Consider the following 57671-nt stretch of genomic DNA (forward strand, 5'->3'; position numbering starts at 1 on the left):
ACCTGATCCTAATCGAGACCATTTTCGACACGCTCAACGCCAAGGCGGCGATCTTTGCCGTACAGGGTGTATTCGAAGAAGTCGGCTTTGAGCTGCCGATCATGATTTCCGGGACCATCACCGACGCATCCGGGCGCACCCTGTCCGGCCAGACCACCGAAGCGTTCTGGAACTCGATCAGCCATGCAAAACCTATCTCGGTCGGCCTGAACTGCGCACTGGGCGCCAGCGAACTGCGTCCTTACCTGCAAGAGCTGGCCAATAAAGCCAACACCCATGTCTCCGCGCACCCCAACGCCGGCTTGCCGAATGCATTTGGCGAATACGACGAACTGCCGAGCCAGACGGCGAAGATCATCGAAGAATTCGCCCAGAGCGGCTTCCTGAACATCGTCGGCGGCTGCTGCGGTACGACACCGGCGCACATCAAGGCGATCGCCGAGGCGGTTTCGGGTTACGCGCCGCGGGAAATTCCGGACATCCCCAAGGCCTGCCGCCTGTCGGGCCTCGAACCGTTCACCATCGATCGCCAGTCGCTGTTCGTCAACGTCGGCGAGCGTACCAATATCACTGGCTCCGCCCGCTTCGCCCGCCTGATCCGTGAAGACAATTACACCGAAGCCCTCGAAGTCGCCCTGCAGCAGGTCGAAGCCGGCGCTCAGGTGATCGATATCAACATGGACGAAGGCATGCTCGACTCGAAGAAGGCCATGGTGACCTTCCTCAACCTGATCGCAGGCGAGCCGGACATCTCCCGCGTACCGATCATGATCGACTCCTCGAAATGGGAAGTGATCGAGGCCGGCCTCAAGTGCATCCAGGGCAAGGGCATCGTCAACTCCATCAGCATGAAGGAAGGCGTCGAGCAGTTCATTCATCACGCCCGCCTGTGCAAGCGCTATGGCGCGGCGGTGGTGGTCATGGCCTTCGATGAACAGGGTCAGGCCGACACCGAAGCGCGCAAAAAGGAAATCTGCAAGCGCTCCTACGACATTCTGGTCGACGAAGTGGGCTTCCCTCCGGAAGACATCATCTTCGACCCGAACATCTTCGCCATCGCCACCGGTATCGAAGAACACAACAACTATGCCGTGGACTTCATCAACGCCTGCGCCTACATCCGCGACGAGCTGCCGTATGCGCTGACCTCGGGTGGCGTGTCCAACGTATCTTTCTCGTTCCGCGGCAACAACCCGGTACGCGAGGCGATCCACTCGGTGTTCCTGCTGCATGCGATCCGTAATGGCCTGAGCATGGGCATCGTCAACGCCGGGCAGCTGGAAATCTACGACCAGATCCCCGCCGAACTGCGCGACTGTGTCGAAGACGTGGTGCTCAACCGCAACCCCGAAGGCACCGATGCACTGCTGGCGATTGCCGACAAGTTCAAGGGGGATGGCAGCGTCAAGGAAGCCGAAACCGAAGAATGGCGCAGCTGGCCGGTCAATCAGCGTCTGGAGCACGCGCTGGTCAAGGGTATTACCACCCACATCGTGCAGGACACCGAAGAGTCGCGCGTGGGGTTCGCGCGGCCTATCGAAGTGATCGAAGGCCCGCTGATGGCGGGCATGAACGTGGTCGGCGACCTGTTTGGTGCAGGCAAGATGTTCCTGCCCCAGGTGGTCAAGTCCGCGCGCGTGATGAAACAGGCCGTGGCGCACCTGATTCCGTTCATCGAGCTGGAAAAGGGCGACAAGCCCGAAGCCAAGGGCAAGATCCTGATGGCGACGGTCAAGGGCGACGTGCATGACATCGGCAAGAACATCGTCGGCGTGGTACTGGGCTGTAACGGCTACGACATCGTCGATCTGGGCGTAATGGTGCCTGCCGAGAAAATCCTGCAAGTGGCCCGCGACGAGAAATGCGACATCATCGGCCTCTCCGGCCTGATCACGCCGTCACTGGACGAAATGGTGCATGTTGCCCGGGAAATGCAGCGCCAGGACTTCCACCTGCCGCTGATGATCGGCGGCGCGACCACCTCCAAGGCGCACACGGCGGTGAAGATCGAACCCAAATACAGCAATGATGCCGTGATCTACGTCACCGATGCTTCCCGAGCAGTCGGCGTCGCGACCCAGTTACTGTCGAAAGAGCTGAAGCCGGCCTTCATTGAAAAGACCCGCCTGGAATATGTCGAAGTACGCGAACGCACCTCGGCACGCAGCGCGCGTACCGAGCGCCTGAGTTACGGCGCTGCAGTGGCTAAAAAGCCGCAGTTCGACTGGGAAAACTACACCCCGGCCCAACCGACGTTCACCGGCACCCGGGTCCTGCAGGATATCGACCTGAACGTGCTGGCCGAGTACATCGACTGGACGCCGTTCTTCATTTCCTGGGACCTGGCTGGCAAGTACCCGCGCATCCTCACCGACGAAGTGGTCGGTGAAGCGGCCACCGCGCTGTACGCCGACGCCACGCAGATGCTGCGCAAGCTGATCGACGAGAAGCTGATCAGCGCCCGCGCGGTCTTCGGCTTCTGGCCAGCCAATCAGGTCAATGACGACGATCTGGAAGTCTATGACGATGACGGCAGGCCGTTGGCGAAGCTGCATCACCTGCGCCAGCAGACCATCAAGCCCGACGGCAAGCCGAACTTCTCGCTGGCCGACTTCGTTGCACCAAAGAGCAGTGGCCTGACCGACTACATCGGCGGGTTCATCACCACAGCCGGCATCGGCGCCGAGGAAGTCGCCAAGGCTTATCAGGACAAAGGCGACGACTACAACTCGATCATGGTCAAGGCGCTTGCCGACCGTCTCGCCGAAGCCTGCGCCGAATGGCTGCACCAGCAGGTGCGCAAGGAATACTGGGGTTATGCGCAGGACGAAGCGCTGGACAACGAAGCGCTGATTAAGGAGCAATACATGGGCATCCGCCCGGCGCCGGGCTACCCGGCGTGCCCCGATCACACGGAAAAGGGCACCCTGTTCGCCCTGCTCGATCCGCTACCGGAAGGCAGCGCCGAGCACACGGCAGGCAAGAGCGGCGTGTTCCTCACCGAGCACTACGCGATGTTCCCGGCTGCAGCGGTCAGCGGCTGGTATTTCGCCCATCCTCAGGCGCAGTACTTCGCCGTGGGCAAGATCGACAAGGATCAGGTCGAAAGCTACACCGCTCGCAAGGGTCAGGACCTGAGCGTCACGGAACGCTGGCTGGCACCGAACCTGGGCTACGACGAGTAATGCCTGACCGGTCATCTGCCGCCTGAGTGATCAGGCGGCAACATGCCTTTCAGCGAAAATGGCGACGCATCGCCAGAAGCCTCCACATTGAATGCCTGGATATCGAACCGGTAACGTTCTTTCCTGGCTGCATCCAGAAAACGTTGCGCATCCTGCGGCTCGACGACGTGAACCACATCGATGATGCGTGCGCCGATCTGTTGCCGGGCCTGGCGTTGGGCCGTGTCATAGCGGTGCAAGAGAATGATCGCCCATCCGCCCAGGGTGAAATGCCCTGACGCCACCACGCTCAGACTGCCATTGAGCTGAGCCTGCAGTGAAAGTGACGTGCCGTTGATGGCGCTGAACAACACGTCCTGCCCCGGCTTGCCGCCCTGCTCACGCAATGCCTCCATTGCACCAAACGCCATCTGCTCGTTGGCAGCCCACACCAGGCGTGCCTGCGGGTAGCGCTTGAACAGCACGCGAGCCTGCTCGAGCGCGCGATCGCGTCGCCAGCCACCCAGCGCAATCTGCCGTAGATGCACCTCTGGATGCTCCGACAGGGCACGCAACATGCCTTTTTCACGCAGCAGGGAAACCGGCGTGGTGTTGGTCCCGGAAAACGCCAGCATGTCGATGACCTGACCATCCGCGCCAGGCGCCGCGAGACTGATAAGCCGTTTTGCCGTCAGATAACCGCCCTCCTCATCGTTACCCACCAGGCTGCCGATGAAGTCCGGATAACGCGATGGCAGGTCACCGAGAATCCGAATCTGGTCCGCGTTCAGCGTACTGTTGACGGCAAACAGCTTTACCCCACTGCCCACGGACATACGCAGCACTTCAGGGGCGATATTCAGCTCGTTGGAGAACAACAGGTAATCCGGGCGCTCGTCCCCTTGCAGCGTCGCTCGCGCCAGATCGAGCAACTTGCGAGTGTCGCGCTCGGTATAGAGTATTTTCAGCGACATGCCGGTGGTGTCGGCAGCCGTCTGCATGACCCGGGAGTAACTCAGCCAATAACCGTCTGATTCTGCGCCGGGGCTCAGAAATACCACCGAGGCAGCCTGTGTCGCCCCGACCCACAGACAACTGCACAGTACCAGCCAGCCAGCATATAACGCCTTCATATCAACGAACCTTGAAGAAGCAGGGATTTATCGCCAAAAGCGAGTTATCGGCTGCGGCAGCAAGGTTCTGCAGACTTTCGGCAGATTCTTTATCAGCCGGTCACTGGCTGCTGGCCCAGAACATCGCGGCGCCTACTGCCAGAATGACAATGAATAAAATGGCCCAGGTATCGACGGATCTGCCCGGCTTGGTTACTTTCGGGTGCTTGCTCATCGCATCGCCTCTTGTCGGTCTTGTGGGTGATTGCACATGAATGGGAGTATCCCGACACCTGTTCAGCATCGGTCAACATGCAGTTAAGTCGAGTCTTGTCCACACAGCAAGCGGGGATATGAACAGGCGTCGTTTTGCTTATCGCTTTTAGTGATTTGCATATATATAAACATCACTTTTATCGATAACTGCAAACTGCTATCGTCGCCTTCGCTCCCCGGGGAGTGCGCGGCCGTGCGCGCAGAATTGACCAGATGAAGCAGGAAACATCGAGCAGCGGGCTTTTTTCAGACTGACGCCACTGCCCTGCTTCATGACGAAGCCTGAGAACAGGACCTATATGTACGTATACGACGATTACGATCAGAAGATCATCGAGGACCGCGTCAAGCAGTTCCGGGATCAGACCCGACGCTACCTGGCCGGGGAACTGAGCGAAGAAGAGTTTCGACCGTTGCGCCTGCAAAACGGTCTTTATGTTCAGCGCTTCGCGCCAATGTTGCGCGTCGCCGTGCCCTACGGTCAGCTGACCTCGCGCCAGGCGCGCATGATGGCGAAAATTGCGCGCGACTACGATAAAGGCTACGCGCACATTAGCACCCGCCAGAACGTACAGTTCAACTGGCCTGCGCTTGAAGATGTCCCTGATATTCTCGCTGAACTGGCAACCGTGCAGATGCACGCTATCCAGACCAGCGGCAACTGCCTGCGCAACGTCACCACCGACCAGTTTGCCGGTGTGGCGGCGGACGAACTGGTAGACCCGCGCCCATGGTGCGAGATCGTCCGTCAATGGACCACGTTCCACCCTGAATTCGCTTACCTGCCGCGCAAGTTCAAGATCGCGATCAATGGCTCGACCAGTGACCGCGCAGCCATCGAAGTGCATGACATCGGCCTCGAGCCATTGCGCAACGAAGCCGGCGAGCTGGGCTTCCGCGTTCTGGTCGGTGGCGGTCTTGGCCGTACACCGGTCGTCGGTGCCTTCATCAACGAGTTTCTGCCGTGGCAGGACCTGCTGAGCTACCTCGACGCCATCCTGCGGGTCTACAACCGCTATGGCCGTCGCGACAACAAGTACAAGGCGCGCATCAAGATTCTGGTCAAGGCGCTGACCCCTGAAGTGTTTGCCGCCAAGGTCGAGGCTGAAATGGCTCACCTGCGTGGCGGTCAGACCACCCTGACCGAAGCCGAAGTGCAGCGCGTGTCCCGGCACTTCGTCGACCCGCAATACAAGGCACTCAGCGATCAGCACGCCGAACTGGCGGCGCTGGATGCTCAACACCCCGGCTTCGCTCGCTGGCGTCAACGCAATGTGCTGGCGCACAAGAAGCCTGGCTACATTGCCGTGACCCTGTCGCTCAAGCCAACCGGCGTCGCTCCTGGCGATGTGACCGACAAGCAACTGGACGCCATCGCCGACCTGGCCGATCGCTACAGCTTCGGTCAACTGCGCACCTCCCACGAGCAGAACATCATCCTTGCCGATGTCGAGCAGAGAGAGCTGTTCACCCTGTGGAACGAGCTGCGCGACAATGGTTTCGCCACGCCGAACATCGGCCTTCTGACCGACATCATCTGCTGCCCGGGCGGTGACTTCTGCTCGCTGGCCAATGCCAAGTCGATCCCGATCGCCGAATCCATTCAGCGTCGTTTCGACGATCTGGACTACCTGTTCGATATCGGCGAGCTGGACCTTAATATCTCCGGCTGCATGAATGCCTGCGGCCACCACCATGTCGGCCATATCGGCGTGCTGGGCGTGGACAAGAAAGGTGAGGAGTTCTATCAGGTCTCGCTCGGCGGCAGCGCCAGCCGTGATGCGAGCCTGGGCAAGATTCTCGGCCCCTCCTTTGCCCAGGAGGCGATGCCGGACGTGATCGAGAAGCTGATCGACGTCTACGTTGAAAAACGTACCGAAGACGAGCGCTTCATCGACACCTACCAACGTATTGGCATTGACCCTTTCAAGGAGCGCGTCTATGCAGCGAATCATTAAGAACAACGAAGTCATCGATGAAACCTGGCATCTGCTGCCCAAGGACACGACCTTTGACAGCCTGTCGAACTGCGACGACCTGATCGTGCCGCTGGCGCTGTGGCGCGAACACGCGCACGCGCTGAAGGCACGCGATGGCGGTCTGGGTGTGTGGCTGGACAGCGATGAGGAAGCCGAGGAAATCGGCGAGGATGTCCACCAGTTTCAGGTCATCGCTCTGAATTTTCCGGCCTTCACTGATGGCCGAAGCTTCTCGAATGCGCGCCTGTTGCGTGATCGTTATGGCTACAAGGGTGAATTGCGTGCCATCGGCGACGTGTTGCGCGATCAGTTGTTCTACATGCACCGTTGTGGCTTCGACGCATTTGCGGTGCGTGCCGACAAGGATCCGTACGAGGCACTGGAAGGTCTGAAGGACTTCTCGGTCACCTACCAGGCCGCGACCGACGAGCCGCTGCCGCTGTTCCGACGCCGCTGATTCAGGCGTCCCGGGATTTGGCTAAAGGCACGGCTCGGGAACTGATGACTATCGTTCCCATGCTCCGCGCGGGAATGCAGTTCGTGACGCTCTGCGTCACGCGGCGGTTCCGTAACACTCAGCTGACTTGGGGTTCGACTCAAGTCAGCTTTTCACCTACACCTACTACCAGAACCGCTGCTGGGTCAAACGTCCCCACCACTTGGTGGCCAGTTGATCCGCTGAGGTGGCAGCCGCCATGCCCATGCGCTCTTGCAGGCTTTTGCGCTGCACGTAGTGCAGGTGGAACACGTCTGCATTCCTGGCCCGCTCGGCCAGGTACTCGTCACTGGTCTTGAGTTCATCGACCAGCAGCTTGTCGACCGCCGCCATGCCCAGCCATACCTCGCCCGTCGCCACTTCGTCGATGGACAATTGCGGGCGGTAGCTGGCAACGAAGTTTTTGAACAGGTCGTGGGTGATGTCCAGGTCCTGCTGAAATTTCTCGCGGCCCTTTTCGGTGTTTTCGCCAAACACGGTCAGGGTGCGCTTGTATTCACCTGCGGTCAGCACTTCGAAATCGATGTCGTGCTTTTTCAACAGGCGATTGACGTTGGGCAGTTGTGCTACCACGCCAATGGACCCGAGGATGGCGAACGGTGCGCTGATGATCTTGTTGCCGATGCACGCCATCATGTAACCACCACTGGCAGCGACCTTGTCGATGCATACGGTCAGCGGGATACCCGCCTGACGAATGCGCGCCAGTTGCGAGGACGCCAGGCCGTAGCTGTGAACCATGCCGCCGCCGCTTTCCAGACGCAGCACCACTTCATCCTTGTCGGTGGCCAGGGTCAGCAGCGCGGTGATTTCATGGCGCATGCTTTCAGTGGCCGAGGCCTTGATGTCCCCGTCGAAATCCAGCACGTAGACACGGGCCTTGGGCTCGGCGTGCTTTTTCTCTTTCTTCAGTGCCTTGCCCTGCTCCTTGCGCAGCGTCTTGAGGTGCTCCTTGTCGAGCAATGACTGCTCAAGCCGTTCGCGCAGGCCCTTATAGAAATCATTGAGCCGGGTGACCTGCAATTGTCCGGACGACTTGCGACGGCCCTTGCCACGCATGGACGCAATGGCAACCAGTACCACAACGATGGCGATCACCAGCGTCACGGTCTTGGCCAGAAAACTTGCGTAATCGACAACGAAATCCACGAATATCCCTCATGAGTGTCAGGCCCTTACCAATCAAGGGCTGTGCTGAATGCAGCATACCGACGCCCTTTGCCGCGCACCAGTCAATGACCCGTTACAAACCATTAAAACGATGATTTCAAACGAGCGTATGTTTTTTCATTGACAGTCCCCCGACATCCCTCATAACCTCGGTGAACCTTCGGCGTACCGAGAAGAAACGGACGTGGGCAGCATCTACCTGATACGACATGGCCAGGCCTCATTTGGTGCCGACAATTACGACGTGCTGTCGCCCGTGGGGATTCGTCAGTCTCAAGTGCTGGGTGCCCACCTTGCCGAGCAGGGGCTGAGCTTTGATCGCTGCGTGTCCGGTGAGCTCATGCGCCAGAAAGACACCGCCCGGCATGTACTGGGTCAGTACAGCGAAGCAGGCCTCGATACGCCTGAGGTGCAACTGGACAGCGCTTTCGATGAATTCGATGCCGAAGGCGTAATCAGGGCATTGATACCGGCCATGCTCGAAGACGAACCGCAAGCGCTGGATATTCTGCGCGATGCAGCGGCAAATCCTGCAGGGTTCCAGCGTCTGTTCAACCTGATTACCGGGCGCTGGCTGAGCGGCAATCACGATACGCCGGGGCTGCAAAGCTGGCAGGCGTTCGTGGCGCGCGTCGAGGCAGGCCTGAAGCGGATTCTCCAGGTTGCCGGCCCGCATGAGCGGATCGCGGTATTCACCTCCGGCGGCACCATTACCGCCCTGCTGCATCTTATTACCGGAATGCCTGCATCAAAGGCACTGGAGCTTCACTGGCACATCGTCAATACGTCGTTGCACCAGCTTAAATTCAAAGGCACCGACGTGACCCTGGCTTCCTTCAACGGTTACACACATTTGCAACTGCTGAAGGCGCCGGAGCTCATCACCTATCGTTGAGCCCGGCCAATCGCGTCCTGTCGGACGCTGGCATTTACTCTAAAAGGATCACCACATGACCTCAGTAGCAGACGCCGTACAGACCATGAAAAACAAGTTCAACCCAGCTGCTGCTGCCGGTCTGGACCTGGTCTTCGGCTTCAACATCACCGACGAAGACAAGCACTACGCACTGATCGTCAAGGACAGCACCTGCGAACTGCAGGATGGCGAAAACCCGGACGCCAACGTGACGCTGGTCATGGACAGCCAGACCCTCAAGGGCATCGTCAGCGGCGAGACCGATGGCATGCAGGCGTTCATGGGCGGCAAGCTGCGTGCCGAAGGCGACATGATGCTGGCCATGAAGCTCAGCGAACTGTTCCCGGTATAAACCTGCCGCACACGGCAGACTGCACTACCTGAAAACCGAAGCCCTGCCGGCTTCGGTTTTTTTATGCGCACCTTTGTATAAAAAAGCGATCAGAGCCACTGATTGCCCGGCAACACGCTAGCCTATAAAGCCGTCCTGCGCTTGATCGCGGATTGGACGATCATTAGATTAGTCAATAGTTTGCGCTGACCATAATAAGCAAAAGGGATACGTATGGCACTGACTGACCAGTCCACCGAGATTCGCAGCGGCGAAGAACTGGACGCCTCCCTGATCGACGCGTACCTGAAGGCGCACGTGCCGGAGCTTCACGGCACGCCGACGATCAGTCAGTTTCCGGGCGGCGCATCGAACCTGACCTACCTGCTTCAGTACCCTGAGCGGGAACTGGTACTGCGTCGTCCACCCTTCGGACACAAGGCGCGTTCGGCCCATGACATGGGCCGCGAGTACCGCATTCTCAATCAGCTCAAGGAAGCCTTTCCCTACTGCCCGGAGGCTTATCTGCACTGCACGGACGAGTCACTGATCGGCTCGGAGTTCTACGTGATGCAGCGCGTCAAGGGGATCATTCTGCGCTCTGACCTGCCGCCGGAACTGGCGCTGGATGCAACACAGACCGAACAGCTGTGCAAAAACTTCATCGACAAAATGGTAGACCTGCATCGTGTCGATTATCAGGCCTGTGGTCTGGGTGACCTCGGCAAGCCGCAGGGCTACGTACAGCGGCAGATTTCCGGTTGGTCCGAGCGCTACGAGAAAGCGCTGACCCCGGACGCTCCGGCGTGGGAGCAGGTCAAGCGCTGGCTGGCAGACAAAATGCCTGCCGACTCGCCGACCTCGAGCATCGTGCATAACGACTACCGTTTCGACAATGTGATCCTCGACCCGGCCAACCCGATGCACATCATCGGCGTACTGGACTGGGAGTTGACCACGCTCGGCGATCCGCTCATGGACCTGGGCAACACCCTCGCCTACTGGATACAGGCCGACGATCCAGCCACGGTGCAACTGATGCGCCGCCAGCCAAGCAATGCGCCGGGAATGCTGACCCGCCAGGCTTTTGTCGACTATTACGCCGAGCGCGCAGGCGTGCGCATAGACAATTTCGATTTCTACTACACCTATGGCCTGTTCCGTCTGGCCGGTATCGTGCAACAGATCTACTACCGGTTTTTTCACGGCCAGACCCAGGACAAACGCTTTGCCCAATTCATTCACATGAACAGGCTGCTGGAGCAGATGAGCCTGCGCGTGATCGAAAAAACCAGCCTCTGACCGCCAGCGGCAAGACAAGGAAATGATATGTCCAGAACCCAGCTATTCGACCTTGATGGCAAGGTTGCATTCGTTTCAGGTGCCAGCCGAGGCATCGGTGAAGCCATTGCTCGGCTGCTGGCCCAGCAAGGCGCGCACGTTATCGTCTCGAGTCGCCGGCTCGAGGGTTGCCAGGCAGTGGCGGACGCCATCGTCAGCGAGGGTGGCAAGGCAACAGCCATTGCCTGCCACATCGGTGAGCTGGAACAGATAAACAGTGCATTCGCGCAGATTCGCCAACAGTTCGGGCGCCTGGATGTCCTGGTCAACAACGCCGCCACCAACCCGCAGTTCTGCAACGTGCTGGACACCGATCCCGGCGCCTTCCAGAAGACAGTCGACGTCAACATTCGCGGTTACTTTTTCATGTCCGTGGAAGCCGGCAAGCTGATGCGCGAAAACGGTGGCGGCAGCATCATCAACGTGGCGTCCATCAACGCGGTATCGCCGGGTGCCTATCAAGGCGTCTATTCGATGACCAAGGCAGCCGTGGTCAACATGACCAAGGTGTTTGCCAAGGAGTGCGCTGAATTCGGTATTCGCTGCAACGCCCTGCTTCCCGGCTTGACTGACACCAGGTTCGCATCCGCATTGGTCAAGAACGACGCAATCCTCAATGTGGCGCTGTCCCAGATCCCGCTGAAACGCGTGGCCGCTCCCAGCGAGATGGCCGGCGCGGTGCTTTACCTGGCCAGTGAAGCCTCCAGCTATACCACCGGTGTGGCGCTGAACGTCGACGGGGGCTTTTTATCCTGAAGAGCCGCCGGACTGGCAAAAAGAAAGTGAATTAATTTTCCATTATTAAAATATATGGAATATATTTTCCGAATAACAACAATCCTGTCTGGAGAATGTCATGCGCGAATCACTTTCCACATCGCCCGCGCAACTGGGTATCGGACTGATCGGCACCGGCTTCATGGGCCGTGCCCATGCGCTGGCGTTCGGCAACGCCAATGCTGCGCTTGATCTGCCTGCACGCATCCGGCTCAGCGCGCTGGCGGACGCCGACCGTGCACGCGCCGAGCACTGTGCAAGCGCCTGGGGGTTCGACCGCAGCCACGCTGACTGGCAGCAATTGATCGATGATCCACACGTACAGATCGTGGCGATTACCACCCCCAATCACCTGCACTACCCCATGGCCATGGCCGCCATCGCCGCAGGCAAGGCGGTGTATTGCGAAAAACCGCTGGCCGTGAATCTCGCCGAGGCCGATGAAATGCGCCGCAGCGCCAAGGCTGCGGGTGTCGTTACCCAGGTCGGCTACAACTACCAGCACAATCCGATGATCGGACTCGCCAGGGAAATGATCGAAGCCGGCGAACTGGGCGAAATCGTCAGCTTTCAGGGCGAGTTCAGCGAGGATTTCATGGGCGATCCGGCGTCACCCTGGTCGTGGCGCTGTGAAGCGGCACATGCCGGCGGTGCACTGGCCGATCTGGGCAGCCACTTGCTGGCGATGGCGCGTCATTTGCTGGGCGACATCGAAGCAGTCTGCGCCGATGCCAGCACCGTACACCGTGAACGCCCGGCGAGCATCGGCAGCCAGCAGATGCGCGCCATTGCAGTGGACGACCAGACCCACGCGCTGCTGCGCTTTGCCAACGGTGCGCGCGGAACCTTCAGCAGCAGCTGGCTCAAACACGGCTACAAAAACCACCTGAGTTTCGAGATCAGCGGCACCAAAGGCACGCTGGCGTTCGATCAGGAGCGGCTCAACGAGCTGCGTCTCTACCGTACAGGCGCAGCCGGACGCGATGGTTTTCAGCGACTGCTGGCCGGCCCCGCACAACCGGGTTACGCCGCATTCTGCCCGGCTCCCGGCCATCAGCTGGGCTACAACGAGCTCAAGGCGCTCGAAGTACAAGCGCTCATCCAGGCCGTATGCGGTCAGCGCAGCCGTGGCCCGGACTTCGAGGAAGCGTGGCAAATCGAGCGTCTGGCGACGGCCATTCGCGTGGCCGCTGCCGAGCAGCGCTGGGTCGCGCTCACCGACATCTGACTTCCTGCAAGCGCTGCACAAGGGGTAGAATGCGCCACGTTCGGGCAGCCATTCTGCCCCTTTGCCGTCCTCCCATAAGCCCTCTGCCACCATGCCCTTTGAACTCAGCGTCGACCTGACCACCCTCGCCATTCTTGCCGTAGTTGCTTTCATAGCGGGATTCATAGATGCCATCGCCGGCGGTGGCGGTCTGCTGACGACCCCTGCGCTGATGACCGCCGGCCTGCCGCCGCATCTGGTGCTGGGCACCAACAAGCTCAGTTCGACCTTTGGTTCAGCGACGGCCAGTTTCACCTTCTACCGTCGCAAGCTGTTTGATCCACGCCAATGGCTGCATGCAGTGGTCGGCACCGCCGTCGGCGCTGCACTGGGCGCGGTGATCGCTCATTACCTGCCAGCCGAGTGGCTGAACCAGATGTTGCCGGTGATTGTGTTCGGTTGCGGGCTGTACTTGTTGTTTGGCGGCACGCCCAAGGCGCCCCTGGACAGCAACGCGCCGATCAGGAAGAAATGGCAGTTGCCGCAGGGGCTGGGCCTAGGCTTCTACGACGGTGTTGCCGGTCCGGGCACCGGTGCCTTCTGGACCGTCAGCACCCTGCTGCTCTATCCAGTAGACCTGGTCAAGGCCAGCGGCGTCGCACGCAGCATGAACTTCGTCAGCAATGCCGTGGCATTGTCGGTGTTCATCTTCTCGGGCCAGGTGGATTACATCATCGGCCTGAGCATGGGCCTTGCGGTAATGCTCGGTGCCTACTTCGGTGCAGGCACCGCGATCAAGGGCGGAGCCAAATTCATCCGCCCGGTGTTCATCACTGTGGTGCTGGGCCTGACCGTACGCCTAGCCTGGCAGCACTGGTTCGGGGGCGCCTGACCGCTCGGCCAGATACGCCTCGATAAGGTAACGGGCAATCGACCGATTGGCCGGTAACGGCGGCAGGTCATCGACATGAAACCAGCGTGCGTCTTCGATTTCTTCTGCCTGGGGCACGATTTCGCCGCTTTCGTATTCGGCATGAAACCCGAGCATCATCGAGTGCGGGAACGGCCAGCACTGGCTGCCCCGGTACTTGAGGTTCTTGATGCGCACCTGCACCTCTTCCATCACCTCGCGGTGTACGCAGTCTTCAGCAGACTCACCCGGCTCCACGAACCCGGCCAGTGCGCTGTACATGCCGGTGACAAACCGCGGTGAGCGGGCCAGCAGGATTTCATCGCCGCGGGTAACCAGCACAATCATGCTCGGCGAAATACGCGGGTACAGCCGCAGGTTGTCATGTTCGCAGAACATCGCCCGCTCTCCGCGAATCTGCACCGTCGCACGACCGCAGGCACCGCAGAAACGGTGTTCCCTGGCCCATGTGCTGACCTGCGCGGCGTAGCCGAGCATCTGGAAGACAGCGAAATCGCCTTCCAGCATGAACTGACGCAAGCCTTGCCAGGCGCAGCCCTCAACGGCAACCGAGCGCTCAAGCACCAGCAAGTAGACAGGCTCACCCTCGAAATAACCGATGCCGTGCTCGCTCTGCACCGGCAGGTCCTGCCCGGCTAACCAGCCCCTGGGGAACATCACCCCATTGGCGTCCAGCAAAAAACCCTGATCCCCCTGAACCACAGCCAAACCGCCAGGGGCCTCGACATCCAGAACTGCAGTTGTCCAACGCTCCGGGCGCGACATTAGAAACTCCTTCGCTCAAACTCGAGCCTTGTCATGTATCAATTATCAAAGACTGGCTTGTACTTGCTCATCTGCGCAGCCATCGCCAGCTTCAGGTCAGGTGATTGCAGCATGGCTGCGTTCCAGATGGCAACGTGTTCGAGACCGTCTGCCACTCTGTGATCACGCATGTAGCTGATCATTTGCTTGGTGCCTTCGATGGCGATGGGCGATTTTCCGGCTATTTCCCGAGCCACCGCCAGGACACCCTGCAACAGACCGTCCGCGTCATCGAAGGTGCGATTGACCAGCCCGATGCGTTGCGCCTCTTCAGCGCCGACGGTACGCCCGGTGTAGGCCAGTTCGCGCAACACACCATCACCGATGATCCTTGGCAGCCGTTGCAGCGTGCCGACATCAGCGGCCATGCCCATGTCGATCTCGCGAATGGCGAACTGCGCGTCGGCGGCCGCGTAACGCATGTCACACGCAGAAATCAGGTCGATGGCACCGCCCAGGCAATAGCCGTGAATGGCAGCGAGAACCGGTTTCCGGCAATTGTCCACGGCAGTGAACGAAGCCTGCATGTCACGGATCTTGCGCCGCAACAGGCGGGCATTACGCCCGGCATCCTTGCCCATCTGGCTGGCGACCGAGGCCAGCAGCGCCAGATCGATGCCTGACGAAAAATGCTTGCCTGCCCCGCTGAGAATCACGACGCGCACCTCGTCGGTACGCTCTATCCAGTCGAAAATGGCGATTATCTCCGTCCAGAACGACTCGTTCATTGCGTTGAGTTTTTCGGGCCGGTTGATTTGTACGTGAGCAATGCTGTCGGCCAGATCGACCCGGAAACTTTGATAATCGGTCACGACGTGATCCTCAGGCAGGTTGGGTGTTCAGGCGCAGGACTATAACAACTGCAACAGGCACACCGGAACCGGACTGAAGTGACATTTGCCGGACGCGAAAATCACCCGCCCGGCTATATTCGATATCGCTGTCCCCCTCAAATAGGGGGAACGGTCGCATCAGGCGAAGGTCCAGTAATCAGTAGCAACAAAACCTGTACGGTTATCAGAGGGCGATACTTGAATACGTCAAAAGCGGCAACCGGCATTGAGGGCCTGGACGACATCCTTGCAGGGGGTCTTTCACGCAGTCATGTGTTTCTTCTCGAGGGAGAACCCGGAACCGGCAAGACAACCGTGGCCCTGCAATTTCTGCAGGCCGGAGCGGCAGCGGGCGAAATATCCCTTTACATCACCCTGTCCGAGACTGAAAGCGAGTTGCGCTCGGGTGCCGCCTCGCACGGCTGGGAACTCGACGAACATATCAATATCTTCGAACTGACGCCGCCCGAAAGCCTGCTCGATGCCGATCATCACCAGAGTCTGCTCTACTCCTCGGACCTGGAGCTGGGTGAGGCGACGCGGCAGATATTCGAGGTGGTCGAGCGCGTCAAACCCACTCGCGTGGTGATCGACAGCCTCTCGGAAATCCGTCTTCTGGCGCAGAGTTCGCTGCGTTACAGACGGCAGATTCTGGCTATCAAGCATTATTTCACCCGCTACAACGCGACGGTGCTGCTGCTTGATGACCTGACCACCGAGGCGCTGGACAAGACTGTGCACAGTGTCGCCCACGGCGTTATTCGCCTTGAGGCACTGACACCTACTTACGGTGCCGAGCGCAGGCGCCTGAAAATCGTCAAGTATCGTGGCCAGAAGTACCGCGGCGGTTTTCACGACTTCACCATTGCCGAGAACGGTATTCACGTCTTTCCGCGCCTGGTGGCGGCGGAACACCGCTCCAACTACTCGCGCTCCCAATTGAGCAGCGGCATCCCGGAATTGGACAATCTGCTGGGCGGCGGCATCGAAGGCGGCTCCAGCACCTTGATTCTCGGCCCGGCCGGGACCGGGAAATCGCTCATCTCGCTGGTTTTCGCCGTGCAGGCGGTCGCACGCGGCGAGCGTGTTGGCCTGTTCATATTCGATGAGGAAATGGGCCTGCTGTTTGAGCGCATGCTCAAACTGGGGATCGACCTGCGTGCGCTGCAGGAAACCGGCAATCTGGTGATCGAACAGATCGACGCCGCAGAGTTGTCCCCTGGTGAATTTGCACACCGCGTAAGACGCGCGGTGGATAAAAAGCAGATAAAGACCGTTGTCATCGACAGCATCAACGGCTATCAGGCTGCGATGCCGGAAGAAAGCGCGCTGGTTCTGCACATGCACGAGCTGCTGCTCTACCTCAACCGCCAGGGCGCCTCGACCTTCATGACCGTTGCGCAGCACGGACTGGTGGGCGATATGCGCTCGCCGGTGGACATTACCTACCTTGCCGACAGCGTGATTCTGTTGCGCTACTTCGAAGCATTGGGCCAGGTACGCCGAGCGATATCGATCATCAAGAAGCGTACCGGTACTCACGAGTCCACTATCCGCGAGTACCGCATCAGTTCCAACGGATTGAAAATCGGCGAACCATTGCAGGCCTTTCAGGGCGTACTGCGCGGTGTGCCGTCGTACATGGGCGACAAGAAACCGCTGCTTGAGGATGACGACCTTTGAGTACTCCAGGCCTGTCGTCAGAGCGCGCGATCATTCTCGCCCCACGCGGGCGGGACAGTCAGATCGCTCTGCGCATTCTCGACGAAGCGGGTTACCCGGCAACGGTAGCCCGTGATGTGTCCGAGCTGGTCAGAGAGTTGGGTATGGGGGCCGGCCTGGCGATCATCGCTGACGAGGCACTGCGCAACGCAGATATGACCCCGTTGCTCGAACTCCTCGGTCGCCAGCCGCCCTGGTCGGACTTGCCTATCGTCTTGCTGACCCATCACGGCGGACCGGATCACACCCCGCCTGCGCGCACGGGCAGCCTGCTGGGTAACGTGACCTTTCTCGAACGCCCTTTCCATCCGGTGACGCTGGTCAGCCTGGTGATGACGGCAGTGCGCGGTCGAAGACGTCAGTATGAAGCCCGGGCACGCATGGAGGACCTGCACGAAAGCGAAGGCCGCCTGCAGAATGCACTGATGGCCGGCAGGCTGGGCTCATGGGTACTGGAGGCGGAAGACCTCAAGCTGACCTGCTCGAACATCACCAAAAGTCACTACGGCCGCGACGAGCAGAACACGCTCGACTACGACGACTGGCTGGCCGCCGTTTATTTCGAAGACCAGCCCAGAATGCAATCGGCGTTGCAGCGCAGCCTGGACACCGGTGTCGACCTGATCATCGAGTACCGTAATGTCTGGCCGGACGGTTCGCTCAACTGGGTGGATGTACGCGCCCGCGCCACTCGCAGCAAGAACGGCATGGTCGGCTCACTGGCGGGCGTGACGTCTGACATCACCGAGCGCAAGCAGGCCGAGTCGCAATTGCGTCGTCTCAACGAAACACTTGAGCAACAGGTTGAAGAGCGAACCTCGCAGCTGCGTCACAAAGAGGAGATTCTCCGCCAGTCACAGAAAATGGAAGCGGTCGGCCAGTTGACCGGCGGGATTGCCCATGACTTCAACAACATGCTGACCGGGATCATCGGCAGTCTGGAATTGATAAGGCGGCGGCTGGCACGTGGGCGCACTGAGGACCTGAACAGCCTTATTGACCTGGGTGTGACGTCGGCAAACCGCGCTGCCGCCCTGACCCATCGCCTGCTGGCCTTCTCACGGCGTCAGTCGCTGGACTCCAAGCCGGTCGAGATGAATCATCTTGTCAATGCCATGGACGAACTGCTGCAGCGCAGCGTCAACGAGAGCATTCACCTGCAGTTGCGTCTGGCACACGATCTTTGGACCGCAGAAGCCGACCCCAACCAACTGGAGAGTGCCCTGCTCAACCTGGTGCTCAACGCCCGCGACGCCATGCCTGACGGTGGTACGCTGGTGGTCGAGACCTTCAATCAGCAACTGGACAGATCCTTCACCAATGCCCATGAGAACCTGTTGCCGGGTGACTATGTCGTACTGAGCGTCAGCGACAATGGCTGTGGCATGCCTGAGACTGTCATCAGCCGCGCTTTCGACCCCTTCTTCACCACCAAACCCATCGGCCAGGGCACGGGCCTGGGTCTTTCGATGATTTACGGCTTCAGCAAACAATCGCATGGCCACGTCCTGATCAAGAGCGAGGTCGGCGTCGGCACTACCGTACAACTGTTTCTGCCGCGCTTTAGCGGGCTGGCGAACGAAACAGAGCAAAGCTTCCAGAGCAATGCGGTTTATGCCGAGAATGGCGAGACGGTGTTGATCGTCGAAGACGACCCCGCCGTGCGGGCACTGGTCAGTGAAGTGCTCGGCGAGCTGGGCTACACGTTTATCGAGGCTGGCGAAGCGACGGATGCCGTGCCGATCCTGGAATCCGGACGGCGCATCGATCTATTGATCAGCGATGTAGGCCTGCCAGGCATGAACGGCAGGCAGCTGGCGGAAATCGCCAGGCAACTGCGACCGGAACTCAAGGTGCTGTTCATCACCGGTTATGCAGAACATGCGGCGGTGCGCGGAGGTTTTCTGGACACAGGGATGCAATTGATCACCAAACCCTTTGCGTTCGATCACCTGACTTCAAAAGTACGGGAAATGATTGAAGCCTGAGCAATGCTCAGGCTTCAGGTAGCGCAGACTTGTCCGGTTGCCCGCTCATTCGCCATCAAGCCAGCAGCTTCTGAATCTGGGTATGCAAGGTGTCCATGGTGAAGGGTTTGGCAAGAATGGGCGCCTTCAGCGCAATCGGGCTGCCCGAGTCGAGTATCTCCGCCGGGTAACCGCTGATGAAAATCACCTTCAACTCAGGCCGCAGCATGATCGCAGGCTCGGCAATCTGGACGCCCGAAACGCCGCCCGGCAGCCGATAATCGGTAATCATCAGGTCGAGATGGGGTTTGGTCGCCAGAATCTCGAAAGCCTGCTCGCCGTTCTGGGCTTTCAGGACACGATAACCCTCATTCGACAGATAATCGGCCAGAAGCATCAGGATCAGGGGCTCGTCTTCGACGATTAGTACGACGTTTTCTGCATCAGCGCTCATTGAACTGCCTTTGATCTTATAAATAGCTGCCATTACGACCACGGCACGCATGGGAGGTTGCGCCAACCTGTGATTAAACTTTATTGCCGGTGGCGGCGACCTTACAGAGGCAGGCAGATACGAAACACAGAACCCTTGCCCTCTTCACTTTCCACCTCGATGCGACCGCCGTGCGCCATGACGATCTGATCGGAAATGAACAACCCAAGACCCAACCCGGCAACAGCGTGATTGCTCGACACCCGCTCGAACTGCTGAAAGATGCGCTTCTGGTTTTCGGCCGTAATGCCAATACCTCGATCCCTGACTTCGATGAAAGCCTCGCTGTCCTTGCTGTACACATGCACTTCAATCGGCTTTCGCGCACCGTAGCGCAGCGCGTTGGTCAGCAGGTTGGCAACCACCTGCTCGATACGGAATTCGTCCCAGACACCGATCACCGGCTGTTCGGCGAACCGGGTGATGGTGGAATTGGCGGCGGCGATCTGCGCGGCAAAGCTCTCCAGCAGTTGCGTGACCAGTTCGCTCAGGTCGAACGGGCTCGGTCTGATCGACAGCTTGCCAGTACGGATCCTTGATACGTCGAGCATGTCTTCGATCAGGCGGATGAGGCTCTGAATCTGTCGCTCGTCGCGATCGACCATCGCGCGCAGCTTCTCCATGGTAAACGCCGCCGCATTGTCCTTGGCCAGGTGCAGCTTGCGCAGCTGGGTTTCCAGAATCAGGCCGTTGAGCGGCGTGCGCACCTCGTGGGACACGATGGACATGAAGTCGTCCCGCATGCGAATCGCGTGTTCCAGCTCGCCCTGGGTCGACTGCAGACGCTTGAGCAGGGCTTCCTGCTCCTGACGACTGCGCTCAAGCTCCTCGACCTGTATTTTCATGGCCTTGCGCTGTCGGTAAAGATCGACGAACACGTTGACCTTGCTCTTCACCGCGTGAATATCCAGCGGCTTGTGCAGAAAATCCACGGCACCGCTTTCATAGCCCTTGAAGGCGTAATTCAGCTCGCGGCCGGCAGCACTGACGAAGACAATTGGAATGCTTTTGGTCTTTTCCGTGCTGCGCATCAGCTCGGCCAGTTCGAAGCCGTTCATTCCGGGCATCTGAACGTCGAGGATGGCCATGGCGAATTCGTGCTGCAGCAACAGTGACAGCGCTTCGTCCGCAGACAGCGCCTTGTAGACGATTCGATCACCGCGCTTGATCAGCGCTTCGAGCGCCAGCAGGTTTTCCGGCAAATCGTCAACGATGAGCAGTTTTGCCTGAATTTCACTTAACATGCGCTTCGTTCCAGCTCGACCAGCAAGCGGCCAATATCGTTCAGGGAAAGGAGGTAATCGGGCGAGTGCAGCGCCAGGCCAGCTTCAGGCATGGTAGAAGCCTGAGCCTGCGACGGGTCCTGAATCACCGTGAAACCACCATACTTCTTGATCTGCAGCAATCCGTTCGCGCCGTCATTGTTGGCGCCGGTCAACAGCACGCCAGCCAGTCTCGGCCCATAGGCATCAGCGGCCGAACCGAACAGAATGTCGATACTGGGCCTCGAATAAAACACCCTGTCCTCCTGACTCAATGACAGGGAAAAGTCAGACTCCACCGAAACATGATAGCCCGCTGGCGCAACGTACAAAGTGCCGGGCACGATGCCCTCCTTGTCGTCGGCTTCCTTGACCGGAATCGCCAGCCGGTTCTGAAACACATTGGCCAACTGGCTGAGCCGGTCATCAGGCAAATGCAGGACCATCAGGATTGGTAACGTAAACCCCTTGCGCAGGCCGCTGAATATTTTCAGCAGCGCCTCCACGCCGCCCGCCGAGGCGCCGACGACAATGGCATCGACCACGGGCAACGGGTGGCTGAGCGTGTCATCGCCAAACGTGATTTTCATAATTTCCGGTAAATCCGCTCGGGCTTCACCAGCGCCTCGAAGGCGCCACCGTAGGCGGAGAAATCCAGGGTTTCCTTGCTGCCCAACGCCAGAAAGCCACGATGGCACAACGAATCATGAAACAGCCCGAACGCTCGATCCTGAAGCTTTTTGTTGAAATAAATCAGTACGTTACGACAAGAAATAAATTGCGTTTCGGAGAATACACTATCTGTGGCCAGACTGTGATCGGCAAACGTGACGTTCTCGCACAGCGTCTTGTCGAAGATCGCATAGTCATAGGCAGACGTGTAGTACTCGGCAAAATCGCGCTGCCCTCCCGCCTTCCGATAGTTCTCGGCATAGGCCCGCACGTTGTCCATGGAGAAGATGCCCTGCTTGGCCTTTTCCAGCGAGCTGGGGTTGATATCGGTCGCATAGATGATGGTCCGCTCCAACAGCCCCTCCTCGCGCAACAGAATAGCCGTGGAATAGACCTCCTCGCCCGTGCTGCAACCGGCAATCCACACCTTGAGTGATGGGTAGGTGCGCAGTACCGGCACGACCTCGTTGCGGATTGCCAGAAAATGCGACGGGTCACGGAACATCTCACTGACCGGAATCGTGAGAATCTGCAGCAGTTGCATGAATGCTGCAGGATCGTGGAGCACACGTTCCTGCAGGGCGGAGATGGTCGCACAATCGAACTGACGCAGCGCATGGATCACGCGACGCTTGACCGAAGCGCCGGAGTAATCACGAAAGTCGTAGCTGTATTGAAGGTAAATCGCCTCGATCAGCAGGCGCAGCTCGATATCCATGCTTCGATCACGGTGCATGGTGCGGTCCGGGCTTGTCATCGCAGACGCCTCTACATTGAGCCCTCATTCAGATACGCTCCATCTTCGGCAGCCAGACGCGAATCAGCGAAAACAGACGGTCCAGATCAATGGGCTTGGCCAGGTAATCGTTGGAACCCGCTTGCAGGCAGCGTTCCTGATCATCTTTCATGGCCTTGGCCGTGACGGCGATGATCGGCAGTTTGCGCCAGCGCGGATCCTTGCGAATCTCGATGGTCGCTTCATAGCCGTCCATCTCAGGCATCATCACATCCATCAGGACCAGATCGATGTCTTCTACCTCGTTAAGCCTGGCAATCGCCTCCAGACCATTGCGGGCGATTTCCACCACCGCGCCTTTATGTTCCAGAGCGCTGGTCAGCGCGAAGATATTGCGCACATCGTCGTCGACCACGAGGATCTTGCGCGCCTCGAAGACCTTGTCACGGCTACGCGCGGTCTTGAGCATCTTTTGTCGCTCGTTGGACAGTTGCGATTCGACCTTGTGCAGAAACAGCGTCACCTCATCGAGCAGCCTTTCCGGCGAGCGCGCGCCCTTGATGATGATCGAACGCGAATACTTCATCAGCTCGGCTTCTTCATCGCGGGTCATGTTGCGGCCGGTATAGACGATGACCGGCGGGAAGGCGCAGATGTCTTCCATCGACATGCGCTTGAGCAACTCATTGCCGAGCATGTCCGGCAGCTTCAGGTCGATGATCATGCAGTCATAGACATGATCGCGCAGCAGGTCCAGCGCCTCCTGGGCGAAGCCTACCGCCGTGATTTCAATATCATCGTCACCGATCAGGCGCGCGATGCTGTCACGCTGCAGCGCGTCGTCCTCGACCAGCAGGATACGCTTGACCTTCTGCGTCAGCTTGGCCTCCAGCTTGGCGAACACGTCCTTGAGCTCTTCGCGTGTGGTCGGCTTGACCGCGTAGCCAATGGCGCCCATGTGCAATGCGGCTTCCTGACGATCTTCGACCGAGATCACGTGCACGGGAATGTGCCGGGTGGGCGCCAGCTCCTTGAGACGTTGCAGCACGGTCAGGCCCGAATGGTCCGGCAGGCGCATGTCCAGCAGGATCGCATCCGGCGTATAACGGGATGCCAGATTGAAGCCATCGTCGGCAGCATGCGCCACCAGACAGTCGTAACCCAGCTCATGGGCCAGGTCGTAGAGAATCTGGGCGAATCGCACTTCATCTTCGATCACCAGGATGCAGCGCCGCTGGAAAGGTGCCTTGTCACGGTCGTCGTCAAATACCGGCACCGGCGTATCCATCGGCACGGGTGCCGGAACGGGCTGCGCAATGACCGGAAGCACAGGGGCATACGGCTGTAGCGCAGCAGGCGCTGACACGATCGGCAGATCGCTGCCCGGCTCGCGATCGTCTTGCTCGACGTAATGCTCCGGCAGCACCAGGCTGAAAATACTGCCCTGCCCCGGTGCGCTGGTGACACTGATCGATCCGCCCAGTAATGCCGCCAGATCTCGTGAAATCGACAGCCCCAAGCCGGTACCGCCATAACGTCGGTTGGTGGTGCCGTCTGCCTGACGGAACGCTTCGAAAATACCCTGCTGATGCTCCTCGGCGATGCCGATGCCCGAGTCACGCACAATGAACGCGATACCGGCGCCTGGCTGGCGCGAGACGACCATGCTGACCGAGCCGGCCTCGGTGAACTTGATCGCGTTGGACAGCAGGTTCTTGAGGATCTGCTCAAGGCGCTGGCGATCCGTGAACAGCATGGTGGGCGCACCGGCCTGGATGTCGACGGTAAACGCCAGTTTCTTCTCGGCGGCGAGCGGCTGGAAGAGTGTCCGCAGACCTTCAACCAGACGGGACACGCTGCTGTTTTCCGGACGCATTTCCAGCTTGCCGGCTTCGACCTTGGAAATATCCAGAATGTCGTTGATCAGATTCAGCAGGTCATTACCTGCCGAATAGATCGACTCGGCAAACTTGACCTGTTCGGCGGTGAGGTTTTCGCCCGGGTTCTCGGCCAGCAGCTTGGCGAGGATCAGCGAGCTGTTGAGCGGCGTGCGCAACTCGTGGGACATATTGGCGAGGAACTCGGACTTGTACTTGCTGGCACGCTGCAGCTCGTCCGCCCGCGCCTGCAACTCGGCCTGGGCGATATTCAGTTCTTCGTTGTTGCGATCCAGCGCATCGCGCTGCTCGGCCAGCGCTTGACTCTGGTCGGCCAACTGCTCGTTGGTCTGCTCAAGTTCGGCCTGCTGGGTCTCCAGATGAGCCTGGGATTCCTTGAGGATGCGCGACTGCTCCTCCAGCTCTTCGTTGGCGGTGCGCAGTTCTTCCTGCTGCACCTGCAGCTCTTCGTTGAGCTGCTGGGTCTCGGCCAGCACCTCCTGCAGACGCTGGCGATAACGGGCGGCTTCGATGGACGTGCCGACGTTGTCCGCCACCAGCTCAAGGAACTCGATGTCCCGCTCGGTCAGGGCGCGCAGAAAACCCAGTTCGATCACGCCGTTGACCTGATCGTCATTGCTGGTTGGCACCACCACCACGCTGCGCGGCGAGCCCTCGCCCAGGCCGGACGCAACCTTGAAGTAATTATCCGGCAGTTCATCCAGGGTAATGATGCGGTCCTGCTGGGCGGCCTGCCCGACAATGCCTTCATCACTGTGAATGGTCTGATCCTGCTGCTCCTGTTCGCGGGAGAAGCCATACGAGGCAGCCCGTGTGAGGCCGCCGTGGTCCTGGCGAATGTAGACCGCCGCCACCGACGCGCCCAGGTATTGGGTCAGGAACTGGAGGATATTGCGGCCCAGCATGCTCAGCGTCAGTTGCCCCAGAACCTGCTCAGCCAGCTCGCTCTGGCCATTGCGCAGCCAGGCCACTTTCTGCAGACGCTCGGAATTGATTTCCTGAAGCCTGAGGTTTTCGCTGTAGGTATTCGACAGCGACAGCAGATCCCTGCGACCGATATAGGCCAGAATTGCGCTGACGACCACCACGAATATCAGATAAAGGGTGACGGAAAGGATGGTACTGCGCGTGACTTCCGCATTGCGGGTCAGACGAAGTTGCTGCTCCATTTCCACCGCCTGATCATATTCAGTACGGATCTGATCGGTGATTCGCTTGCCACGTCCGGCCAGTACCGGCGTCTGATAATCGCCGTTGGTGCGCCGCAACGTGATCATCTCCTGGGCGAACGCATTCCACTCCTGCTGCAGTGTGGACAGACGTCTGAACCGATCCAGTTGCGTGGGGTTGTCGTCTACCAGTTTCTCCAGCCCCTGCAGCTCGGCGAGCAACAGCGGCTTGGCGACCTCATAGGGGTCGAGAAAATGCTGATCCCCCGTCAACAGAAAACCGCGCATGCCGGTTTCCATGTCTATCGACAGTTTCATTGAGCGGTTGGTGTTGTTGATCACCCGGTCAGTGTGCTCGACCCACTGTATTGCAGTGAGCAGATAACTGATCAGCAGAATGAAGAAAACTGCACTCAGTACACCGACACCCAGTGGCAAGCCAACGTTACGTCCCAGCAATTTTCGAAAGCGTTGTTCATCGACAACAGACGTCCGATTCATGAAATATCCCTGACCAATGGATCAAAACCGTAGAGTTTGCCGTAAACCTACAGAAAACACTCTTATTTCTGACATAGAGGATTGAAATTTCACACATAAATGGGCGATAAGCTCACGCCGGTATTCATTAATGACGCCAACCCGTGAGTCGCCCTCGCGATTTACGGTATTTGTGCCTCGATTGAACTTCCACACGGTTTTTATTTACTGATACAGGGACTGTATCGACAGCGGACAGGCCCTCGCTCGGTTACCCTGAGTCGAGGGGAAAGGATGCGCGAAACTCCACACCGTCTGCGCTATCACCATTATTCAGGTTTAAGGAGTCAACCATGCCCGACACAGCCCGCACCATTCTCGTGGTCGAAGACGACGCCATTGTGCGCATGCTGATTGTCGACGTGCTCGAAGAGCTGGAATACAAGGTACTGGAAGCCGAGGACGCTACGTCGGCACTCACCTTTGTTGCAGACGATTCCAATCACATCGACCTGTTGATGACTGACCAGGGGCTGCCTGACATGAAAGGCACTGCACTGGCCAAAAAGGTCATCGAACTTCGCCCGCAATTGCCCGTGCTGTTCGCCAGCGGTTACTCGGAAAATATCGACGTGCCGCCAGGCATGCACTCGATCGGCAAGCCGTTCTCCATCGACCAGTTGCGCGACAAGGTAAAAAGCATTCTTGGAAACAGCCTTGACTGACATCGACGCTGCCTTCAACCGCACCGATAAGCCTGCCAGCACCCGCCTGTTGATCATCGGCTACGTATGGCCCGAGCCGCGATCTTCGGCCGCCAGCGGGCACATGATGCAACTGATTCAATGCTTTCTGGAGCAGGACTGGCAGATCACCTTTGCCAGCCCTGCCACCGAGGGCGAGCATCGCGCCGATCTGCTCAGTCTGGGCATCAGTGAAGTGCACATCACGCTCAACGACAGCAGTTTTGATGTATTTGTCAGCCAATTGCAGCCTGATGTGGTGCTCTTCGATCAGTTCATGATCGAGGAGCAGTTCGGCTGGCGGGTCGAGCAGCAGTGTCCTGACGCACTGCGGATGCTGGAGACGTCGGATTTCCAGAGCCTGCGCCACGCACGCCATCAGTTGCTGAAGGACTCGCTGAACAGCGATTGCGCCGCGGCCGGGCCGGGCAGCGCCGACGTTTCAGCGCCGCAGCTTTTCCGGCAAATAGCCTCCAGTGATCTGGCGCAGCGCGAAATTGCTTCGTTGTATCGCTGCGACCTCAACCTGATGACGTCGGATGTCGAAATCGCGCTGTTGAGCGGCCCTTTCGGCCTGCCCGCGGCGCTGCTGCACTGGTGCCCGTTGATGATCGACGGTATTCCCGACAGCTTCCGGCCTTTTGTACAGCGTGCGCACTTCCTCAGCATCGGCAACTTCCGCCATGCGCCCAACTGGGATGCCGTGCTGTGGATGAAAACCGTTATCTGGCCGCTGATTCGCCAGCAACTGCCCGAAGCCCAGCTACACATTTATGGCGCCTATACGCCACCCAAGGCCTCGGCGCTGCACAATGCCGCTCAGGGCTTTCATGTGAAGCACTGGGCCGAGGATGCGCTGGAGGTCATGTCCAACGCGCGGGTGTGCCTCGCGCCATTGCGCTTCGGGGCCGGCATCAAGGGCAAGCTGATGGACGCGATGCTCTGCGGAACGCCGTCAGTCACGACGCCGGTGGGTGCGGAAGCCATGAGCGGCGGGCTGCCGTGGCCCGGCATCATTGCCGATAACCCTGCGGAAATCGCTGGCGCTGCGGTCAGGCTGTATCAGGACCAGAACCTCTGGCTTGAAGCGCAACAAGCGGGTCAGGCGTTGCTGCAGGCACGCTTCCAGCATCGGCAGCACTGTGCGAGCCTGATCGAGCGCATCGAGACCCTTCGCAACGGACTGACGGAGCATCGACTGGCGAACTTCACCGGCGCCATGCTGCGGCACCATCACCACAAGAGCACCAAATACATGGCGCAGTGGATCGAAGCGAAGAATCGCAACAAGGATGAAAAACCGGCTTAGGCCGGTTTGCGCAGCAAATAGGTATCCATGATCCACCCCTTGCGCTCGCGTGCCTCACTGCGCAGGCGCTTGATCTGCTCGCAGACATCATCCAGCCGTCCGGCCACCAGTATCTCGTCCGGCGTGCCCAGGTACGCGCCCCAATAGATGTCCAGCCCCTGCCCCGTATAACGCTCGAATGTGCAGTGCGCGTCGAGCATCACCACGACGTTGCCGGGGTGCTGCAGCGGAGCTGTCGCCATGCGTCGGCCGGTGGTGACAAGAATCGACTCGCCAATGCGATTGAGCGGGATGCGGTGCCGCGCGACCAGACTCTGGACGCTGGTGATACCGGGTATCACCTGATACTCGAAAGCCTCCTTACCCCGCGCCAGAACCTGGTCAAGGATGCGCATCGTACTGTCGTAGAGCGACGGGTCGCCCCAGACCAGAAACGCGCCGACCTGATCCACGTCAAGTTCATCGGTCAACAGCCGCTCGAACAGTACCGCGCGCTGTTCGTGCCACCCCTCGATGCCGCGCTCGTAGGCCTCTGGATCATCTTCACGTCGAGGGTCCTGGACTTGCACCAGACGGTAGCGTTGATGAGTGATATAGCGCTGACAGAGCTCTTTGCGCAGCCTCAGCAACTGATCGTCGACGTAGCCCTTGTCGAGGATGAAGATCACCTCTGCACGGTTCAGGGCCGCAACGGCCTGCAGGGTGATCTGTTCGGGATCCCCGGCCCCCATGCCGATCAGCAGGATCTGTTTCATCGGTCAACGCCTCCTCTGTGCAGAGGCCTGATCGTAGGCGATTTTTGCCAATGACCGGGCATTGAACTGAAAAATCAGGCACATTACTCTTTTGGCAACAGATGAACATGACATCGCCAATGAATAAAACAACAAGAATCGCCGACCCTTCCTACGAACTGATGGACGACCACAACGGTCTGTCGATCATCTACCGCGAGCATGGTTTCCCCTGCCCGCTGGTGCGCTGGCACTTCCACAAGGAATATGAACTGCACCTGATCGTCGCCAGCTCCGGCAAGGTGTTTGTCGGCGACTACATCGGCAATTTCAATCCTGCCAGCCTGTTTCTCACCGGCCCCAACCTGCCGCATAACTGGATCAGCCAGATCGACGACGGTGAAGTGGTGCCCAAGCGCGACATGCTGGTCAACTTTACCGATGAGCTGCTGGAAAGCGGCAACCAGGTGTTTGCCGAGCTCAAGACCCTGACGCCGTTATTGGAGCGCGCCCGCTACGGCATCGAATTTCGCTGCAAACGCACGATTCGTCAGGCCATGAAGCAGATGCAGAAAATCGCCGACTCGCGAGGCATTACTCGCCTGGGCCATTTCTTCATTCTGCTCGAACTGCTCGCCGCCAGCGACGACTACCAGTTGCTGTCAGGCACGGCGGTCGCCCACACGGCGGACGAGCACAGCGTGGATCGCACCAACCGGGCGGTGGATTATATTTTCGCCCACTATGGCCGCGAGCTGCCGCTGGAGGAAGTCGCCGAGTATCTGGGCATGAAACCGACCTATTTTTCCCGGGTGTTCAAACAGGCTACCGGGCGCTGCTTCGTGGAGTTCGTCAACCGGCTGCGTATCAGCAAATCCTGCGAACTGCTCGCCGACGGCGACAAACCGGTCACCGATGTGTGCTTCGAGTCCGGATTCAACAATATTTCCAACTTCAATCGGCGTTTTCAGCAACTCAAGGGCATGACTCCGTCGCACTACCGCCGACTCGCCGTTCAGCGTCTGACCGAACAAAACCTGTACTGATTCGCCCCGCCCTCGCCCTCATCGTCTACGCTGGAGTTGCGTCGAAGCCGCCCTATGGGCGATTCGGCGCTGTTGCCTTTTCCCACCCGAGTGCAAAAAAGTATCAGTCAGAGTGCGGCGCAGGATTTGTCTTTCAGACCGAACGCCGGTGTAATCAATGCACATCTTCCTCACCTCCGGAAGAGAAAAAAACAATAACCATCCTTCTGCAGTCCTTTGGGCGTGGAAGAGGAGTGATCAATGAAGAACTCAGCAAAACTTCTGCTCGCCAGTTCCGTCCTCAGCACCTGTTTCGTGTTCAGTGGCAGTGCCACCGCGGGGACCGTGACCATCGCCACGGTCAACAACAGCGACATGATTCGCATGCAACGCCTCTCCAAGACCTTCGAAGAAAAGCACCCCGATATCAAGCTCAACTGGGTCGTGCTGGAAGAGAACGTCCTGCGTCAACGCCTGACCACCGACATCGCCACCAAGGGCGGCCAGTTCGACGTGCTGACCATCGGCATGTACGAAGCCTCACTCTGGGGTCAGAAAGGCTGGCTGCAGGAAATGAAAGACCTGCCTGACAGCTACGATCTGAAGGATGTGTTCCCATCAGTACGCGACGGCCTTTCGGTGGACGACAAACTGTTTGCCCTGCCGTTCTATGCTGAAGCCTCGATCACCTACTACCGCACCGACCTGTTCAAGGCCGCAGGCCTGACCATGCCCGAGCGCCCTACCTGGACCCAGATCGCCGGGTTCGCCGAGAAATTGACCGACAAGCCCAAGGAACAGTACGGCCTGTGTCTGCGCGGCAAGGCTGGCTGGGGCGAGAACATGGCGCTGATCACCACGCTGGCCAACGCCTATGGCGGACGCTGGTTCGATGAGCAGTGGACGCCACAGTTCGATCAGCCAGAATGGAAGGATGCGCTGAACTTCTACGTCAATACCATGAAGAAATACGGCCCGCCGGGTGCCTCAAGTAACGGTTTTAACGAGAACCTTGCGCTGTTCAACAGCGGCAAATGCGCCATCTGGGTCGACGCCAGCGTTGCCGGTTCGTTCGTGACCGACAAGAAGCAGAGCAAAGTGGCCGACAGCGTCGGCTTTACTTACGCCCCGCATGAAGTGACCGAGACGGGCTCATCGTGGCTTTACTCGTGGTCGCTGGCGATCCCGACCAGCGCCAAGAACACCAAGGATGCTGCCGAGTTCACCCAGTGGGCGACCTCGAAAGAGTACGCCAAATTGGTCGCCGATACCGACGGTGTATCCAACGTACCGCCGGGCACGCGCGCCTCGACCTATACCGACGAGTATAAAAAGGCTGCACCGTTTGCCAACATCACACTGGAATCGCTCAAGAAAGCCAATCCCAAGGCCCCGACACGCGATCCCGTGCCTTACGTCGGCATTCAACTGGTCACCATTCCCGAGTTCCAGGCCATCGGCACCAGCGTCGGTCAGCAGTTCTCCGCAGCGCTCATAGGTCAGTCCACTGTGGATCAGGCCTTGCAGAATGCGCAAACCGCGACCGCGCGCGACATGAAACGAGCGGGTTACCCGAAAAAGTAACTGTCACGCACCAGGGCGAAAGCCAATGCTCTCGCCCTGTCGCTCAACTGCGCAACAACTCTGGTGCAATCCGGTTCGGAGCTCCCCATGAATACCTCAGCCTCCCCTGAACGCACGGACCTGTCCGGCGAACAGCAACCGCTCAAAAACCGTCGATTCAAGCCGGGCTGGTTTCTGGTCAGTCCTTCGGTAGCGCTTCTGCTGGTGTGGATGATCGTGCCGCTGGGCATGACCATTTACTTCTCGCTGATCCGCTACAACCTGCTCTCCCCTGGCGAAAACGAATTCGTCGGCTTGGAGAACTTCCAGTATTTCGTGACCGACAGCGGCTTTTTGCCGGGTGCCGGCAATACCCTGCTGCTGGTCGGCAGCGTGCTGGCGATCAGTGTGATCTTCGGCGTGCTGATTTCGGCGCTGCTGGAGGCCAGCGAGTTTTTCGGTCGCGGCATCGTCCGTGTGCTGTTGATCTCGCCGTTCTTCATCATGCCCACGGTCAGTGCGCTGATCTGGAAAAATCTGATCTTTCATCCGGTGTCCGGCGTACTTGCGGCGGTCTGGAAGTTCTTCGGCGCCGAACCGATTGACTGGTTTGCCCATTACCCGATGCTGTCGATCATCATCATTGTGTCCTGGCAATGGCTGCCGTTCGCCATTCTGATCCTGATGACCGCCATGCAGTCACTGGATCAGGAGCAGAAAGAAGCAGCGCGGCTGGACGGCGCAGGTCCGCTGGCGATCTTCTGGCACCTGACCCTGCCGCACCTGGCGCGTCCGATTGCCGTGGTGGTGATGATCGAAACGATCTTCCTGCTTTCGGTATTCGCTGAAATCTTCACCACGACCAACGGCGGGCCGGGCTTTGCCTCGACCAACCTGGCTTACCTGATCTATATCCAGGCGCTGCTGCAGTTCGACGTCGGCATGGCCTCGGCGGGCGGGCTGATTGCCGTGGTCATAGCCAACATCGCGGCGATCATCCTGATCCGGATGATCGGCAAAAACCTCACCGACAAGTCATGAGGACCTTGCCATGATGACCCTCAAACAATCACGCCGTCTGCAAAGCCTGCTGCTCGGGGCCCTGTCCTGGATCATCGCTGCGCTGGTGTTCTTTCCGATCTTCTGGATGGTCCTGACCAGCTTCAAGACCGAGATCGATGCGTTCGCGACACCGCCACAGCTGTTCTTCACGCCGACGCTGGAAAACTACCTGCATATTCAGGAGCGCAGCGATTACTTCCATTTTGCCTGGAACTCGGTGCTGATTTCCTTCAGCGCCACGGTGCTGGCCATGCTGATCGCGATTCCTGCGGCGTATTCCATGGCGTTTTTCGAGACCAAGCGCACCAAGAGCACACTGCTGTGGATGCTCTCGACCAAGATGCTGCCGCCGGTGGGCGTGCTGATGCCGATCTATCTGCTGGCCAAGACCTTTGGCCTGCTCGATTCGCGGCTGGCGCTGATCATCATCTATACGCTGATCAACCTGCCGATCGTGGTCTGGATGATTTACACCTACTTCAAGGATATCCCCGGCGAGATCCTCGAGGCCTCACGGCTGGACGGGGCCAGTACCCGTCAGGAGATCTTTCGCGTGCTGATGCCGATCTGCAAGGGCGGCCTGGCTTCCACCGCGTTGCTGTCGCTGATCCTGTGCTGGAACGAAGCGTTCTGGTCGCTGAACCTCACCTCGTCCGCCGCGGCGCCGTTGACGGCCTTGATCGCTTCCTACTCCAGCCCTGAAGGGTTGTTCTGGGCCAAGCTGTCAGCGGTCTCGACCCTGGCCTGTGCACCCATTCTGATTTTCGGCTGGATCAGTCAGAAACAACTGGTTCGCGGCCTGTCGTTCGGCGCTGTCAAATAGCCCGGCCTAAAGAACAAGAAGGAGTCCAACATGGCTAACCTGAGCATCCGTAATCTGCAAAAAGGCTTTGACGGTCACCAGATCATCAAGGGTATCGACCTGGAGGTGAAAGACCGCGAGTTCGTGGTCTTCGTCGGGCCTTCGGGCTGCGGCAAATCCACCCTGCTGCGGCTGATCGCCGGGCTTGAAGAAGTGACGTCGGGAACCATCGAGCTCGATGGCCGGGACATCACGCAGGTCACGCCGGCCAAGCGCGACCTGGCCATGGTGTTCCAGACCTATGCGCTGTATCCGCACATGACCGTCGGCAAGAACCTGTCGTTCGCGCTGGACCTGGCGGGCGGTGACAAGGCCGAGATCAAGAAGAAGGTCGATGAAGCCGCACGTATTCTGGAGCTCGGACCGCTGCTGGAGCGCAAGCCCAAACAACTGTCCGGCGGGCAACGCCAGCGTGTCGCGATTGGCCGGGCCATCGTGCGCAACCCGAAGATTTTCCTGTTCGACGAACCGCTGTCCAACCTCGACGCCGCGCTGCGCGTGCAGACCCGCCTGGAATTGTCGCGCCTGCACAAGGAGTTACAGGCCACGATGATCTACGTGACGCATGATCAGGTGGAAGCCATGACTTTGGCCGACAAGGTCGTCGTCCTCAATGGCGGCAAGGTCGAGCAGGTCGGCTCGCCGCTCGAGCTGTACCACCACCCGGCCAACCTGTTCGTTGCCGGCTTTCTCGGCACGCCGAAAATGGGCTTCCTCAAGGGCACGATCAGCCGGGTGGACAGCGCCAGCTGCGAAGTCGAGCTGGATGCCGGAACGCGCATCAGCCTGCCGGTCAATGGCGCAGGACAGAGCGTCGGCGCTGCGGTAACGCTGGGCATCCGCCCGGAACACCTGAACCTTGCCCAAGGCGATGATTGCCAGTTGCAGGTGGTTGCCGACGTCAGCGAACGTCTTGGCAGTGACACGTACTGTCACGTGCGTACCCGCTCGGGCGAAGCGCTGACCATGCGTATTCGTGGCGATCTGGCCAGCCAGTATGGCGAGACGCTGAACCTGCATCTCGACAGTGCCCAATGCCACCTGTTCGACGCTCAAGGTCTGGTGATTGCCAAAGCCTTGCAGACTGCCGCAGCCTGAGTCCCGGAGAGCCCGTCATGAAACTGAACAAAAACAATCTGTCCCGATTGGGCGCCGACATTGCCGTGCCCGCCTACACCGTCGAGAGCACTCGCCAGGGCATTGCCCACATCGGCGTCGGGGGCTTCCACCGGGCGCATCAGGCGTTTTATACCGATGCGCTGATGAACAGCGGCGAAGGCTTTGAATGGAGCATCTGCGGCGTGGGCCTGCGTCCTGAAGACAAGGTCGTGCGCGATGCACTGGCGCAACAGGACTACCTGTACACGCTCTATGAACTGGGTGACACACCCGACACCAAAACCCGCATTATCGCCTCGATCAGCGGCATGCTGCTGGCCGACGACAGCCCGCAGGCGCTGATCGACAAACTGGCCAGCCCGGACATCCGCATCGTCTCGCTGACCATCACCGAAGGCGGTTACTGCATCGACGACAGCAACGGGCAGTTCATGGCCCATCTGCCGCAGATTCAACACGACCTGGCAAACCCGGATCAGCCAACGACGGTCTTCGGCTTCCTCTGCGCCGCACTGGCCCGCCGCCGGGCGCAAGGTACGCCAGCCTTCACCCTGATGTCCTGCGATAACCTGCCACACAACGGCGCGGTCACTCGCAAGGCATTGCTGGCATTTGCCACGTTGCGCGATGCCGATCTGCACGACTGGATCAAGGAAAACGTCAGTTTTCCCAACGCGATGGTCGACCGTATTACACCGATGACCAGCGCAGCCCACCGGCTGCAACTGGCGGACGAGAAGCACATCGACGATGCCTGGCCAGTGGTCTGCGAACCGTTCGTGCAGTGGGTGCTGGAAGACAAGTTCGTCAATGGTCGCCCGGCGTGGGAAAAAGTCGGCGTGCAGTTCACCGATGACGTGACGCCCTATGAAGAGATGAAGATCAAACTGCTTAACGGCAGTCATCTGGCATTGACCTACCTGGGCTTCCTGAAAGGTTATCGTTTTGTCCACGAAACCATGAATGACCCGCTGTTCGTGAGCTATATCCGCACTTATATGGACCTGGACGTGACCCCGCAACTGGCGTCGGTGCCAGGTATCGATCTGGAAGGTTACAAGGACACCTTGATCGAGCGCTTTTCCAACCAGGCGATTGCCGACCAGCTGGAACGGGTCTGCTCGGACGGATCGTCGAAATTTCCCAAGTTCACCATTCCGACGATCAATCGTCTGATCGTCGATCAGGGCAATCTCGAACGCGCTTCGCTGGTCGTCGCTGCATGGGCGCTGTATCTGAAGGGGGTCGACGAAAACGGCACGACCTACACCATTCCTGACCCGCGTGCCGGGTTCTGTCAGGCGCTGGTGGCTGATGACACGCTTATTACTCAGCGCTTGTTGGCAGTGGAAGAAATCTTTGGCTCGGCCATTCCGAAATCCGCAGCATTCGTGGCGGCCTTCGAGCAGAACCTCAATGATCTCCGCACACTGGGTGTGAGTGGCACACTGGAAAAACTTTTGGCCGCCAAGGCCTGAGGGAATTCCCATGTTTCTTGGAATCGATTGCGGGACCCAGGGCACCAAGGTGCTGGTGCTCGACACCGAAAGCGGCACCGTGCTGGGCGAAGGCTCGGCGCCGCACAGCCTGATCAGCGACCATAACGGACGCCGTGAACAGGACGTGCAGCAATGGCTGGACGCCCTGCAACAGGCGACCCGCGAGGCACTGGCAGCGTCGGGCGTTTCCGGTCAGCAGATTCAGGGCATCGGGGTCTCAGGCCAGCAACATGGCCTGGTGCTGCTCGATGCTCAAGGCCAGGTACTGCGCCCGGCCAAACTGTGGTGCGATACCGAGTCGGCACCGGAAAACCAGCGCCTGCTGGACTTTCTGGGCGGCGCGCAGGGTTCGCTGCAACGCCTTGGCCTGGTCATTGCCCCAGGCTATACCGTGTCGAAACTGCTGTGGACCAAGGAGCAATACCCGGATCTGTTCGAGCGGATCGACAAGGTGCTGCTGCCCCACGACTACCTCAACTATTGGCTGACCGGCCGCTGCTGCACCGAGTTTGGCGACGCATCGGGCACCGGTTACTTCAACGTGCGCACTCGCGAGTGGGACCTGCCGTTGCTCGCGCACATCGACCCGAGCGGTCGCCTGGGCAAGGCACTTCCACAGCTGTTGCAAGCCCATGAACCGGTGGGCGCACTGCGTGCTGAGGTCGCCCGGCTGCTGGGCCTGAACCCTGACGCGCTGGTCTCCAGTGGCGGCGGCGACAACATGATGGGCGCGATCGGCACAGGCAATATCCAGCCGGGGCTGATCACCATGAGCCTGGGCTCTTCGGGCACCGTGTATGCCTACGCCGATGAGGCGCAGGTCAGTGAGCATGAGTCGGTCGCGACGTTCTGCTCATCCTCAGGCGGCTGGTTGCCGCTGATCTGCACGATGAACCTGACCAACGCAACGACTGCCATTCGCGAGTTGTTCGCCCTCGACATCGGCGGCTTCAACCAGGTGGTCGCCCACGCGCCGATCGGTGCCGAAGGCGTACTGATGCTGCCCTTTCTGAACGGCGAACGCGTGCCCGCCCTGCCCGACGCTACCGGCAGCATCGTCGGGCTGGACAGCACCAATCTGACCCAGGCCAACCTGTCCCGTGCGGTGGTCGAAGGCACTACCTTCGGCCTTCGCTACGGGCTCGACCTGTTACGCGACAGCGGTATCAAAAGCGAAAAGATCCGTCTGATCGGCGGTGGCTCCAAAAGTGCCGTGTGGCGGCAGATCGTGGCCGACATCATGAACACTCCGGTGATCTGCACCGACCACTCGGAAGCCGCCGCGCTGGGCGCCGCCATTCAAGCGGCCTGGTGCTGGTCGCGCGCCAACGGCAAAGCTCAGGACCTGCAGCAACTGTGTGAACGCTGCGTGAGTCTCGATCAGAGCAGTGAGACGCATCCTGTGGTGCATAATGTGGCCGCCTACCAGCAGGTCTATCAGGGTTATCAGGCGCAATTGCGCAAGGTTTGAAGCGTTTTTTCATGGAGCACTTATGTTTCTGGTTTGTGGCGAAGCACTGTTCGATATTTTTACCCGCGCGGATGACAGCGGTTCCCTGAACAGATTGGGGTTCGATGCGATAGCCGGCGGCTCTCCGTTCAACGTTGCCATCGGCCTGCGCCGTCTGGGTGTGGAGGCGAGCTTCCTTGCCGGGCTGTCTACCGATTACCTGGGCCGCCGTCTGCGCGCCGTGCTGGAAAAGGAAACAGTCAATACCGATCACCTGATCGACTTCGACGCGCCCACCACACTGGCCATGGTCGCCGTGGGCAGCGATGGATCGCCAACTTACAGCTTTCGAGGCGACGGCTGCGCAGACCGCCAGTTGCGCCTGGAACACCTGCCGGAACTCGACGGGCAGGTACGCGGCATTCACGTCGGCTCGTTTTCCCTGGTGGTGCAGCCGATCGCCGACACGCTGCTGGCGCTGGTCGCCCGTGAAAGCAGCACACGGCTGATATCGCTGGACCCCAACGTGCGCCTCAACCCGGCACCGGACATTCAGCGCTGGCGCAGCCAGGTCGCAGCGTTCGCCGAGCATGCGCACCTGATCAAGGTCAGCGACGAAGACCTGCACCTGCTGTACCCGGACAGCGATCCACAAAAGATCGCCGAAGGCTGGCTCGGCAAGCGTACGCAACTGGTCATCGTTACCCGCGGCACGCAAGGCGCCAGCGTCTTCACCCGCCAGCACGGCACCTGGTCGGCGCCGGCAAAAACAGTGGTGACCGCCGATACCGTCGGGGCCGGGGATACGTTTCAGGCGGCGCTGCTGACCTTCCTCAGCGAACGCCAACTGGACACGCCAGAGGGCCTGGCAACACTGTCACGGGAATTGCTGGATGAGATGCTGAGTTTCGCCGTCGGCGCGGCCGCGCTGACCTGCACGAAGGTCGGGCCGGATTTGCCGTACAGGCATCAATTGGGGTGACAGGGCTGAAATCCAATGAATATCGTGCCAATGCAGAGCATCGGCACGACGGTCATCATGGTCTGAGCGGCTTTTTTCGAGCCATCAAGCCACCATACCGGCCTTGATCCCTCTGATGCGGGTGTTGATGTCATCCGCAACATCGTTCTGCTTGTCCTTGAGCGCGTCCTGAACCTTCTGGTCAATCGCCAGCTGGTCCTGTGGCGCCATGGCGTCATAGTCTTTCTGGGTGATGCCCGTCAGCTTTTCGCGCACTTTCTCTTCGGCTGTCTGCTTCAGAGAGTCCATGAATTTCTGTTGTACCGAATCCGTCGATGCCGTGTCAGTGGTGCTGGTGGTGCCAGCCACTGAACCGATGACACCGTTGTCACGGTCAGCCGTCTTTTCCGACAGTGACGTATCACCGGCGGACTTCAGGTTGATCATCATCCGTGCAAAGGATTCGTTGTAACCGCTGTTGTCCTGCTTGCTGTCTTGCGATGTCGAACTGCTGGTCTGCGCGGTAACCGGTGCCGAACCTGATGTCAGGCCAGCGGCAGCGACCGAGCTGAAGGCGTCCTGGGACACCTCATCCACGGTCTTGCGCCCGACAACAGCCCGGGAAACAAGCTGCTCAAGCGCACTCGTGCCAATAATCATCTCTCACCTCCTGATGAACCTGTTGCCCAGGTTTACCAGCAAGTCCAGTGCCAACTGCCGCATAAAGTCATAATCCGTTGATTTTTAATGATTAAATAAAAATCAGGTCTATCGAGCGCGTCAAAGAACGGATACAACCTGCCGTCTGCGGCAAGCACTGGCCGAGCGTCAGCCTGCTGCAAGACCGGTGTTGATATCCAACAGCTCAATCGGCAGCGGCTCGGAGAAGTAGTAGCCCTGCGCCTGCGTGGCGCCGATCTCGCGCAGCAACTCAAGCGTTTCTCGATCCTCGACCCCTTCGGCAACCACGGTCAGATCGAGGGATTCGGCCATGCGCACAATGGCACGCACAATGGCGCGGCTGCGCACACTGGAGGTCAAGCCAAAGATAAACGACTTGTCGATTTTCAAACCGCTGAAATGGTACTGGTGCACGTAGCTGAGCGAAGAGAAGCCCGCGCCGAAATCGTCGAGCATGACCGACATGCCGTGCTCGGCCAGGAGCTTCATCGACAGACGTGCCTGCTCGGGATCGGCCACCAGTGCGCCTTCGGTGAGTTCCAGACACAGACGTTCAGGCGCAACATTCTGCTCGGCAAGCAGTGCCAGTACTTCTGCGGCGAACGCCGGACGGGTGATGCTGTAGCTCGAACAGTTCACGTGCACGGGCGGCCAATGACTGTTCTCGGGTTGCGCCAGAATGGAAACCACACGCCTGAGCATGTACAGGTCCAGACGGCCAATCAGGCGCAGCCCCTCGAGCGCAGGCAGAAAGCTCTCTGGCCCGACGATGCGTCCATCCGGCATGCGCCAGCGGATCAGCGCCTCGAACGCCAGCAACTTTCCACTGTTGACGCAGATCACCGGCTGAAAATAGGGAATCAACTGATCCGTACGTTTCAGCGCCGTGCGCAACGCACCTTCCTGCTCGACCTGATCCGACACCTCGCGGCGCAACGCCTGATTGAACACCGCAAAGCTGTCCCGCCCACCGTTCTTGACCCGGTACATGGCGGTATCGGCATCGCGCAGCAGGTCGGCCGGTTCCTGATGGAAGCAGCTGTCGGCGCCCACCACACCGATACTGCAGGAAGAGAAAACCGTGTGATCATCGATCACGAACGGCTGCTCGAATGCGGTCAGTATTCGCTGAGCGATCTCCGTGCCGGTCTGCAACGGCGTGTCGATGCTCAACACGGCGAACTCGTCACCGCCCAGCCGCGCCAGCAGGTCCCTTTCGCGCATGCAACTGCGCAGGCGTTCAGCGGCCTGCACCAGAAGGATGTCGCCACAGTGATGACCAAGGCTGTCATTAATCATCTTGAAGCGATCCAGATCGATGAACATGACGATCACTTGCTGGCCATTGCGGCAGAAGTCCTGCCAGGCCTGCCTCAGGCGATGTTGCAAATGGCTGCGATTGGGCAGCCCGGTCAGTGAGTCATGGGAGTTTTCGTGCTGCAGCCTGGCGTTGGCCTTATCCAGCTCCCGGGTCCTGTCTCGAACCCTGGCTTCAAGCAGAACATTGGCGGTGTGGATTGCTTCTGCCGCGCTGCGCCGGGACAGCGCCGTGTCGATGTGACGAGAAACGAAGGTCAGCAGCTCCTGATCGCGCAAGGTATAGCTCACATCCTTGGAATAGCTCTGCACCACCAGCACGCCGCGCACCTGCCCACCTTCGAACAGCGGAATGCCCAGCCAGGAATAAGAACGGCCGGAATCTCGCTGCAACTCGATTTCGCCAAGGCGTTCCAGTCTGCGGGCGTCGTCATAATCGATCAGGCACGGTCGCCGCTGACCTATCACATACTCGGTAAACCCCCGCTGCCCGCGTCGTGAGCGCGGCGGCGTGGGCTTGAACTTGTCAATGTAGTACGGAAAGGTCACTTCGCCTGTCGTACTGTCGTAAAGCGCGATGTAGAAATTGAGCGCCACCAGCAGCTCGCCGACGATCATGTGCAGGCTGCGGAAAAGCTCGTTCATGTCACCGGGCTGACTGGAAAGCTCGGCAATCTGGAACAGGGCATTCTGCAGATGCTCGGCGCGCTCGCGATCCCTGACTTCCTGACGCAACGCGTCGTTGGCTGCAGAAAGCTGCTGCGTGCGCAGGGCCACCACCTGCTCCAGGTCAGTGCGGTGCAACTGCCGGTCCAGTGCCATGGCCACATGGCGCGACACCACGGCGAACAACGCACGATCCTGGGCACTGTAGACACGAGACACGTCATAAACCTGCATCGCGACCATGCCAAAGACGTCGTCCGATGCATTTTTCAAAGGCGCGCCCATCCAGAACTCGGGTAGACGTCCAACGCAGTAAAACCGGTTTTCGGCTTTGGCCAGTTCGATGCAGGCGGCATCGAGAAACAACGGCTGCCCGCTGCTCAACACATATCCGGTGAGCGACATCCGGTCAGCGTCGATAAACTCGAACGTCTCATGTGCCATCGCTTCGTCATCGAAGCGGTCAATGTAATAAGGGTAGGTGATCTTGCCGCTTTGCCGGTCATACAGCGCAACGTAGAAGTTTTCGGCATCGATCAGGGTCCCGAGTTGCTCATGAATGCCTTGCAGAAAAGCGCCGCGGTCCAGCGTAGTACTGGCCAGCAAGCTGATTTCGTACAGAACGCGCTGAGTGTTCTGCGCGCGGATCAACGCCGCGGTCTGCAACAGCGAGCCCAGCCTGACAGCCAGATCCAACAGCAAGGGGTGGTCTTTTTCAGCCATCGGTGCCAACACCCAACCCAGCACGCCCTCGCCCTGCCCCGCGACCCGGCAATGCAGCTGCAACTGAGTGCAATACGCCTCGAAATCTTCAGCAGCGATGTGTGTCGGCCAGACAACGCTTTCGTCGCCCTGCCCGAGCAGGCATTTCAGTTCACCAGCGGCGTATGCAGCCCAGGCAATGGCTCCTGTCTGCTGCCTTGCGGCGTTGATCAGTGCTTCGATGGAGGCGTGACAGGAGAATCGGTCGCGGGTGGCTGGCAACGCGCTGCCGGGAGCAATTGAGGTGCAAGCTACGCTTGGGCAAAGGCCCGTGGCCAGAAGTGAGACTGTCATGGAAACACCCAGATGCATGAGCCGACGGCGGTCATCCCTAAAACCATGACCAAAGATTACAAGCGTGACAGGGCATTGTTGCAAAGTTCATACCTTTTTGGCAGACCCTTCGGCTTCCCGATGGCGCTTGTGTGACGCAGGGCACTACATGGCTGCCCATGGGTCAGATTCAGGTGCATTGCCAGACAGCAAGGTCAATGAGCGAGGCTCGGCTATGCTGTCGTACGGCGTTACACTTATCCCCATTGAACAGGTGACAGTAATGGTCAAGACATACAGCTACGCAGCGCAATCGGCTCAGGACACACTCAAGCCCCATCAATTCGAACGTCGCTCGCCCGGCGCTGACGATGTTCAGATCGACATCCTGTACTGCGGCGTGTGCCACTCCGATCTGCATACTGCGCGCAATGAGTGGCACAACACACTCTATCCTTCTGTTCCGGGTCACGAAATCGTCGGCCGGGTCACGGCGGTCGGCTCCGACGTCAAGCAATTCAAGGTCGGCGACCTGGCTGGCGTCGGCTGCATGGTCGACAGCTGCCAGCAATGTGCATCGTGCGCCGAGGGCGACGAGCAATATTGCGAGAGCGGCTTCACCGGCACCTACAATGGACCGGTATTTGGCGGAGAGAACACATTCGGCGGCTACTCCGACAAGATCGTGGTCAAGGAAAAGTTCGTCTTGCGCATCTCACATGATGCCAACCTGGCCGCCGTCGCGCCGCTGTTGTGCGCAGGTATCACCACCTATTCCCCCTTGCGCCACTGGAAGGTCGGCCCCGGCAAGAAAGTCGGCATTGTCGGGCTTGGCGGCCTCGGCCACATGGGCGTCAAGATCGCCCACGCCATGGGCGCCCATGTGGTGCTGTTCACGACCTCCCCCGACAAGCGCGAAGATGGCTTGCGTCTGGGCGCCGACGAAGTGGTCGTATCCAGGGACGCGGGACAGATGGCCGCTCAGGCCAACAGCCTGGACTTTATCCTCAACACGGTCGCAGCGCCGCATGACCTGGACGCCTTCCTGTCTCTTCTCAAACGCGACGGCACCATGACACTGGTTGGCGCGCCGGCAGAACCGCATCCGTCACCCGCAGTGTTCAACCTGATCTTCAAGCGTCGCAGCCTGGCCGGCTCGTTGATCGGAGGCATTCAGGAAACCCAGGAAATGCTGGACTTCTGCGCCGAGCACGGCATCGTTTCCGACATTGAAGTGATCGCCATGCAGGACATCAACGAGGCTTACGAGCGGATGCTCAAGGGCGACGTCAAGTATCGCTTCGTCATCGACATGGACAGCCTCAAGCAGGAGGCGGCTGCCGACTCGAATGCTGCCTGATGCGCACCTGGCAGCCATGGACGGCTGCGCTTTGACATGCCGTACGTCGCCCCCGGTGAACCGATCGCCATCAATCGCCCACTGATGTCCATACTCTGGTTGCAGGACTCTCATTGCAGGCATCGGTAACCCGCCTGCTGCGCGCCCCGCTCTGGCCGCTTCCCTTTACGGCCAGAGCGGCCCGCCCTCCGAAATGAACTATTTATTACATTTTGGTGACTACTACTGACTGTCTTTGAGTCTCAAGTTCACGCACTCCTTGCAGATACTCATGTCAACGGACGTTCAACAGGTGAATGGATTATGAAACAACGAGCGACAGTCATCTGCAAACGTGACGGCCAGGTCCTCTACGTGCGCAAACCGAAATCCCGCTGGGCGTTGCCCGGCGGCAAGATAGAAGCGGGTGAAACGCCCTTCCAGGCCGCAGTGCGTGAACTGTGCGAGGAAACCGGGCTTACTGACCTTAACCTTCTGTACCTTGATGTGTATGAGAAGGATCAGGTGACCCACTACGTTTTCACCACCCAGGTTCCAGCCTCCAGCGATCCATCGCCGCAGAACGAAATTGCCGCCTGCAAATGGCTTGCGCCGCAGAAACTTGACGACCTGAAGGCCAGCAGTGCGACCAAGACCATCGTCAAGTCGTATGCCAATCAGCCAGAAGACGTCTCCGGCTCCCGGAGCCACGTCACGGGGTAATCGGAACAATAAGGTTGAACGGTATGGCCTGATTCGGTTCTGAGACAGCAGACGGTTCATTACTTTCTTCCCCGTCTCAGGAGACCCCTATGACTCAGACCGCCCTGGTTGTTGGCGCAAGTGGCATTGTCGGCAGCGCAATCACGCAGTTGTTACTGGAAAACGATTGGCAGGTTGCCGCCCTCTCCCGTAGCCCGTCAGCGCGGCCCGGTGTAATCCCGGTAGCTGCAGACCTGCAGAACCCGGATTCCGTGCGTGCGGCTCTGGCTGATGTAAAGCCCACCCACGTTTTCATCACCACATGGTCGCGTCAGGCCACTGAAGCAGAAAACATCCGCGTCAATGCTGCGATGGTGCGCAACGTGCTGGACGCTGTGCGGCCCGCTGGCAGTGTCAAGCATGTTGCGCTGGTGACCGGCCTCAAGCATTACCTCGGCCCGTTCGAAGCATATGGCAAAGGCACCCTGCCGCAAACGCCGTTCAGGGAATCGCAGGCGCGCCTGGATATCGAGAACTTCTACTACGCCCAGGAAGACGAAGTCTTCGCTGCCGCCGAAAAGGATGGCTTTACCTGGAGCGTCCATCGCCCGCACACCGTGACCGGTGTCGCCGTCGGCAACGCGATGAACATGGCGACGACCCTGGCCGTTTACGCCTCGATCTGTAAAGCCACCGGCCGACCTTTCGTGTTCCCGGGTTCACGCGTGCAGTGGGACAGCCTGACCGACATGACCGATGCGCGTCAGCTGGCCCGCCAGCAACTGTGGGCTGCGACCACACCTGCAGCGGCCAATCAGGCGTTCAACATCACCAACGGCGATGTGTTCCGCTGGAGCTGGATGTGGGGACAGATCGCCGAATACTTCGGCTTGCAACCAGCCGATTTCCCGAGCGAGCCTGCCCCGCTGGAAACGCAGATGGCCAACGATCAAGCAATCTGGGATGACATTGTCCGCGAGCATCAGCTCAAGGAAAGTGATATCAACCGCCTGATTTCGCCATGGCACAGCGATGCCGACCTTGGCCGCCCGATCGAGGTGGTCACCGACATGTCGAAAAGCCGCAAACTGGGTTTCACGGCATTTCAGGCCAGTGACGACGCGTTCTTCGACGTGTTTGAAAAGCTGCGCCGTGACCGCCTGATCCCCTGAGGCTGCTTGCCCTCTTGTGCCAATGCTCGCGTTGGCACAAGAGCTGGCACTTGCTACAGCTAAGGCAAGCACAACAAAAAAGGGTCAACCTCTCGGTTGACCCTTTTTTTACCGCCCAGCAGAGCGGATTTTGTTTGGTAGGCGCGATTGGACTCGAACCAACGACCCCCACCATGTCAAGGTGGTGCTCTAACCAACTGAGCTACGTGCCTGCTGTGGGTCGGCATTCTACGGATATTCGATTGCCTGTCAAACGCTTTTTTGCAGTAACTCGCTGAATACGTGAAATTTTTAAGGCTCCTGTCACTGATCACGTGCCATCGGATTCCTTTCGTCTTTCCAGCACGCTGATCGAGCGGCCTTCTTGTGTTCACGCACCTTTCGAAACCTTACCTAGCACATTTACCAGTATCACTCATCATCCGGCCGCAATAGCCTTGCTAGCGTCATAGGCGTCGAACTATGCGTTACTCAGGAGAAAAATCATGGACGATGAAGTGTCCGCACTGGTGGTTGATAACGGCTCAGGCTCGGTTCAGAGCAACAATGAAAGCAAATCAGCCTCCGCAGACGGGGCCGCTATCACGAATCGCTATGCAAGAGTGGGAAGTGACGGGATCGTCATTATCATTAAAAACATCCCAGGCCCGCCCCCGACGCCTGACTGGAAACCGTGCAAGGCCGACACTAAAGAGGGCTTAAAGTACTGACACATGAGCATTGTCGATGACAGCGTCCAATCTACTCAGAGCGCCTGTTGATTCGCGTTGCAAAGCCAGGTGACGGCATCGTGTTTAATCAGGCTGTTGCCGAATCGGCCGAGCATTTGCAGAAATGGTTAGCCTGGGCAACGCCGACTCCTGGTATCGATCAGTCCGAACTGATCTGCCGCCATGCCTACGCCCGGTTCCTCCTGAATGAGGATCTCAGGGCTCTTCTCTTTCTGAAAAACAACGGCGCATTAGTAGGAAGCAGCGGCTTGCATAATGCCAACTGGCAGTTGCGAAGCTTTGAAGTAGGCTATTGGGGCAGAACTCAATACCTTGGCGCCGGCTTGATAAGTGAGGGCGTTGCAGCATTGGTCAGCTATGCGCTGGACAACTTCATGGCTAATCGCGTGTTTCTGACAATGGATGAAAGAAACCTGGCGAGCCAGAGACTCGCCGAGCGGGTCGGATTTGAGTACGAAGGCACGCTTAGACAGGATCGCATGAGTATTCAGGGAGGATTGCGCAACACGCGCGTCTACTCGATCATTGGCAACTGACAGCAAAACAAAAAGGGCCAGCCTCTCGGCTGACCCTTTTCTTACCGCCCAGCAGAGCGGATTTTGTCTGGTAGGCGCGATTGGACTCGAACCCACGCTCCCCCCCTTGCGCACTCGACTTTGCGCTTGAAGATCTTACCAAACCCTACCTAGCAACTTTACTAGTATCACCCATCGCCAGGCAGTTCTAACCTGAATGACGTACAAACACCTCGAACGTCCAACGCAGACATTTATGTTCGAGCCCCTTATACTCATAAAACCATTCAGGCAAACCAGATGATAATTCACATAGAGCTATTACTAGGCGACAAATTTGACCTAGACGTAGAAAGCAGCGACTTGATCAGTGATGTTAAAGCCAAGATACACGAAAAGATAAAGGACAAGACGAGCAATTCTATACCAAGACAACGGCTTATATTTGCAGGTAAGGGACTGGAAGATGGACGCTCGCTGGCAGATTACAGTATTAAGGAAGATAGTACGCTGACCCTGGTCTTGAAACCCTTAGATGGCCCTATAAGCCCATGATTTAAGCCTTTAGAAGCCCATGTGCCTCAGCTCCTGAAAAATCAGACCTGCAAAAGACACTGAAACGAAAAGGGCCAGCCTCTCGGCTGACCCTTTTGATACCGCCCAGCAGAGCGGATTTTGTCTGGTAGGCGCGATTGGACTCGAACCAACGACCCCCACCATGTCAAGGTGGTGCTCTAACCAACTGAGCTACGTGCCTGCTGTGGGTCGGCATTCTACGGATATGCGAATACCTGTCAATCTGTTTTTTTGCTAACCCTATGAAATACAGCGTTTTTTGCCAATCAACAGGCAACGGCTCTTTTTGCCTGCTGCTGGCAGAGCTTTTACATCTCGGGTACGATTGCCGCCATCGTCAAGAATATTAAACGGAGTCTCAGGATGGCAAACACGCCCTACCCGCAGTCCTATTACGCGGCTTCAGCCAATGCTGCCCCGGAACGTCCCGTGCTGCAGGGCGAAGTCGAAACTGACGTGTGTGTCATCGGAGCCGGTTACACAGGCTTGTCCAGCGCTCTGTTTCTGCTGGAAAACGGATTTCGGGTCACTATGCTGGAAGCGGCGAAGGTCGGGTTTGGCGCATCGGGGCGTAATGGCGGGCAGATCGTCAACAGCTACAGCCGCGACATCGATGTCATCGAGCGAACCGTGGGGCCACGCCAGGCGCAATTGCTCGGGCAGATGGCCTTCGAAGGCGCATCGATCATTCGGGATCGGGTTTCCCGTTACGGCATTCAGTGCGACCTGAAAGATGGTGGTGTATTCGCAGCGCTGACCAGCAAGCAACTGGCGCATCTCGAGGCCCAGCAGCGGCTCTGGGAGCGCTATGGGCATACCGGACTCGAGTTGATGGACAAGCGCCGGATCAATGAAGTTGTGGCCTGTGATCAGTACATCGGCGGGTTGCTGGACATGACCGGTGGGCATATTCATCCACTCAACCTGGCGCTGGGTGAAGCCGCCGCTGTCGAGACGCTGGGTGGCACCATCTACGAGCAATCAGCGGCCATTCGTATCGAGCGCGGGGCAAACCCTGTGGTGCATACGGCACAAGGCAGGGTCCGGGCCAAGTTCATTATCGTGGCCGGCAATGCCTACCTGGGCAATCTGGTCCCGGAGCTGGCGGCCAAGTCGATGCCGTGCGGCACTCAGGTGATCACCACCGAGCCGTTGAGCGATGAACTGGCCAAGACACTCCTGCCGCAGGACTACTGCGTCGAGGACTGTAATTATCTGCTCGATTACTACCGTCTCAGCGCCGACAAACGCCTGATATTCGGTGGCGGCGTGGTGTATGGCGCACGAGATCCGGCCAACATCGAAGCCATTATTCGCCCGAAGATGCTCAAGGCATTCCCACAACTCAAGGACGTGAAGATCGACTACGCGTGGACCGGCAATTTCCTGCTGACCCTGTCTCGCCTGCCGCAGGTTGGCAGGCTGGGCGACAACATCTATTACTCGCAGGGTTGCAGCGGGCATGGCGTGACGTACACGCACCTGGCCGGCAAAGTGCTGGCCGAAGCCCTGCGCGGGCAGGCCGAACGCTTCGATGCATTCGCCGACCTGCCTCATTACCCGTTCCCCGGCGGGCAGATGCTACGCACCCCGCTGACTGCGCTGGGCGCGTGGTATTACAGCCTGCGTGACCGACTCGGTTTCTAAGCTCGCTGAACGTAAAACGGCACCTTCTCGGTGCCGTTTTTGTTCCTGCCGCGTTGAGTTCATTTAACGCCGCGTGCCAGCGTTCTTTTCGCCTCGCCCGCCGCTTGGTCCTGTCCTGATGTCGATAATGCTTCGGCCGCCTGCAACCAGCGCTGCGCATCGACGTTGGCTGGCAACTGCCGGGGCGACTGGATCAGCACCGCCCAACTGCCCGCGTCTTTCCAGGCCGACGCAAAGCTGCTGAAACTCATTGAATAGCGACGGTCCATGCCTGCGTTGAGCAGCACGGTCTCCTTGATGCGGTTGTAACCGATCAGCACCGCATAACGTGGCCCTTTCCACAGTACAGAGCCCTGGGCAAAACGCAGCATCACCGGATAGCCCGCCGAGACCTGAGTCAGCAGGTCCTGCAACTGGCCATCAAGCGGGTACACCATGAAACCGTATTCACGCGCGACCTTCTGCATGTTCTGCTCGAGCCGGTCCTCGGCACCCGGCAATTGCAGCGGCTTGTCGAGCAAACCAGGCGTCGTCTGCACCTGCTGGTTGGCCAGCATGCTTGCCAGCACCATCGGCCCGCTTTGATAGGCATTACCCCGGAAGAACGGCACCGAAGTTAGCTCGACCCGGTCAGGAAGGCGCTTCATCTCCGGCGTAACCATCGATGAACAACCGGCAAGGCCAATCAGCATGGCCCCAATCAGCCATGAACGCAGTGCACCGGAAGTACCGGTAAAGAAAGAAACCGACAGCATGTTCACTCACTTCAACTGTTGTCGGGCAACCCGCGACCCGACCTGAGCACCGATGATAGAGCCGACCGGGTTCCGGGGATAGCCACGCGTGGCACCTCGGCCAACAGAGTGGCGAAAATAATTCATAGCCCGATGCCACTGGTCAATTAACCGAAACATGCCCCGTACTAGACTGTCAATTATCAAGACCGCAACAAAAAGCAGGAATGTGGAGGCACTTATGAGCCTGGAATTGACAATAGTGATGCTGATCGCTTCGTGGCTTGCCGTCGCCAGCGCGATGCTGTGGGGGGTAATGCGTATATCCCGTCGCCATCATCAGCCGCGCAGCGTCGAGCCGCGTGCGGTACAAACGGCTGTACTTGCAAAACACATCAAGGCCCCCGCTGTCGCCGCAAACTGATTTACAGAGTATGAGCAGCGCTTAGCTGATCTGCCCTCCTCAGCGTATTTGCCCGCACCTTGAATGCAAAAGGTCGACCCTGTTGCCAGGGCCGACCTTTTTTACCGCTTCGCCAGTTATCAGTGCGTGGACTCCTGGGTACCGGCTTTCTTGCGTCTTGCCCTGCGTACCAGCATGTTCAAGGCTTCAACGGCTGCCGAGAAGGCCATCGCCGCGTAGATGTAACCCTTGGGCACATGGGCGCCGAAACCTTCGGCGATCAGTGTCATACCGATCATGATCAGGAAGCCCAGCGCCAGCATGACCACCGTCGGGTTGTCGTTGATGAATTTCGCCAGCGGGTTGGCTGCAACAAGCATCACCACGACAGCAGAGATGACCGCGATGACCATGATCGGCAGGTGTTCGGTCATGCCCACGGCAGTGATGATACTGTCGATGGAGAACACCAGGTCCAGCATCAGGATCTGTACGATCGCCGCGCTCATGCTCAACATCACCACCGAACCCAGGGCTTTCTCCTCCTCGGTCTTGATGTCCATGCTGTGGTGAATTTCCGTTGTTGCCTTCCACACCAGGAACAGACCACCGGCAATCAGGATCATGTCCTTCCATGAGAACGCCTGGCCGAATACCTCGAAAACCGGTTCTGTCAGCTGCACGATGTACGCAACGGTACTGAGCAGACCCAGGCGCATCACCAGCGCCATGCCGATACCCAGCTTGCGAGCCTTCTCGCGCTGGTGTTCAGGCAGCTTGTTGGTGAGAATCGAGATGAAAATCAGGTTATCGATGCCCAGTACGACTTCCATCACCACCAGTGTCGCCAGCGCGATCCAGGCTGCCGGACTTGTCGCGAGTTCCAATAGGTATTCCATAGATCACTGCCCTGCCTGCGCCAATAGTTATAAGTCAGATTTCTTTATCAGACGTGTTTTCGGTTTCAGCCGAGTTTGGTGGTGATTCCTGCAACGAAAGTTCCTGCCTGGCGTCGTCCAATGCCTGGGTCGCAGCTTTATGGGTGTCATCGACCACCTGTTTTGCACTGTCAGCTGCGGCGTTCACCACATGCTTGGTGGAAGACTCTAGCTGATCGCACCCTGCCACTACCAGCAGCGAACCGCTCAGTAATACAGCGTAAAGGGCTTTGTTCATGGGCTCCTCGGTTGTGAAGCCGGGCGGCATGTTCAGCCCGGCGTTGGAGCGGATTCTAGACATCTTGAAACATAAGGAAAATTCGATTTTATAAGTCGTATACTTCGGTTTTACCGAATCGGCTGAAATTATGCTCAATTACCGCCAACTCCACTACTTCTGGGTCGTGGCCAAGACCGGCAGCATCGTGCGCGCCTGCGAACAGCTGAATCTGACCGCGCAGACTGTCAGCGGGCAGATCAGCCTGCTCGAGGCGTCGCTTGGGGTCGATCTGTTCCAGCGCGTCGGTCGGCAGCTGGAAATGACCGAAGCAGGCCGCCTCGCCCTGCCCTATGCCGAACAGATGTTTCAGTTGGGCAATGACCTGGAAAACCTGTTGCGCTCACAGCCGGATGAACAGCAATTGCTGTTGCGCATTGGGGTGGCCGACGTCGTGCCCAAGTCCATTGTCTACCGCCTGATTGCCCCGACCATGACGCTGGATGAGTCCATTCGCATCACCTGTCGCGAGGACAAGCTGGAACGACTGCTGGCAGACCTGGCCATCCAGCGTCTGGACCTGGTGATTTCCGACAGCCCCATGCCGCCGCACCTGGACATCAAGGGTTACAGCCAGAAGCTGGGAGAATGCGGGGTCAGTTTTTTCGCCACGCGTGAAATGGCGGAGCGTATCGGGACAAATTTTCCGCAGTGCATGCATGGAGCACCGCTGCTGATTCCGGGTCAGGAGACCGTGGTTCGAGGCAGACTGATGCGCTGGTTTGCCGAACAGGGCATTCAGCCACGCATCATCGGCGAATTCGATGACAGCGCACTGATGAAGGCGTTTGGCAAATCCGGCAGCGGCGTGTTCGTGGCGCCCAGCGTGATCGCCGACGAAGTGCAGAACCAGTATGGCGTACAAGTGATTGGCCATACTGATGCGGTGACCGAATCGTTCTACGCCATCACCGTGGAGCGCAAGGTCAAGCACCCCGGCGTCGTCGCCATTGCCGAAAGTGCTCGGAATCAGCTGTTTACCGATGCTGGCTAAGCCGGGAGCGGACCCGGATCACGCTTGATCAACAGCAGCGCCAGCACAATCGCCAGCACGATGATGCCCGCAGCGGCAAAACCGACGTGGCCCAGCCCCAGGTGATCAATGACCCTGCCGCCGATCACCGCGCCGATGCCAATGCCGAGGTTGGCACCAGCGATGTTCAGTGACGCCGCGAACGCAGGCGCTTGCGGCGCGGCCTTGATCAACCGTACATGACTGACCAGAAACAAGGCCGCCTGGGTGATACCCCAGACCGGCAGCGCGAGTGGCAAGGCCACCACCGAATGGATGCTCGGCACCACCGCGACCATGCCAACCACCATGAATGCGCAGAACACCAGGCTGGCAATCAACGGATGGCGGTCGACCATGCGCCCACCCAGCGAGTTGCCCAGCAAGCCGACAGCGCCAAAGCCCATCAGGCACCAGCCCACCAGAGCGCCGTCGAAACCGGCAAGACGCTCGAGCATGTCCGCCAGATAGGTATAGGCCGTGAACATGCCGCTGAACACCAGCACCGAGAGCAGCACATGCCCCTGCATCATCCGGCTGCGCAAGATGCCGAACTGCTTAAGGATCGATACCGGGTTCTGCTTGGCAGCCGTCTTCGGCAGATAGACCGTCAGCAACAGTGCCTTGGCGAACGCCAGAACGGCCAGCACCAGAAAGGCCGTGCGCCAGCCGAAGGCATCGGAGATCAGAGTGCCGATGGGAATGCCGAACACCGTGGCGCAAACGATGCCGAAACCGATCCTGGCAATTGCCCGGCCGGCAAACTGCGGACCGACAATGTCCACGGCGGTCTCGCTGGCCAGCGCCCAGAACACCGGCAACCCCAACGCCGGAATCAGCCGGGCGATACCCATCACGGCGATATTGGGCGCCAGCGCCGCCAGGACATTTGCAAAGCCGAACAGCACCAGGATGCTGACAAACAGGCGCTTGCGCTCGAAGCGCGAAAAATAGGCGGTCAGAAAAGGACCAAAGGCGGCGACGGTAAACGCAAACAGCGTCACCAGCAGACCTGCCTGGGAGACCGTGACATTCAGGTCGCGGGCAACCGCTGGCAAAAGACCGACGATGACGAATTCTGTGGTCAGCACGGTAAACCCGGCGGCTGACAGCAGAAGGATGGGCAACAACATGAATACTCCAGAACAACAACAGAGCCCGCTGCAATAGCGCGGCCTGCGGGAGGCGGATTAAAGTAGCTTGAAGATGACTGTCACGCCAATGCTTCGCACTGGCATGCATTTTGTGAAGCAGTGTCTGCGACGCCTTTGCGCTTGATACCGCGCAAGACTGCAGATGTGTGACGCGCAGCGTCACCCAATGCATGCCAACGCGGAGCATTGGCACGATAGTCAGTTGGCTTTGTGTATAACGCCGGGGGCCGAGACCATCAACCAGGTCTCAGCCCCGCACTGTTTAGAACTTGCCCATGAAATCGCGCTTGCCGATTTCAACGCCGTTATGGCGCAGCAGATCGTAGGCAGTCGTGACGTGAAAGAAGAACTGCGGCAAGGCGTAGCTGAGCAGATAGGCCTGACCGTTCAGGCGTTTTTCCTTTTCAGTGCCGGGGCGCAGGACGATTTCGATGCCTTCCTTGCCGTCGACCTGATCAGGAGTGATGCTGCCGATGAACGCGAGTGTCCTGGCAAGCAGTGCCTGCAACTCGGCAAAGGTGGTTTCGGTGTCATCGTACTGCGGGATCTCGACGCCTGCCAGACGCGCCGACGCACCCTTGGCAAAATCGACAGCGATCTGCACCTGACGGGTAAACGGCAGCATGTCCGGGAACAGACGCGCCTGCAGCAGGGCTGGTGGCTGTATTTTCTTCTCGGTCGCGTAAGCTTCGGCTTTGGTCAGAACGTCGCTCAGCGCGTTGAGCATTTGCTGAAAGACAGGAATGGAAGCGGCGTACAGGGAAATAGACATGACATATCCTGATTGAGAAAGGCGCAATTATAGACCCACACGACGCCAAACGCCGTGACACTTTTCAGCGCCCCTGCAGATCCGTGCAGCAGACGCTGGCAATAATGTCCGCCACGCCCTACGCTGATCCACCGCCATCACTCAGGGAAGCGTCATGTCCATCGAATCGTCCTCCACCGAATCCTCCCCGAATACCGAGGCGTTACAACTCAACGGCACTGAAGTGCGCATTCTGGGCTGCCTGATCGAAAAACAGGCGACCAACCCGGAAACCTACCCGCTGACCCTCAATGCACTGGTGACGGCCTGCAACCAGAAGACCAGTCGTGACCCGGTCATGAACCTCACCCAGGGTCAGGTCGGCCAGAGCCTGCGTGCCCTGGAAGGCCGCGGTCTGACGCGGCTGGTCATGGGCAGTCGCGCCGATCGCTGGGAGCACAGGGTCGACAAGGGGCTGGAGCTGGTCCCGGCGCAGGTGATACTCACTGGCCTGTTGCTGCTGCGCGGGCCGCAGACCGTCAACGAGCTGCTGACCCGCAGTAACCGCATGCATGATTTCGAGGACAGCGAGCAGGTCATCCACCAGCTGGAACGCCTGATCGCCAGAGGCCTGGCGATGCTCGTGCCGCGCCAGTCGGGCCAGCGCGAAGACCGTTACATGCATCTGCTCGGTGACCCGGAATCGCTGCAGGAACTGCTTGCCGCTCGCCAACAGGCACCGGAGCGACATTCTGCAAGCCCGGCGGCCAACTCGCGTATCGATGAACTGGAGGCACGGGTCGCGGCCCTTGAAGAACGCCTGGCCAGACTGGAACGCGCCCTGCCCGACCTGACGACCTGACGACTAGCCGGCTCTTGCGAAGGCTGCAGCCTGCTGATACTGCTCGTCGGTCGGGCGCACGCCGGTATAGAGCACAAACTGCTCCAGTGCCTGGATCGCCGCCACTTCATCACCACTCACCACACGCTTGCCCAAACGACGTGCAGCCTGGATCAGCGGCGTGTCGGCGGGGGTAGCCACCACATCGAAAACCGTTTCAGCAGCGTCGATGGCTTGCAGGTCAAACGACAGTTCGTCAGCTTGCGCGCCCTGCATGCCTAACGGAGTGACGTTGACCAGCAAGGGGGGTCGCGCACTGCCCAGCTCCGCTTGCCAGCGAAAGCCGCACGCCTCTGCCAGACGCCGGCCGGCCTGCTCGTTGCGGGCCACGATCAGCCCCTCGGTGAAACCCGCATCGCGCAGCGCGAACGCCACTGCCTTGGCCATCCCCCCGCTTCCACGCAGGGCAAACGCGCTGCGCGGCACCGCATGGCTCTCCATCAGTTGAGCGACGGCGATGTAATCGGTGTTGAACGCCTTCAGATGCCCGTCGGTGTTGACGATGGTATTGATCGACTGGATAGCGGCAGCCGAGGCGTCCAGTTCGTCGACCAGTTCGATGCAGGCCTCCTTGAAGGGCATCGAAACTGCGCTGCCACGAATCCCCAGCGAGCGTATGCCGGCCACGGCGGCGGCAAGGTCATTGGGGGCGAAGGTCTTGTAATAGAAGTTCAAGCCTAACTGCTGGTAAAGATGATTATGGAAACGCACACCAAAGTTGCCGGGACGGGCGGCCATGGACATGCACAATAATGTCTCCCTGTTAGCAGTGACGGACATCGGGTGTTTCCTCCAGACGGTAATGGCTTGAATCTTCGATAGAAGCGTATGCTACGCACCAGTGAGCGCGAGGACATACGCGGCACACCTTACATAAAATTTACTCAGCACTTTCGCAGATTCTTACAATTTCGGTGTCATAGTGTTATCCCGTGGCAGTGCTTGAGAGTGATGCAGGCGCGCGACAACGGGTTGAGAGCGAGGAACAGTCATGATTCGTCAAATCCCCAAGATCGCCTTGTTTGTAGGTGCCCTGGCCCTTGCTGGCCAGGCGAATGCTGACCGTGGCTGGGGTGGCCCTGCCGTGGTAGGTGCTATCGTAGGCGCTGCCGTTGTCGGGGCGGCGGTATCTTCAGGCCGCGACAGGACGGTGTACGTCGAGCGCGAGCCGGTTTATGTACAGCAGCAGCCGGTCTACTACGCGCCGCCGCCTGTCTACTACCAGCCGGCCCCGGTTTATCAGGTGGTCGAGCGCTACCCGCCACCGCCACCGCCAGGCTACTACCATCGTTATGGCCCGCCTCCAGGCCCCGGCTATTACTACGGCCCGCCACGCGGTCGCTGGTAACAGAACAAAAAACCCGCCTTTTCAGGCGGGTTTTTCATTGGTGTGCTCACACTATCGGCGGCCAATGCAATGCGCCCAACCCTCGTTGTTATCAATGACCACTATTGAGAGCGTCGATTTCTGACTTGCCCGCTCGCCCTCTACAGTAGCGCCATGGATTGAGGAGGCACGTATGACCAAGGTACACATCATGTCCGTCGTCGGTAGCGCAGTTCCAGCCCCGCTCAGAGAGCGCGGCCTGTTGGCCTGCTGGTACCTGATTCAGGATGGCGAACCCGTCAGCGGCCCGTTTGCGTCATTGCCTGTTGCAGAGGCCCTGTCGCGGCAAATGCAGTGCCAGCCCCTCAACAGCTGACTTCTTCTGCAAACCTCGTGCGTTGCTCCGCACATCCCTTGCCCGCCTCTTTGAAGGCGGGCTTTTTTTGCCACGGAAAAAGCCGGTAACGAGGCTCAGCCGCGCTCGGCCATGGCCGCGTTGACCTGACAGCGATGGGCCAGTTTCTGCAGGCGTTTCTCCAGCGCCATGAACACCACGCGATCGGTACGGCCACTGTCGAGTTCATCGATCAGGTCATTGGCAACCTGACGCAATTCGTAAGCCAGCACCACACGGTCATCGTTCAGGTCATGTTTATGCGACTCGAACAGGCGATGCAGGTAATCCTGCAAAGTGTATTTCAGGCTATGCCGGTCACTGGCGCGCAGATGGGTCAGGTTGAGGCTGATACGGCCCTGCAGTTCGCTCAGCTCGCCGCACAGGTACTGCATGCGCCGCGCGTAGCCCACTTCCCGGTCACGTAGCTGCTTGTGCGCCAGTTCCGCTTCCTGCTTGCGCTGGATGCCCGGTACTGCGACGGCGGCCATCAGCCCGACAATCAGACCGATCGCCTGCATCCAGCCCGCCCAGTCACTTGGACGTGAGGTAAAGCCGACCCCCAGCAGCAGAATGACAATCAATGACGCGATGATCACCAGAACTGCGTAATCCTTGCTGACAAACCCCTTGAGCATTGCATGACTCCTGAATCGGTGACCTGAATGGCATGGAATGCTAATCGGTGCGGGCCTTGCGCACCACGAATATTCAATTGAGAGGCGGTTTTTGGCAGGTTGCAGAGCAGAAAGCGACTTAACGGCAACTTAATGAACGACCGATTGCGTCATTTATTGCGCAAACGCCCACCCCAGCCCATCGACATACGGCAAAGTCTGCTCATAAAATGCAGCGTTTTGACGCGATCCCTTCCATTTACCACCTTTTATCGAGTGAGCCTTGCTCTTGAAAATCCGTCTGTCTCTTTTGGGCCTATTATTTGTACTTACCGGCCCCATGCTTTCTACCCCTACGCTGGCAAACGAACCTGCCGTCCTGAGCCGTGATCCTTCCAACCTGCACCTTGCCTCGGGCAGCGCAATGGTCATCGACCTGCAGACCGACAAGGTGCTGTATTCCAGCAACCCGGATGTGATCGTGCCGATTGCCTCGGTCACCAAGCTGATGACCGCGATGGTCGTGCTGGATGCCAAGCAGCCGATGGACGAAGTCATTCCGGTGAACATTTCCCAGACACCGGAAATGAAAGGTGTTTTCTCCCGCGTTAAACTCGGCAGTGAAATGAACCGCCGGGACATGCTGCTGATCACCCTGATGTCCTCGGAAAACCGCGCGGCGGCCAGCCTGGCGCACAGCTATCCGGGTGGCTATCCGG

Annotated in this window: 53 protein-coding genes and 2 tRNA genes (2 of these 55 only partly in view); 34 read left to right on the top strand and 21 right to left on the bottom strand. The window is 58.9% G+C overall.

The annotated features are described in order from the left end of the window. A protein-coding gene (gene metH, locus KBY08_RS09850; protein ID WP_024641285.1) for a methionine synthase crosses the window boundary here: on the top strand, positions 1-3185 show its 3' portion. Its footprint begins 535 nt before the window's first position; only the last 3185 of its 3720 coding nucleotides appear in the window; its start codon lies beyond the left edge, outside the window; its stop codon occupies positions 3183-3185. 11 nt (positions 3186-3196) lie between these two features. Here the strand turns inward: metH and KBY08_RS09855 are convergent, their stop codons facing one another. Further along, positions 3197-4297: an ABC transporter substrate-binding protein gene (locus KBY08_RS09855; RefSeq protein ID WP_024651451.1), complete on the bottom strand. Its 1101-nt coding sequence runs from the start codon at positions 4295-4297 to the stop codon at positions 3197-3199. 554 nt (positions 4298-4851) lie between these two features. Here KBY08_RS09855 and KBY08_RS09860 point away from each other — a divergent pair. Then, positions 4852-6510, top strand: coding sequence for a nitrite/sulfite reductase (locus tag KBY08_RS09860; RefSeq protein ID WP_003402786.1), 1659 nt, complete (start codon positions 4852-4854; stop codon positions 6508-6510). Then, positions 6494-6988, top strand: a complete 495-nt coding sequence (locus KBY08_RS09865; protein ID WP_003402787.1) for a DUF934 domain-containing protein — start codon at positions 6494-6496, stop codon at positions 6986-6988. Before KBY08_RS09860 ends, KBY08_RS09865 begins: the two co-directional genes overlap by 17 nt. A 165-nt stretch (positions 6989-7153) precedes the next feature. Here KBY08_RS09865 and sohB read toward each other — a convergent pair whose 3' ends face one another. After that, positions 7154-8176: a protease SohB gene (gene sohB / locus KBY08_RS09870; RefSeq protein WP_003402788.1), complete on the bottom strand. Its 1023-nt coding sequence runs from the start codon at positions 8174-8176 to the stop codon at positions 7154-7156. Positions 8177-8381: 205 nt separating this feature from the next. On the opposite strand from sohB, the gene KBY08_RS09875 reads away from it, so the two are divergent. The 6 genes from KBY08_RS09875 to KBY08_RS09900 all read left to right on the top strand — a co-directional run bounded on the left by KBY08_RS09875 (position 8382) and on the right by KBY08_RS09900 (position 13661). Beyond that, positions 8382-9092 carry a histidine phosphatase family protein gene (locus tag KBY08_RS09875; protein ID WP_024660624.1) on the top strand — a complete coding sequence of 237 codons (711 nt, stop codon included), beginning with the start codon at positions 8382-8384 and terminating at the stop codon, positions 9090-9092. A 55-nt stretch (positions 9093-9147) separates the two neighbouring features. Next, complete coding sequence (locus KBY08_RS09880; protein WP_024660623.1) at positions 9148-9465, top strand: SCP2 sterol-binding domain-containing protein; 318 nt, start codon at positions 9148-9150, stop codon at positions 9463-9465. Between the two features lie 213 nt (positions 9466-9678). Beyond that, complete coding sequence (locus tag KBY08_RS09885) at positions 9679-10746, top strand: phosphotransferase family protein (RefSeq protein ID WP_003402791.1); 1068 nt, start codon at positions 9679-9681, stop codon at positions 10744-10746. A gap of 27 nt (positions 10747-10773) precedes the next feature. Next, complete coding sequence (locus tag KBY08_RS09890; protein ID WP_011267696.1) at positions 10774-11541, top strand: SDR family oxidoreductase; 768 nt, start codon at positions 10774-10776, stop codon at positions 11539-11541. 100 nt (positions 11542-11641) lie between these two features. Then, positions 11642-12790 carry a Gfo/Idh/MocA family protein gene (locus KBY08_RS09895; protein ID WP_024660622.1) on the top strand — a complete coding sequence of 383 codons (1149 nt, stop codon included), beginning with the start codon at positions 11642-11644 and terminating at the stop codon, positions 12788-12790. Positions 12791-12881: 91 nt separating this feature from the next. Then, positions 12882-13661 carry a TSUP family transporter gene (locus KBY08_RS09900; RefSeq protein ID WP_003402798.1) on the top strand — a complete coding sequence of 260 codons (780 nt, stop codon included), beginning with the start codon at positions 12882-12884 and terminating at the stop codon, positions 13659-13661. On the opposite strand, the gene nudC is transcribed toward KBY08_RS09900, so the two are convergent. Beyond that, entirely contained in the window at positions 13629-14465 is an 837-nt protein-coding gene (gene nudC, locus KBY08_RS09905; protein WP_024638799.1) for an NAD(+) diphosphatase, read from the bottom strand. The two genes, KBY08_RS09900 and nudC, sit on opposite strands and share 33 nt — an antisense overlap. Positions 14466-14503: 38 nt before the next feature. Next, positions 14504-15316, bottom strand: coding sequence for a crotonase/enoyl-CoA hydratase family protein (locus tag KBY08_RS09910; RefSeq protein WP_024641971.1), 813 nt, complete (start codon positions 15314-15316; stop codon positions 14504-14506). Positions 15317-15535: 219 nt separating this feature from the next. Between KBY08_RS09910 and KBY08_RS09915 the strand changes: the two genes are divergently transcribed. Beyond that, positions 15536-17020 carry an ATPase domain-containing protein gene (locus KBY08_RS09915; protein ID WP_011267691.1) on the top strand — a complete coding sequence of 495 codons (1485 nt, stop codon included), beginning with the start codon at positions 15536-15538 and terminating at the stop codon, positions 17018-17020. Beyond that, positions 17017-19047 (top strand): response regulator, encoded by a 2031-nt coding sequence (locus KBY08_RS09920; protein ID WP_024641973.1) that lies wholly within the window; start codon positions 17017-17019, stop codon positions 19045-19047. The genes KBY08_RS09915 and KBY08_RS09920 overlap by 4 nt, the downstream gene beginning before the upstream one ends. Positions 19048-19102: 55 nt before the next feature. Here the strand turns inward: KBY08_RS09920 and KBY08_RS09925 are convergent, their stop codons facing one another. The 5 genes from KBY08_RS09925 to KBY08_RS09945 all read right to left on the bottom strand — a co-directional run bounded on the left by KBY08_RS09925 (position 19103) and on the right by KBY08_RS09945 (position 25757). Continuing rightward, on the bottom strand, positions 19103-19480 hold the full coding sequence (locus tag KBY08_RS09925) for a response regulator (RefSeq protein WP_024641974.1): 378 nt from the start codon (positions 19478-19480) through the stop codon (positions 19103-19105). A gap of 101 nt (positions 19481-19581) precedes the next feature. Further along, the gene (locus tag KBY08_RS09930; protein WP_024660621.1) at positions 19582-20763 is read right to left on the bottom strand and encodes a hybrid sensor histidine kinase/response regulator; all 1182 of its coding nucleotides are present in this window, start codon (positions 20761-20763) and stop codon (positions 19582-19584) included. Next, the gene (locus KBY08_RS09935; protein ID WP_003402806.1) at positions 20757-21371 is read right to left on the bottom strand and encodes a chemotaxis protein CheB; all 615 of its coding nucleotides are present in this window, start codon (positions 21369-21371) and stop codon (positions 20757-20759) included. Before KBY08_RS09935 ends, KBY08_RS09930 begins: the two co-directional genes overlap by 7 nt. Next, positions 21368-22189, bottom strand: a complete 822-nt coding sequence (locus KBY08_RS09940; protein ID WP_024638804.1) for a CheR family methyltransferase — start codon at positions 22187-22189, stop codon at positions 21368-21370. Before KBY08_RS09940 ends, KBY08_RS09935 begins: the two co-directional genes overlap by 4 nt. Positions 22190-22238: 49 nt before the next feature. Beyond that, positions 22239-25757 carry a response regulator gene (locus KBY08_RS09945; RefSeq protein WP_024660620.1) on the bottom strand — a complete coding sequence of 1173 codons (3519 nt, stop codon included), beginning with the start codon at positions 25755-25757 and terminating at the stop codon, positions 22239-22241. 332 nt (positions 25758-26089) lie between these two features. Here KBY08_RS09945 and KBY08_RS09950 point away from each other — a divergent pair, with 332 nt between their 5' ends. Both KBY08_RS09950 and KBY08_RS09955 read left to right on the top strand, forming a co-directional pair. Next, positions 26090-26461, top strand: a complete 372-nt coding sequence (locus KBY08_RS09950; protein WP_003369350.1) for a response regulator — start codon at positions 26090-26092, stop codon at positions 26459-26461. Then, complete coding sequence (locus KBY08_RS09955; protein ID WP_024641976.1) at positions 26454-27788, top strand: glycosyltransferase; 1335 nt, start codon at positions 26454-26456, stop codon at positions 27786-27788. Before KBY08_RS09950 ends, KBY08_RS09955 begins: the two co-directional genes overlap by 8 nt. Here KBY08_RS09955 and cobF read toward each other — a convergent pair. Further along, on the bottom strand, positions 27785-28543 hold the full coding sequence (gene cobF / locus KBY08_RS09960) for a precorrin-6A synthase (deacetylating) (protein WP_024660619.1): 759 nt from the start codon (positions 28541-28543) through the stop codon (positions 27785-27787). The genes KBY08_RS09955 and cobF overlap by 4 nt on opposite strands. 119 nt (positions 28544-28662) lie before the next feature. Here cobF and KBY08_RS09965 point away from each other — a divergent pair, with 119 nt between their 5' ends. The 8 genes from KBY08_RS09965 to KBY08_RS10000 all read left to right on the top strand — a co-directional run bounded on the left by KBY08_RS09965 (position 28663) and on the right by KBY08_RS10000 (position 38084). Beyond that, a complete protein-coding gene (locus KBY08_RS09965; protein ID WP_003402817.1) occupies positions 28663-29568 on the top strand; it encodes an AraC family transcriptional regulator in 906 nt (301 codons plus the stop codon). Between the two features lie 240 nt (positions 29569-29808). Then, positions 29809-31131 (top strand): ABC transporter substrate-binding protein, encoded by a 1323-nt coding sequence (locus KBY08_RS09970; RefSeq protein WP_024660618.1) that lies wholly within the window; start codon positions 29809-29811, stop codon positions 31129-31131. An 87-nt stretch (positions 31132-31218) separates the two neighbouring features. After that, a complete protein-coding gene (locus KBY08_RS09975) occupies positions 31219-32151 on the top strand; it encodes a carbohydrate ABC transporter permease (protein WP_011267681.1) in 933 nt (310 codons plus the stop codon). A gap of 10 nt (positions 32152-32161) precedes the next feature. Continuing rightward, on the top strand, positions 32162-32995 hold the full coding sequence (locus KBY08_RS09980) for a carbohydrate ABC transporter permease (RefSeq protein WP_003347187.1): 834 nt from the start codon (positions 32162-32164) through the stop codon (positions 32993-32995). Between the two features lie 30 nt (positions 32996-33025). Continuing rightward, a complete protein-coding gene (locus KBY08_RS09985) occupies positions 33026-34132 on the top strand; it encodes an ABC transporter ATP-binding protein (protein WP_011267680.1) in 1107 nt (368 codons plus the stop codon). A gap of 17 nt (positions 34133-34149) precedes the next feature. After that, positions 34150-35631, top strand: coding sequence for a mannitol dehydrogenase family protein (locus tag KBY08_RS09990; RefSeq protein ID WP_011267679.1), 1482 nt, complete (start codon positions 34150-34152; stop codon positions 35629-35631). A gap of 10 nt (positions 35632-35641) precedes the next feature. Then, on the top strand, positions 35642-37123 hold the full coding sequence (gene xylB / locus KBY08_RS09995) for a xylulokinase (RefSeq protein WP_024660617.1): 1482 nt from the start codon (positions 35642-35644) through the stop codon (positions 37121-37123). Positions 37124-37145: 22 nt separating this feature from the next. Further along, complete coding sequence (locus tag KBY08_RS10000; RefSeq protein ID WP_024651455.1) at positions 37146-38084, top strand: carbohydrate kinase family protein; 939 nt, start codon at positions 37146-37148, stop codon at positions 38082-38084. Between the two features lie 84 nt (positions 38085-38168). On the opposite strand, the gene KBY08_RS10005 is transcribed toward KBY08_RS10000, so the two are convergent. Then, positions 38169-38723, bottom strand: coding sequence for a hypothetical protein (locus tag KBY08_RS10005; protein WP_003369324.1), 555 nt, complete (start codon positions 38721-38723; stop codon positions 38169-38171). 168 nt (positions 38724-38891) lie between these two features. After that, positions 38892-41801: an EAL domain-containing protein gene (locus KBY08_RS10010; protein ID WP_024660616.1), complete on the bottom strand. Its 2910-nt coding sequence runs from the start codon at positions 41799-41801 to the stop codon at positions 38892-38894. A gap of 244 nt (positions 41802-42045) precedes the next feature. On the opposite strand from KBY08_RS10010, the gene KBY08_RS10015 reads away from it, so the two are divergent. The 3 genes from KBY08_RS10015 to KBY08_RS10025 all read left to right on the top strand — a co-directional run bounded on the left by KBY08_RS10015 (position 42046) and on the right by KBY08_RS10025 (position 44975). Then, positions 42046-43122, top strand: a complete 1077-nt coding sequence (locus tag KBY08_RS10015) for an NAD(P)-dependent alcohol dehydrogenase (RefSeq protein WP_024641983.1) — start codon at positions 42046-42048, stop codon at positions 43120-43122. 303 nt (positions 43123-43425) lie between these two features. Next, the gene (locus tag KBY08_RS10020) at positions 43426-43824 is read left to right on the top strand and encodes an NUDIX hydrolase (protein WP_024641984.1); all 399 of its coding nucleotides are present in this window, start codon (positions 43426-43428) and stop codon (positions 43822-43824) included. 89 nt (positions 43825-43913) lie between these two features. Continuing rightward, positions 43914-44975, top strand: a complete 1062-nt coding sequence (locus KBY08_RS10025) for an SDR family oxidoreductase (protein ID WP_024641985.1) — start codon at positions 43914-43916, stop codon at positions 44973-44975. Between the two features lie 135 nt (positions 44976-45110). On the opposite strand, the gene KBY08_RS10030 is transcribed toward KBY08_RS10025, so the two are convergent. Continuing rightward, positions 45111-45187: transfer RNA gene (locus KBY08_RS10030), tRNA-Val, on the bottom strand. Positions 45188-45460: 273 nt separating this feature from the next. Between KBY08_RS10030 and KBY08_RS10035 the strand changes: the two genes are divergently transcribed. From KBY08_RS10035 to KBY08_RS26750, 3 genes are all read left to right on the top strand, one after another. Further along, a complete protein-coding gene (locus tag KBY08_RS10035) occupies positions 45461-45685 on the top strand; it encodes a hypothetical protein (protein WP_024651457.1) in 225 nt (74 codons plus the stop codon). Positions 45686-45732: 47 nt separating this feature from the next. Continuing rightward, positions 45733-46242, top strand: a complete 510-nt coding sequence (locus KBY08_RS10040; RefSeq protein ID WP_225651127.1) for a GNAT family N-acetyltransferase — start codon at positions 45733-45735, stop codon at positions 46240-46242. Positions 46243-46521: 279 nt separating this feature from the next. Then, positions 46522-46776, top strand: coding sequence for a ubiquitin-like protein (locus KBY08_RS26750; RefSeq protein ID WP_050586807.1), 255 nt, complete (start codon positions 46522-46524; stop codon positions 46774-46776). A gap of 125 nt (positions 46777-46901) precedes the next feature. Here KBY08_RS26750 and KBY08_RS10050 read toward each other — a convergent pair. Further along, a tRNA-Val gene (locus KBY08_RS10050) sits at positions 46902-46978 on the bottom strand. Positions 46979-47160: 182 nt separating this feature from the next. Between KBY08_RS10050 and KBY08_RS10055 the strand changes: the two genes are divergently transcribed. Beyond that, a complete protein-coding gene (locus KBY08_RS10055) occupies positions 47161-48444 on the top strand; it encodes an NAD(P)/FAD-dependent oxidoreductase (protein ID WP_024651459.1) in 1284 nt (427 codons plus the stop codon). Positions 48445-48503: 59 nt separating this feature from the next. Here the strand turns inward: KBY08_RS10055 and KBY08_RS10060 are convergent, their stop codons facing one another. Next, on the bottom strand, positions 48504-49199 hold the full coding sequence (locus tag KBY08_RS10060; RefSeq protein WP_024651460.1) for a hypothetical protein: 696 nt from the start codon (positions 49197-49199) through the stop codon (positions 48504-48506). A gap of 220 nt (positions 49200-49419) precedes the next feature. Between KBY08_RS10060 and KBY08_RS10065 the strand changes: the two genes are divergently transcribed. After that, a complete protein-coding gene (locus tag KBY08_RS10065; protein WP_024660155.1) occupies positions 49420-49602 on the top strand; it encodes a hypothetical protein in 183 nt (60 codons plus the stop codon). 119 nt (positions 49603-49721) lie between these two features. Here the strand turns inward: KBY08_RS10065 and KBY08_RS10070 are convergent, their stop codons facing one another. Both KBY08_RS10070 and KBY08_RS10075 read right to left on the bottom strand, forming a co-directional pair. Continuing rightward, the gene (locus tag KBY08_RS10070) at positions 49722-50480 is read right to left on the bottom strand and encodes a TerC family protein (protein WP_024660154.1); all 759 of its coding nucleotides are present in this window, start codon (positions 50478-50480) and stop codon (positions 49722-49724) included. Between the two features lie 34 nt (positions 50481-50514). Next, positions 50515-50757 carry a hypothetical protein gene (locus KBY08_RS10075; protein WP_003405475.1) on the bottom strand — a complete coding sequence of 81 codons (243 nt, stop codon included), beginning with the start codon at positions 50755-50757 and terminating at the stop codon, positions 50515-50517. Positions 50758-50887: 130 nt separating this feature from the next. On the opposite strand from KBY08_RS10075, the gene nhaR reads away from it, so the two are divergent. Beyond that, the gene (gene nhaR / locus KBY08_RS10080) at positions 50888-51790 is read left to right on the top strand and encodes a transcriptional activator NhaR (protein WP_003405479.1); all 903 of its coding nucleotides are present in this window, start codon (positions 50888-50890) and stop codon (positions 51788-51790) included. On the opposite strand, the gene KBY08_RS10085 is transcribed toward nhaR, so the two are convergent. Both KBY08_RS10085 and KBY08_RS10090 read right to left on the bottom strand, forming a co-directional pair. Further along, positions 51787-52941, bottom strand: a complete 1155-nt coding sequence (locus tag KBY08_RS10085; RefSeq protein WP_225651128.1) for an MFS transporter — start codon at positions 52939-52941, stop codon at positions 51787-51789. The genes nhaR and KBY08_RS10085 overlap by 4 nt on opposite strands. A gap of 283 nt (positions 52942-53224) precedes the next feature. Then, the gene (locus tag KBY08_RS10090; protein ID WP_003405482.1) at positions 53225-53734 is read right to left on the bottom strand and encodes a DUF1993 family protein; all 510 of its coding nucleotides are present in this window, start codon (positions 53732-53734) and stop codon (positions 53225-53227) included. Between the two features lie 154 nt (positions 53735-53888). Here KBY08_RS10090 and KBY08_RS10095 point away from each other — a divergent pair, with 154 nt between their 5' ends. Then, the gene (locus KBY08_RS10095; RefSeq protein WP_096135601.1) at positions 53889-54575 is read left to right on the top strand and encodes a YceH family protein; all 687 of its coding nucleotides are present in this window, start codon (positions 53889-53891) and stop codon (positions 54573-54575) included. A gap of 3 nt (positions 54576-54578) precedes the next feature. On the opposite strand, the gene KBY08_RS10100 is transcribed toward KBY08_RS10095, so the two are convergent. Beyond that, positions 54579-55394, bottom strand: coding sequence for a shikimate 5-dehydrogenase (locus KBY08_RS10100; protein WP_003369293.1), 816 nt, complete (start codon positions 55392-55394; stop codon positions 54579-54581). Between the two features lie 211 nt (positions 55395-55605). On the opposite strand from KBY08_RS10100, the gene KBY08_RS10105 reads away from it, so the two are divergent. Together KBY08_RS10105 and KBY08_RS10110 are read left to right on the top strand one after the other, a co-directional pair. Continuing rightward, positions 55606-55962: a hypothetical protein gene (locus tag KBY08_RS10105; protein ID WP_003410180.1), complete on the top strand. Its 357-nt coding sequence runs from the start codon at positions 55606-55608 to the stop codon at positions 55960-55962. A 172-nt stretch (positions 55963-56134) separates the two neighbouring features. Next, complete coding sequence (locus tag KBY08_RS10110; protein ID WP_003405489.1) at positions 56135-56317, top strand: hypothetical protein; 183 nt, start codon at positions 56135-56137, stop codon at positions 56315-56317. Positions 56318-56412: 95 nt separating this feature from the next. On the opposite strand, the gene KBY08_RS10115 is transcribed toward KBY08_RS10110, so the two are convergent. Beyond that, entirely contained in the window at positions 56413-56973 is a 561-nt protein-coding gene (locus KBY08_RS10115) for a hypothetical protein (protein WP_003405490.1), read from the bottom strand. Between the two features lie 268 nt (positions 56974-57241). Between KBY08_RS10115 and pbpG the strand changes: the two genes are divergently transcribed. Beyond that, on the top strand, positions 57242-57671 hold the 5' portion of the coding sequence (pbpG, locus tag KBY08_RS10120) for a D-alanyl-D-alanine endopeptidase (RefSeq protein ID WP_032611021.1). Its footprint extends 506 nt past the window's final position; only the first 430 of its 936 coding nucleotides appear in the window; the start codon lies at positions 57242-57244; the stop codon falls past the right edge of the window.

It is taken from the genome of Pseudomonas sp. P135 (assembly GCF_020312125.1).
In the GTDB taxonomy this organism is placed as follows: Bacteria; Pseudomonadota; Gammaproteobacteria; order Pseudomonadales; family Pseudomonadaceae; genus Aquipseudomonas; species Aquipseudomonas fragariae.

What these genes read in the sequence shown, in the direction of transcription:
- KBY08_RS09940 (WP_024638804.1), bottom strand. Translation starts at nt 22,189, where the DNA reads ATGCACCGTGATCGAAGCATGGATATCGAGCTGCGCCTGCTGATCGAG.
- KBY08_RS09930 (WP_024660621.1), bottom strand. Translation starts at nt 20,763, where the DNA reads ATGTTAAGTGAAATTCAGGCAAAACTGCTCATCGTTGACGATTTGCCG.
- cobF (WP_024660619.1), bottom strand. Translation starts at nt 28,543, where the DNA reads ATGAAACAGATCCTGCTGATCGGCATGGGGGCCGGGGATCCCGAACAG.
- KBY08_RS10065 (WP_024660155.1), top strand. Translation starts at nt 49,420, where the DNA reads ATGAGCCTGGAATTGACAATAGTGATGCTGATCGCTTCGTGGCTTGCC.
- KBY08_RS09865 (WP_003402787.1), top strand. Translation starts at nt 6,494, where the DNA reads ATGCAGCGAATCATTAAGAACAACGAAGTCATCGATGAAACCTGGCAT.
- KBY08_RS09965 (WP_003402817.1), top strand. Translation starts at nt 28,663, where the DNA reads ATGAATAAAACAACAAGAATCGCCGACCCTTCCTACGAACTGATGGAC.
- KBY08_RS10025 (WP_024641985.1), top strand. Translation starts at nt 43,914, where the DNA reads ATGACTCAGACCGCCCTGGTTGTTGGCGCAAGTGGCATTGTCGGCAGC.
- KBY08_RS10075 (WP_003405475.1), bottom strand. Translation starts at nt 50,757, where the DNA reads ATGAACAAAGCCCTTTACGCTGTATTACTGAGCGGTTCGCTGCTGGTA.
- KBY08_RS26750 (WP_050586807.1), top strand. Translation starts at nt 46,522, where the DNA reads ATGATAATTCACATAGAGCTATTACTAGGCGACAAATTTGACCTAGAC.
- xylB (WP_024660617.1), top strand. Translation starts at nt 35,642, where the DNA reads ATGTTTCTTGGAATCGATTGCGGGACCCAGGGCACCAAGGTGCTGGTG.
- KBY08_RS09885 (WP_003402791.1), top strand. Translation starts at nt 9,679, where the DNA reads ATGGCACTGACTGACCAGTCCACCGAGATTCGCAGCGGCGAAGAACTG.
- KBY08_RS10015 (WP_024641983.1), top strand. Translation starts at nt 42,046, where the DNA reads ATGGTCAAGACATACAGCTACGCAGCGCAATCGGCTCAGGACACACTC.
- KBY08_RS09895 (WP_024660622.1), top strand. Translation starts at nt 11,642, where the DNA reads ATGCGCGAATCACTTTCCACATCGCCCGCGCAACTGGGTATCGGACTG.
- KBY08_RS10035 (WP_024651457.1), top strand. Translation starts at nt 45,461, where the DNA reads ATGGACGATGAAGTGTCCGCACTGGTGGTTGATAACGGCTCAGGCTCG.
- KBY08_RS10110 (WP_003405489.1), top strand. Translation starts at nt 56,135, where the DNA reads ATGACCAAGGTACACATCATGTCCGTCGTCGGTAGCGCAGTTCCAGCC.
- KBY08_RS09975 (WP_011267681.1), top strand. Translation starts at nt 31,219, where the DNA reads ATGAATACCTCAGCCTCCCCTGAACGCACGGACCTGTCCGGCGAACAG.
- nudC (WP_024638799.1), bottom strand. Translation starts at nt 14,465, where the DNA reads ATGTCGCGCCCGGAGCGTTGGACAACTGCAGTTCTGGATGTCGAGGCC.
- KBY08_RS09990 (WP_011267679.1), top strand. Translation starts at nt 34,150, where the DNA reads ATGAAACTGAACAAAAACAATCTGTCCCGATTGGGCGCCGACATTGCC.
- KBY08_RS10115 (WP_003405490.1), bottom strand. Translation starts at nt 56,973, where the DNA reads ATGCTCAAGGGGTTTGTCAGCAAGGATTACGCAGTTCTGGTGATCATC.
- KBY08_RS10005 (WP_003369324.1), bottom strand. Translation starts at nt 38,723, where the DNA reads ATGATTATTGGCACGAGTGCGCTTGAGCAGCTTGTTTCCCGGGCTGTT.
- KBY08_RS09945 (WP_024660620.1), bottom strand. Translation starts at nt 25,757, where the DNA reads ATGAATCGGACGTCTGTTGTCGATGAACAACGCTTTCGAAAATTGCTG.
- KBY08_RS09980 (WP_003347187.1), top strand. Translation starts at nt 32,162, where the DNA reads ATGATGACCCTCAAACAATCACGCCGTCTGCAAAGCCTGCTGCTCGGG.
- KBY08_RS10085 (WP_225651128.1), bottom strand. Translation starts at nt 52,941, where the DNA reads ATGTTGTTGCCCATCCTTCTGCTGTCAGCCGCCGGGTTTACCGTGCTG.
- nhaR (WP_003405479.1), top strand. Translation starts at nt 50,888, where the DNA reads ATGCTCAATTACCGCCAACTCCACTACTTCTGGGTCGTGGCCAAGACC.
- KBY08_RS10100 (WP_003369293.1), bottom strand. Translation starts at nt 55,394, where the DNA reads ATGTCCGTCACTGCTAACAGGGAGACATTATTGTGCATGTCCATGGCC.
- KBY08_RS10105 (WP_003410180.1), top strand. Translation starts at nt 55,606, where the DNA reads ATGATTCGTCAAATCCCCAAGATCGCCTTGTTTGTAGGTGCCCTGGCC.
- KBY08_RS10060 (WP_024651460.1), bottom strand. Translation starts at nt 49,199, where the DNA reads ATGCTGTCGGTTTCTTTCTTTACCGGTACTTCCGGTGCACTGCGTTCA.
- KBY08_RS09935 (WP_003402806.1), bottom strand. Translation starts at nt 21,371, where the DNA reads ATGAAAATCACGTTTGGCGATGACACGCTCAGCCACCCGTTGCCCGTG.
- KBY08_RS10090 (WP_003405482.1), bottom strand. Translation starts at nt 53,734, where the DNA reads ATGTCTATTTCCCTGTACGCCGCTTCCATTCCTGTCTTTCAGCAAATG.
- KBY08_RS10055 (WP_024651459.1), top strand. Translation starts at nt 47,161, where the DNA reads ATGGCAAACACGCCCTACCCGCAGTCCTATTACGCGGCTTCAGCCAAT.
- KBY08_RS10095 (WP_096135601.1), top strand. Translation starts at nt 53,889, where the DNA reads ATGTCCATCGAATCGTCCTCCACCGAATCCTCCCCGAATACCGAGGCG.
- KBY08_RS09985 (WP_011267680.1), top strand. Translation starts at nt 33,026, where the DNA reads ATGGCTAACCTGAGCATCCGTAATCTGCAAAAAGGCTTTGACGGTCAC.
- KBY08_RS10070 (WP_024660154.1), bottom strand. Translation starts at nt 50,480, where the DNA reads ATGGAATACCTATTGGAACTCGCGACAAGTCCGGCAGCCTGGATCGCG.
- KBY08_RS09880 (WP_024660623.1), top strand. Translation starts at nt 9,148, where the DNA reads ATGACCTCAGTAGCAGACGCCGTACAGACCATGAAAAACAAGTTCAAC.
- KBY08_RS09970 (WP_024660618.1), top strand. Translation starts at nt 29,809, where the DNA reads ATGAAGAACTCAGCAAAACTTCTGCTCGCCAGTTCCGTCCTCAGCACC.
- KBY08_RS09890 (WP_011267696.1), top strand. Translation starts at nt 10,774, where the DNA reads ATGTCCAGAACCCAGCTATTCGACCTTGATGGCAAGGTTGCATTCGTT.
- KBY08_RS09855 (WP_024651451.1), bottom strand. Translation starts at nt 4,297, where the DNA reads ATGAAGGCGTTATATGCTGGCTGGCTGGTACTGTGCAGTTGTCTGTGG.
- KBY08_RS09950 (WP_003369350.1), top strand. Translation starts at nt 26,090, where the DNA reads ATGCCCGACACAGCCCGCACCATTCTCGTGGTCGAAGACGACGCCATT.
- KBY08_RS10010 (WP_024660616.1), bottom strand. Translation starts at nt 41,801, where the DNA reads ATGCATCTGGGTGTTTCCATGACAGTCTCACTTCTGGCCACGGGCCTT.
- KBY08_RS09925 (WP_024641974.1), bottom strand. Translation starts at nt 19,480, where the DNA reads ATGAGCGCTGATGCAGAAAACGTCGTACTAATCGTCGAAGACGAGCCC.
- KBY08_RS09900 (WP_003402798.1), top strand. Translation starts at nt 12,882, where the DNA reads ATGCCCTTTGAACTCAGCGTCGACCTGACCACCCTCGCCATTCTTGCC.
- KBY08_RS10020 (WP_024641984.1), top strand. Translation starts at nt 43,426, where the DNA reads ATGAAACAACGAGCGACAGTCATCTGCAAACGTGACGGCCAGGTCCTC.
- KBY08_RS09860 (WP_003402786.1), top strand. Translation starts at nt 4,852, where the DNA reads ATGTACGTATACGACGATTACGATCAGAAGATCATCGAGGACCGCGTC.
- KBY08_RS10000 (WP_024651455.1), top strand. Translation starts at nt 37,146, where the DNA reads ATGTTTCTGGTTTGTGGCGAAGCACTGTTCGATATTTTTACCCGCGCG.